The organism is Pseudomonas folii (assembly GCF_014357575.1).
Taxonomy (GTDB): domain Bacteria; phylum Pseudomonadota; class Gammaproteobacteria; order Pseudomonadales; family Pseudomonadaceae; genus Aquipseudomonas; species Aquipseudomonas folii.
The window spans coordinates 1-44,346 of record NZ_JACONW010000033.1; the positions used below are offsets into that span (position 1 = coordinate 1).

Annotated in this window: 35 protein-coding genes, 1 tRNA gene and 3 pseudogenes; 27 read left to right on the forward strand and 12 right to left on the reverse strand. The window is 55.5% G+C overall.

The annotated features are described in order from the left end of the window. Positions 1 to 22 precede the first annotated feature (22 nt). The 4 genes from rfbD to rfbB are packed head-to-tail and all read right to left on the reverse strand — an operon-like array spanning position 23 to position 3,397. On the reverse strand, positions 23 to 901 hold the full coding sequence (rfbD, locus tag H8S59_RS09455) for a dTDP-4-dehydrorhamnose reductase (protein WP_187521245.1): 879 nt from the start codon (positions 899 to 901) through the stop codon (positions 23 to 25). Next, complete coding sequence (gene rfbC / locus H8S59_RS09460) at positions 898 to 1,446, reverse strand: dTDP-4-dehydrorhamnose 3,5-epimerase (protein WP_095092870.1); 549 nt, start codon at positions 1,444 to 1,446, stop codon at positions 898 to 900. Before rfbC ends, rfbD begins: the two co-directional genes overlap by 4 nt. Next, on the reverse strand, positions 1,443 to 2,318 hold the full coding sequence (gene rfbA, locus H8S59_RS09465; protein WP_095092869.1) for a glucose-1-phosphate thymidylyltransferase RfbA: 876 nt from the start codon (positions 2,316 to 2,318) through the stop codon (positions 1,443 to 1,445). Before rfbA ends, rfbC begins: the two co-directional genes overlap by 4 nt. Then, positions 2,315 to 3,397, reverse strand: a complete 1,083-nt coding sequence (gene rfbB / locus H8S59_RS09470; RefSeq protein WP_187521246.1) for a dTDP-glucose 4,6-dehydratase — start codon at positions 3,395 to 3,397, stop codon at positions 2,315 to 2,317. The genes rfbA and rfbB overlap by 4 nt, the downstream gene beginning before the upstream one ends. Positions 3,398 to 3,651: 254 nt before the next feature. Between rfbB and H8S59_RS09475 the strand changes: the two genes are divergently transcribed. The 24 genes and pseudogenes from H8S59_RS09475 (at position 3,652) to H8S59_RS09595 (ending at position 36,314) form a co-directional block, all read left to right on the forward strand. Then, positions 3,652 to 6,564, forward strand: coding sequence for an aminotransferase (locus H8S59_RS09475; RefSeq protein WP_187521247.1), 2,913 nt, complete (start codon positions 3,652 to 3,654; stop codon positions 6,562 to 6,564). A gap of 289 nt (positions 6,565 to 6,853) precedes the next feature. Next, positions 6,854 to 7,960: an agmatine deiminase gene (gene aguA, locus H8S59_RS09480; protein WP_187521248.1), complete on the forward strand. Its 1,107-nt coding sequence runs from the start codon at positions 6,854 to 6,856 to the stop codon at positions 7,958 to 7,960. A gap of 657 nt (positions 7,961 to 8,617) precedes the next feature. Then, on the forward strand, positions 8,618 to 9,904 hold the full coding sequence (locus H8S59_RS09490; RefSeq protein WP_095092864.1) for an OprD family porin: 1,287 nt from the start codon (positions 8,618 to 8,620) through the stop codon (positions 9,902 to 9,904). A 124-nt stretch (positions 9,905 to 10,028) separates the two neighbouring features. Continuing rightward, complete coding sequence (locus H8S59_RS09495) at positions 10,029 to 10,805, forward strand: AraC family transcriptional regulator (RefSeq protein WP_095092863.1); 777 nt, start codon at positions 10,029 to 10,031, stop codon at positions 10,803 to 10,805. Positions 10,806 to 11,052: 247 nt separating this feature from the next. Beyond that, a complete protein-coding gene (locus tag H8S59_RS09500; RefSeq protein ID WP_187521249.1) occupies positions 11,053 to 11,226 on the forward strand; it encodes a DUF1427 family protein in 174 nt (57 codons plus the stop codon). Between the two features lie 30 nt (positions 11,227 to 11,256). Beyond that, positions 11,257 to 12,216 (forward strand): quinone oxidoreductase family protein, encoded by a 960-nt coding sequence (locus tag H8S59_RS09505; protein ID WP_095092861.1) that lies wholly within the window; start codon positions 11,257 to 11,259, stop codon positions 12,214 to 12,216. Positions 12,217 to 12,750: 534 nt separating this feature from the next. Beyond that, positions 12,751 to 14,472, forward strand: a complete 1,722-nt coding sequence (locus H8S59_RS09510) for a ShlB/FhaC/HecB family hemolysin secretion/activation protein (RefSeq protein WP_187521250.1) — start codon at positions 12,751 to 12,753, stop codon at positions 14,470 to 14,472. Between the two features lie 32 nt (positions 14,473 to 14,504). After that, entirely contained in the window at positions 14,505 to 22,898 is an 8,394-nt protein-coding gene (locus tag H8S59_RS09515; RefSeq protein ID WP_246475158.1) for a hemagglutinin repeat-containing protein, read from the forward strand. Positions 22,899 to 22,918: 20 nt separating this feature from the next. Continuing rightward, positions 22,919 to 23,479 (forward strand): hypothetical protein, encoded by a 561-nt coding sequence (locus H8S59_RS09520; protein WP_187521251.1) that lies wholly within the window; start codon positions 22,919 to 22,921, stop codon positions 23,477 to 23,479. Between the two features lie 16 nt (positions 23,480 to 23,495). After that, positions 23,496 to 23,816 (forward strand): hypothetical protein, encoded by a 321-nt coding sequence (locus H8S59_RS09525; RefSeq protein ID WP_187521252.1) that lies wholly within the window; start codon positions 23,496 to 23,498, stop codon positions 23,814 to 23,816. A 271-nt stretch (positions 23,817 to 24,087) separates the two neighbouring features. Beyond that, positions 24,088 to 24,675, forward strand: coding sequence for a hypothetical protein (locus tag H8S59_RS09530; RefSeq protein WP_187521253.1), 588 nt, complete (start codon positions 24,088 to 24,090; stop codon positions 24,673 to 24,675). A gap of 251 nt (positions 24,676 to 24,926) precedes the next feature. Beyond that, positions 24,927 to 27,347: pseudogene (locus H8S59_RS09535) on the forward strand (hemagglutinin repeat-containing protein); the annotation flags it as partial. An 11-nt stretch (positions 27,348 to 27,358) separates the two neighbouring features. Beyond that, entirely contained in the window at positions 27,359 to 27,763 is a 405-nt protein-coding gene (locus H8S59_RS09540; RefSeq protein ID WP_187521254.1) for a hypothetical protein, read from the forward strand. 66 nt (positions 27,764 to 27,829) lie between these two features. Continuing rightward, the gene (locus tag H8S59_RS09545) at positions 27,830 to 28,171 is read left to right on the forward strand and encodes a PDDEXK family nuclease (protein WP_187521255.1); all 342 of its coding nucleotides are present in this window, start codon (positions 27,830 to 27,832) and stop codon (positions 28,169 to 28,171) included. After that, on the forward strand, positions 28,171 to 28,722 hold the full coding sequence (locus H8S59_RS09550; RefSeq protein WP_187521256.1) for a DUF6990 domain-containing protein: 552 nt from the start codon (positions 28,171 to 28,173) through the stop codon (positions 28,720 to 28,722). The genes H8S59_RS09545 and H8S59_RS09550 overlap by 1 nt, the downstream gene beginning before the upstream one ends. A gap of 543 nt (positions 28,723 to 29,265) precedes the next feature. Continuing rightward, positions 29,266 to 29,562, forward strand: a complete 297-nt coding sequence (locus H8S59_RS09555) for a hypothetical protein (protein WP_187521257.1) — start codon at positions 29,266 to 29,268, stop codon at positions 29,560 to 29,562. 95 nt (positions 29,563 to 29,657) lie between these two features. Continuing rightward, positions 29,658 to 30,239 (forward strand): annotated as a pseudogene (locus tag H8S59_RS09560) (hypothetical protein). 260 nt (positions 30,240 to 30,499) lie between these two features. Beyond that, positions 30,500 to 30,949 carry an SMI1/KNR4 family protein gene (locus H8S59_RS09565; RefSeq protein ID WP_187521258.1) on the forward strand — a complete coding sequence of 150 codons (450 nt, stop codon included), beginning with the start codon at positions 30,500 to 30,502 and terminating at the stop codon, positions 30,947 to 30,949. Between the two features lie 145 nt (positions 30,950 to 31,094). Continuing rightward, positions 31,095 to 31,364 carry a hypothetical protein gene (locus H8S59_RS09570; protein ID WP_187521259.1) on the forward strand — a complete coding sequence of 90 codons (270 nt, stop codon included), beginning with the start codon at positions 31,095 to 31,097 and terminating at the stop codon, positions 31,362 to 31,364. A 269-nt stretch (positions 31,365 to 31,633) separates the two neighbouring features. Next, the gene (locus tag H8S59_RS09575; protein WP_187521260.1) at positions 31,634 to 31,909 is read left to right on the forward strand and encodes a hypothetical protein; all 276 of its coding nucleotides are present in this window, start codon (positions 31,634 to 31,636) and stop codon (positions 31,907 to 31,909) included. A gap of 4 nt (positions 31,910 to 31,913) precedes the next feature. Then, positions 31,914 to 32,756 (forward strand): RDD family protein, encoded by an 843-nt coding sequence (locus H8S59_RS09580; protein WP_246475159.1) that lies wholly within the window; start codon positions 31,914 to 31,916, stop codon positions 32,754 to 32,756. Positions 32,757 to 32,844: 88 nt separating this feature from the next. Next, positions 32,845 to 33,696: a CAP domain-containing protein gene (locus tag H8S59_RS09585; protein ID WP_187521261.1), complete on the forward strand. Its 852-nt coding sequence runs from the start codon at positions 32,845 to 32,847 to the stop codon at positions 33,694 to 33,696. Between the two features lie 384 nt (positions 33,697 to 34,080). Beyond that, the gene (locus tag H8S59_RS09590; RefSeq protein ID WP_187521262.1) at positions 34,081 to 35,580 is read left to right on the forward strand and encodes a purine-cytosine permease family protein; all 1,500 of its coding nucleotides are present in this window, start codon (positions 34,081 to 34,083) and stop codon (positions 35,578 to 35,580) included. Beyond that, positions 35,577 to 36,314 carry an MBL fold metallo-hydrolase gene (locus H8S59_RS09595; protein WP_187521263.1) on the forward strand — a complete coding sequence of 246 codons (738 nt, stop codon included), beginning with the start codon at positions 35,577 to 35,579 and terminating at the stop codon, positions 36,312 to 36,314. The genes H8S59_RS09590 and H8S59_RS09595 overlap by 4 nt, the downstream gene beginning before the upstream one ends. A 151-nt stretch (positions 36,315 to 36,465) precedes the next feature. On the opposite strand, the gene H8S59_RS09600 is transcribed toward H8S59_RS09595, so the two are convergent. Beyond that, entirely contained in the window at positions 36,466 to 36,762 is a 297-nt protein-coding gene (locus H8S59_RS09600; protein ID WP_187521264.1) for a DUF6124 family protein, read from the reverse strand. 425 nt (positions 36,763 to 37,187) lie between these two features. On the opposite strand from H8S59_RS09600, the pseudogene H8S59_RS09605 reads away from it, so the two are divergent. Next, positions 37,188 to 37,427 (forward strand): annotated as a pseudogene (locus tag H8S59_RS09605) (type II toxin-antitoxin system RelB/DinJ family antitoxin). A 72-nt stretch (positions 37,428 to 37,499) separates the two neighbouring features. Here H8S59_RS09605 and H8S59_RS09610 read toward each other — a convergent pair. The 4 genes from H8S59_RS09610 to H8S59_RS09625 all read right to left on the reverse strand — a co-directional run bounded on the left by H8S59_RS09610 (position 37,500) and on the right by H8S59_RS09625 (position 39,631). Further along, entirely contained in the window at positions 37,500 to 37,787 is a 288-nt protein-coding gene (locus H8S59_RS09610) for a YceK/YidQ family lipoprotein (RefSeq protein WP_027901789.1), read from the reverse strand. A 154-nt stretch (positions 37,788 to 37,941) separates the two neighbouring features. Next, positions 37,942 to 38,364: a DUF1493 family protein gene (locus H8S59_RS09615; RefSeq protein WP_027901790.1), complete on the reverse strand. Its 423-nt coding sequence runs from the start codon at positions 38,362 to 38,364 to the stop codon at positions 37,942 to 37,944. Positions 38,365 to 38,544: 180 nt separating this feature from the next. After that, positions 38,545 to 38,976: a DUF2628 domain-containing protein gene (locus H8S59_RS09620; protein ID WP_187521265.1), complete on the reverse strand. Its 432-nt coding sequence runs from the start codon at positions 38,974 to 38,976 to the stop codon at positions 38,545 to 38,547. A 579-nt stretch (positions 38,977 to 39,555) separates the two neighbouring features. Further along, positions 39,556 to 39,631 (reverse strand) — tRNA-Thr (locus tag H8S59_RS09625). A gap of 279 nt (positions 39,632 to 39,910) precedes the next feature. On the opposite strand from H8S59_RS09625, the gene H8S59_RS09630 reads away from it, so the two are divergent. Beyond that, on the forward strand, positions 39,911 to 40,915 hold the full coding sequence (locus tag H8S59_RS09630; protein ID WP_187521266.1) for a J domain-containing protein: 1,005 nt from the start codon (positions 39,911 to 39,913) through the stop codon (positions 40,913 to 40,915). 141 nt (positions 40,916 to 41,056) lie between these two features. On the opposite strand, the gene H8S59_RS09635 is transcribed toward H8S59_RS09630, so the two are convergent. From H8S59_RS09635 to H8S59_RS09645, 3 genes are read right to left on the reverse strand one after another with little or no spacing between them, the layout of a single operon-like run. After that, complete coding sequence (locus tag H8S59_RS09635; protein ID WP_095092818.1) at positions 41,057 to 41,647, reverse strand: YggT family protein; 591 nt, start codon at positions 41,645 to 41,647, stop codon at positions 41,057 to 41,059. Between the two features lie 28 nt (positions 41,648 to 41,675). Then, entirely contained in the window at positions 41,676 to 42,494 is an 819-nt protein-coding gene (proC, locus tag H8S59_RS09640; RefSeq protein WP_187521267.1) for a pyrroline-5-carboxylate reductase, read from the reverse strand. Positions 42,495 to 42,516: 22 nt separating this feature from the next. Then, positions 42,517 to 43,203 carry a YggS family pyridoxal phosphate-dependent enzyme gene (locus tag H8S59_RS09645; RefSeq protein ID WP_095092816.1) on the reverse strand — a complete coding sequence of 229 codons (687 nt, stop codon included), beginning with the start codon at positions 43,201 to 43,203 and terminating at the stop codon, positions 42,517 to 42,519. A 55-nt stretch (positions 43,204 to 43,258) separates the two neighbouring features. On the opposite strand from H8S59_RS09645, the gene H8S59_RS09650 reads away from it, so the two are divergent. Then, positions 43,259 to 44,293, forward strand: coding sequence for a type IV pilus twitching motility protein PilT (locus tag H8S59_RS09650; RefSeq protein WP_095092815.1), 1,035 nt, complete (start codon positions 43,259 to 43,261; stop codon positions 44,291 to 44,293). Positions 44,294 to 44,346 lie beyond the last annotated feature (53 nt).

Consider the following 44,346-nt stretch of genomic DNA (forward strand, 5'->3'; position numbering starts at 1 on the left):
TAAGGTCCCGAATAATGCAGAACTACTGCTCAGCCAGGCACTCCAGTAACGCGCTGTGCCAGTCCGGCTGTTGCACGCCCCATTCGCGTTGGAGGAGGCTGCAGTCGAGTCGCGAGTTGAGCGGGCGAGCGGCGGGTGTCGGGTAGGCACTGGACGGAATCGCTTCCAGTGCTGCACACTTTTTACCTTGCACGCTTAGCTGCTCGGCAATGGCCTGAGTGAAACCAAACCATGAAGTTTCGCCGCTGGCGGTCAGGTGATACGTGCCCCAGGCGCCTGGTTTCCCGTCACGCCAGTGTTCGATCAACTGGCGCGTACTTTGCGCAATGGTCCCGGCCCACGTGGGCGCACCCACCTGATCGGACACGACGTTCAGCGAATCACGCTCTTGCAGCAGCCGCTGCATGGTCAGCAGAAAGTTACGTCCCGTGTTGGAGTAAACCCAACTGGTGCGCAAGATCAAATACTGCCCGCCGACGTACTCGATAGCCTGTTCCCCGGCCCACTTGCTGGCGCCATAAACACCTAAAGGTGCGGGCTTGTCCTGTTCGGTCCAGGGTGTGGCTTTGCTGCCGTCGAACACGTAGTCCGTTGAGTAATGAATCAGCGGGATGCCCAGCTCTTTCGCCTGATCGGCAAGCATTCCGACGGCGATTGCGTTAACGGCAAGCGCTGTTTTCTGGTCAGTCTCGGCTTGATCCACTGCGGTATAGGCCGCAGCGTTGATGATCAGGTCTGGCTTTAGATCCTGTATCTGATCGAAATCGGCCATCTGGTCGCTGAGGTCAAGTTTGTCGCGGCCAAGGACAACCAGCTCGCCCAGCCCCGCCAGGGTCTTCTGCAGCGCTTGGGACACCTGGCCGTTCTGGCCGATGATGACGATTCTCAGTGGCTTGCTCATGGAAACAGGTCAGCCTCTTTTAATGCTCTGCCGTTTTGATCTTTGGCCGACAGTTGCGGCGTGCCGTCCAATTGCCAGTCGATAGCCAGATCCGGGTCATCCCAGCGGATGCAGCGTTCTGCGGCTGGCGTGTAGTAGTCCGTCGTTTTGTAGAGAAATTCGGCGTAATCGCTGAGCACTACAAACCCATGGGCGAAGCCCGCCGGGATCCATAGTTGCCGGGCGTTTTCCGCAGATAGCCTGACGCTGACCCAGCGGCCGAACGTAGGCGAGCTTTTGCGAATGTCCACTGCAATGTCCAGAACCTCTCCAGCCGTTACGCGTACCAGTTTGCCCTGGGCATTTTCGATCTGGTAATGCAGGCCGCGCAGTACGCCTTTGGCCGAACGGGAGTGATTATCCTGCACGAAGCTCAAGTCACGCAGCCCGGTAGCATCAGCAAAGGCCTTGGCATTGAAGCTTTCGTAGAAAAATCCTCGTTCGTCACCAAATACGCGTGGCTCAAGAATGAGTACTTCGGGGATCTCACTGGCAATTACATTCAACGGTTTTCCCCCGCAAGTTTGAACAGATACTGGCCGTAGCCGGTTTTGCCAAAATACTGAGCGCGTTCCAGCAGGTGTTCACGATCGATCCATTCGTTCTGATAGGCGATCTCTTCAAGACAGGCGACTTTCAGGCCCTGGCGGTGCTCGATGGTCTGCACGTATTGCGAGGCTTCCAGCAGGCTGTCATGCGTACCGGTATCCAGCCAGGCGAAACCGCGACCGAAACGTTCAACGTGCAGGTCGCCGCGCTGCAAGTAGGCGTTGTTGATGTCAGTGATTTCCAGCTCTCCACGGGGCGAAGGCTTCACGTCCTTGGCAATGCGGATGACTTCGTTGTCGTAAAAATACAACCCTGTCACTGCATAGCTGGACTTGGGTGCCTTGGGCTTCTCTTCGATGGACAGCGCCTTGCCGTTCTCATCGAAATCAATGACCCCGAAACGCTCTGGATCCTTGACCCAGTACCCGAAGACGGTGGCACCGTTCTTCTGATCCCTGGCAGTTTTGAGCTGTTCGCCGAAGTGCTGCCCGTGGAAGATGTTATCGCCCAGGATCAGGCATACCGAATCATCGCCAATGAACTCCTCGCCAATCAGGAACGCCTGCGCAAGGCCATCCGGGCTGGGTTGTTCGGCGTACTGGATGCGCACGCCAAACTGGCTGCCGTCACCGAGCAGACTGCGGTACTGAGGCAAATCCAGAGGTGTCGAGATGATCAGGATGTCCTGAATGCCAGCCAGCATCAGCACCGAGATCGGGTAGTAGATCATCGGTTTGTCGTAAATGGGCAGCAGTTGCTTGGAAACCCCGAGTGTAATCGGGTGCAAGCGCGTGCCTGAGCCTCCTGCCAGGACGATACCTTTGGTCATGCGATCAGATCCTTTGAATCGGTAAAGCCCAGTCGTTGGCCTTGATAGCTGCCGTCCTGTACACGGCGGCACCATTCCAGATTGTTCAGGTACCACTGCACGGTTTTGCGCAAACCGGATTCAAAGGTTTCCTCAGGGGTCCAGCCCAGCTCGCGTTCGATCTTGCTGGCATCAATGGCGTAGCGCTGGTCGTGACCCGGACGATCCGCCACGTAGGTGATCAGGTCCGCGTAATGGGCGATGCCCTCAGGGCGCGAAGGCGCCAGCTCTTCCAGCAGCGCACAGATGCCTTTGACTACATCGATATTCGTCTGCTCGTTATGGCCGCCGATGTTGTACGTTTCGCCAACAACGCCTTCAGTGACCACTTTGTACAAAGCGCGGGCATGGTCTTCGACAAACAGCCAGTCACGCACTTGAAGGCCGTTGCCATACACCGGCAATGGCTTGCCCGCCAGGGCGTTGAGAATAACCAGCGGGATCAGTTTCTCCGGGAAGTGAAACGGTCCGTAGTTGTTGGAGCAATTGGTCACGACTACCGGCAGTCCGTAAGTCCGCTGCCAGGCCCGAACCAGGTGATCGGATGCAGCCTTGCTGGCTGAATACGGCGAGCTTGGCGCATACGGCGTGGTTTCAGTGAACAAATCATCGACGCCATGCAGGTCGCCATACACTTCATCAGTAGAAATGTGGTGAAAGCGGAACGCCTCGCGCTCGGCTTCCGGCAGCTTCAGCCAGTAACCGCGCACGGCTTCCAGCAGGCTGTAAGTGCCGACGATGTTGGTCTGGATAAACTCGGACGGACCGTCGATGGAGCGGTCAACGTGGGACTCGGCCGCCAGGTGCATGATGGCGTGCGGCTTGAAACGGGCCAGCACTTCGCTGACTTTGGCCTGATCGCAGATGTCAGCCTGTACAAACTCATAGCGGGTATCAGTCGCGATGCCAGCCAGCGACTCGAGATTGCCCGCGTAGGTCAGTTTGTCAAAATTGAGTACTTCGTGATCGGTATTCTTTATCAGATGACGGACCAGCGCCGAGCCAATGAAGCCCGCGCCGCCAGTAACAAGTATTCGCATGAGTTTGCCTTGTGCCTTTCAGGTCTTTAACACGTATGGAGCATAGCTTGTGGGTGCGAAGCGATGCGTGCAAGCACCATCAATCAATAATCGCTCACGAGTTAATGAAAAGAACTGATCATGTGTGCATGGAACGTCATTAAACCGCCGCTTGGCCTGCCTGTCTTTCATGATTTTGTAGTCGGACTCCGGCACACCTATAGTTGCAGTGTTGTAAATTCATTCGCTTTGTATAACAAGACCGGGGTCACTGAATGCCGCTCGCTACGTTGATTCGTCGTTCCAGTCTGCCTTGTCCTGAAGTCAGCGCCGGGCAGGCCATGCAGTTGCTGGAACAGCACTACGGACTGAGAGGCACGCTGAAAGAACTGGGCAGCCAGCAGGATCGTAACTTTCTACTCGATACCGGTGAGCGTCGTTTTGTACTGAAGATCTGCCATGGGGATTACTCTGCGCTGGAGCTGCACGCACAACATGCAGCGTTGGGGCACCTGGCGGATAACGCCCAGGTCAGAGTTCCTGGAGTAAGACTGACTGATTCGGGCGAGCAACTGCTGTCGCTGGAGGTTGGCGGCCATGCGGTGCATGCCCGGTTGCTGGAGTTCATCGACGGCCAGGCTTTAAGTCATCTGAAGCATCTCCCGCTCGATGTTGTAACAGGGCTTGGCGAGCTTTGCGCACACGTTGATCGCTCCCTTGCCAGCCTTGAACATCCGGGGCTGGAGCGAGTACTGCAGTGGGATCCGCGTCACTCCCAGGCCGTGATCAAGCATCTGTTACCCGTCATTGATAACGAAGACGAACGCGCGTGCCTTGCACAAGCTGCTGAACAGGCGCAGCGACGTTTGATCCCGTTGATCCCCAAGTTGCCTGTGCAGCCCGTGCACCTGGATATCACCGAGTACAACGTGGTCTGGACGCGAGATGCTCACGTGCATTGGCAATTGCAGGGTTTGATCGACTTCGGTGATCTGGTCAGTACCTGGCGGGTGGCAGATTTATCGGTGACGTGTGCTGCGTTGCTGCACCACTCCGACGGCGATCCGTTGTACATCTTGCCGGCCATTCGCGCTTATCACGCGATCAATCCACTGCAACATGAAGAGCTTCAGGCGTTATGGCCGTTGATCGTCGCCCGCTCCGCAGTATTGGTGCTCAGTAGTGCGCAGCAGGCCGAAGTCGAGCCGGATAATGCCTACATCCAGGCAAATATCGACAGCGAATGGGCCATTTTTGATGTAGCGACGTCAGTGCCGCTGGCCTTGATGGAGGCGGCGATTCTTGCGGCCGTCAATGTCCGTGTTCAGATCACTCCTGCCGTGGGTTATCAGCCACTGCTGCCCAGCCTGAGCGGACGAGAGTTTCGGTTGGTGGATCTGGGTGTGCTCAGCGAACACTTTATTGCAGGTAACTGGACGCAGAACGGCATCGACGAACTGTTACTCAAACAAGCCGCGCAGGTCACAGGGCAGTCGGCAAGCCGGTTTGGGGAATATCGGTTGTCTCGCACGGTGATCGATAGCGCCAAGGCGCCCGAGACCTTCGCGTTGCATGTTGAATTGCACCTGACGACAGCCGCCGCGCTGCATGCGCCGTTCAGCGGTACGCTCAGGCTGACCGCCGATACAGCGTTGTTATTGGTGGGCGATCAAATGAGCCTGAAAATCTGGGGCGCAGCGCTGGAGTTGACGCCGGGGGCCAGTGTTGTCGCCGGTGAGGTGATCGGCCACGGTAACGGCTCACTGCTGCTGCAGCTGTGTTCCGCTCCGGACCTCAGCCCGCCACTGTTCACGACCCCTTCCTGGGCAGATGCATGGCTGGCACTGTGTCCTTCACCCGCTGCACTGTTGGGGTTTGATTGCGACGCACCTTCACTGCCGGATTCAGCTGAACTGCTGGCGCGTCGCGACGCCAGTTTTGCGCGCTCGCAAAAACATTATTATCAGGCACCGCCGCAGATCGAACGGGGTTGGCGCAATCACCTGATCGACATGCAGGGCCGCTCGTATCTGGACATGCTCAACAACGTTGCCGTGCTGGGGCACGGTCATCCGCGCATGGCCACTGAGGCGGGGCGGCAATGGTCGCTGCTCAATACCAACTCGCGGTTTCATTACGCGGCAGTTGCCGAGTTTTCGGAACGTTTGCTCAAGTTGGCACCGGAAGGCATGGATCGCGTGTTTCTGGTCAACAGCGGCACCGAGGCCAACGATCTTGCGATTCGCCTTGCCTGGGCTTACAGCGGCGGGCGCGACATGCTCAGCGTGCTGGAGGCTTACCACGGCTGGTCGGTGGCGACCGATGCAATTTCTACGTCGATTGCCGACAACCCTCAGGCGCTGAGTACCCGTCCGGACTGGGTGCATCCAGTGACGGCGCCAAACACCTATCGCGGCGAGTTTCGGGGTACGAACAGCGCGCCGCAGTATGTACGAAGCGTCGAGCATGTCCTGCAGCAACTGGCGGCACAACAGCGCCAGGTGGCGGGGTTTATCTGTGAGCCGGTGTACGGCAATGCCGGAGGGATTTCTCTACCGCCGGGTTACTTGCAACAGGTTTATCAGAAGGTCAGGGAGCAGGGCGGTGTATGCATCGCCGACGAAGTGCAGGTTGGGTACGGCCGCCTGGGTCAATATTTCTGGGGCTTCGAAGAGCAAGGCGTCGCGCCGGACATCATTACAATGGCCAAGGGCATGGGTAATGGTCATCCATTGGGTGCCGTGATTACCCGCCGCGAAATTGCCGAGGCGCTGGAGGCCGAGGGGTATTTCTTCTCATCCGCGGGCGGCAGTCCGGTCAGTTGCCGGATCGGCATGGCGGTGCTGGATGTCATGGAGGAAGAAAAGCTCTGGGAGAATGCTGAAACAGTGGGCGGGCATTTCAAGGCCCGGCTGCAAGCGTTGATCGACATTCATCCACTGGTCGGTGCCGTTCACGGCATGGGTTTTTATCTGGGCGTTGAATTGGTGCGTGATCGCCAGAGCCTGGAGCCTGCGACCGAAGAGACGACTTATCTGTGCGACCGGCTGCGGGATCTGGGCATCTTCATGCAGCCAACCGGCGACTATTTGAACATTCTGAAAATCAAACCACCGATGTGCACGACCCGCCAGAGCGTGGACTTTTTTGTGGATAGCGTGTCGAAGGTGTTGGCTGAGCTGGAGTGACTGCTGACGCCCTCGCGGCTAAAGCTCTCTTATATGCAACATGCAAACTACTGGATTGAAATGCATTTTCTGTAGGAGCTGCCGAAGGCTGCGAAGCATTTTTCATGAGACAACGCGATCGCAGCCTTCGGCAGCTCCTACAGATATACATTGCAGATTTGTATCGATCTTTAAGGCTGAAATATATTTCTATTTCCTGTTTTTAGCTTTTAAACCCGATTTTTATCGTCTATAAAGTCGCCAACTATCGATTGTTCGATTCGACGCCTTACCGGAGTCCTGATTACCCATGACCACTCTCAACAGCACGCCACGCGCCGACGGTTTCCATATGCCCGCTGAATGGGCTCCTCAGACCCAGACGTGGATGGTCTGGCCTGAGCGTCCGGATAACTGGCGTCTGGGTGGCAAGCCGGTCCAGACTGCCCACGTTGCGGTTGCCAAGGCCATCGCGCGCTTCGAGCCTGTGACGGTTGCGGTTTCGGCTGCCCAATATGACAACGCGCGAGCCCGCCTGGACGTGCCTAACATCCGTGTCGTGGAAATCAGTAACGACGACGCCTGGGTGCGTGATACCGGGCCAACCTTCGTGATCAACAATCAGGGCGAAGTGCGCGGCGTGGACTGGGACTTCAATGCCTGGGGCGGTTTTGATGGTGGCCTGTACGCCCCGTGGAATCTGGACTCGCAGCTGGCAAGCAAGGTGCTGGAAATCGAAAGATGCCCACGCTATGTGACCCCTGGCTTCGTTCTGGAGGGCGGCTCGATCCATGTCGATGGCGAAGGCACGCTGATCACTACTGAAGAATGTCTGCTCAACCGCAATCGTAACCCGCACCTCCCCCGCGAAGAGATCGAGGCGATCCTCAGCGCCAATCTGGCTGTGGATAAAGTGATCTGGCTTCCTGACGGGCTGTTCAACGACGAAACCGACGGGCATGTCGACAACTTCTGCTGCTACGTGCGGCCGGGCGAAGTATTGCTGGCCTGGACCGATGATCCCAAAGACCCCAACTACTCACGTTGTCACGCGGCGTTGGGTATTTTGGAAAACACCCGGGATGCCAAGGGCAGGGCATTCGTTGTTCACAAGATGCCAATCCCGGGTCCTTTGTTCGCCACCGAAGAAGAATGCGCGGGTGTCGATCAAGTGCACGGCAGCCAGGAACGCAACCCATCAGTGCGTCTGGCGGGTTCTTATGTGAACTTTCTGATCGTGAATGGCGGGATCATCGCCCCCAGCTTTGACGACCCGATGGACGGAAAAGCCCTGGAAATACTGCAGCAGCTGTTTCCGGAGCACGAAGTGGTCATGGTTCCGGGCCGCGAATTACTGTTGGGTGGCGGCAATATTCACTGCCTGACCCAGCAACAGCCAGCGCCTCATCGGGCCTGAATTGTGAGGCGCGGTTACATTCGCGTTACATAGTTGGCTCCGTTCTTGCTGTGATCAAGCCCATCCCGGTGATGGGCTTTTTTGTGGGTTACGCTTCCGGCGTCTGCCTTTCTGGATGGAGCGACGGCCAATGTCGAAACGTTTTCCACTTAGCCTTTCTGTCACAAAGGGTCAGTAGATTGAGCCCCTCACGACTTAAGAGGTTGTCCTATGAACGCAGGTCTAGAGCATCGCGCTCGTCATTTGTCTGCTAGTAGCGAAGCGCGCCAGATGATGGCTGACTGGTTAAGGACGACCAGTATGCGCACACCTCAACGCCCGGATGTCAGGCAGATGCTTCTGCAGCGTTACCCTGCCGGGCTCTTCAACGAGGCCGAGCTTGAAGCGCTCCTGAGCGTACTCAAGGATTAAGGCCTCGCCAAACGTGGTCCTGCGAGACAGTTATAAGCATAGAAAGTTTCGCAAATTGACAGTTTTATGACCGGCGACTAGGATTCGCGTCCTCCGCCTGTGGCCTTAGCGCCATGTACGTGCATCAGTAGTCCACTGCGATGATTTCGTGCGGGCTTCGCGAATATGACATTCGGGAGCCGCAGACACCCTATGGGATGTCGCCACAGCGCGTGATCAAATCCGCAGAAAAAAGGACAACTAGAAATGCTTAACAAACGCATCAGTTTGCTTGCACTGGGTCTGATCAGTGCAAGCCAGGTCATGGCTGACAGTCAGGCAGATTCCAAGGGCTTTGTTGAAGACAGCCACCTGAATCTTGCACTGCGCAACGCTTATATCAATCGCGATTACAAAAAGCGCGAGCCGAACTCGGATCGTGCGGAGTGGGGCCAGGCGTTCACGGGCGCATTCACTTCCGGTTTCACCCAAGGCACTGTTGGCGTGGGCGTTGATGCATTCGCGCTCTACGGCATTCGTCTGGACGGCGGCAAAGGCCGCAGTGGCGCGCCGGGCATCGACTTCTTCAAGCAAGGCGACAGCGGTGAAGCTGCTCATGACCTCGCTCGTGCGGGTGCCGCAGTCAAGGCGCGTATCTCCAACACTGTCATCAAGTACGGCGATCAAATGCCAGCGCTGCCAGTGCTGAGCTACGACAACGGCCGTCTGTTGCCAGAAAGCTTCACGGGTACATTGATCACTTCCAAAGAGATCGAGGGTCTGGAAGTCAACGTCGGTCGCTTCACTCAGGAAGCCCGCAAGTCAGCCGAAGGGCGTGACAGCGGTGGCCTGAAAAGCATCAACGTTTACGGTGCCAGCTACAAGTTCACCGACGAGTTCACTGCCGCCCTCTACGCCTCTGACAACGAGGACGTATTCAAGAAGCAGTACGTGAACCTGAACTATGTGTTTGCCTTGGCACCTGACCAGTCGTTGACGTTCGACTTCAACGGCTACAAGACCAAGATGGACAAGAACTTCTCGGCGTCCACTCAGGCGGGCGACCGTGACAACAAGATCTGGAGCCTCGCGGCGACCTGGGCGGTGGGAATTCACTCCTTCACCCTGGCTCACCAACGCAGCACTGGCGAAACCGGCTACAACTACAGCGGTTATCAAAACGACGGCGGCTACGGTGATGGCGGTAACACCATCTACCTGGCCAACTCCTACTGGTCTGACTTCAACGGCAAGGACGAACGCTCGTGGCAAGCCGCCTACGGCATTGACCTGTCCGGTCTGGTTGCCCCGGGTCTAAGCTACAAAGCGGCCTATGTGCGCGGTAGCAATATCGATGACGGCACTGACCGTGGCAATGGCACAGAGCGCGAAATCTTCAGCCAACTGACTTACGTGGTACAGAGCGGCCCGGCCAAGGACTTGTCCCTGCGTCTGCGCAACTCGTTCCTGCGTGTGTCTGATAACGCTAGCGAATACAACGTTAACGGCAACGAAACCCGCATCTTCGTTGACTATCCGATCAACGTTTTCTGATGATCGTGTGAAGGGCGCGCACTGCGTTCCCTGTGGGACCGGCTAAAGCCGGTCCCACCACAATCACTCCCGCGTCCTGACCGGCTACTATGTGCCCCATCCTGATCTGATCCGGTCACCCCTCATGGCCCTCGCTGCACCTCCCGACCTGTCTGATACCGCCGTGCCCGTGCAACCGCTGGCGCGCACCTATCCGCGTGGGCTTTTTATCGAGCCTCATGAGCATGTGTGGGGGCAGGTGCTGTATGCCACCTCCGGGGTGATGTGGGTGGAAACGCCACTGGAAGCGTTGGTCGTGCCGCCACAACGTGCGGTGTGGCTGCCGCCTGGCGTGATACATGGCATTCGCGTAGTCACCGATCTGGAGATGCGCAACATCTACCTGCGTCCGGCCATCGCCGACACGCTGGAAAAAACCGTACAGGTCTTTGAAGTTGGCCGCCTGTTACGCGAACTGATCCTGGGGCTGGTCGATCAGGCCAAGGATCAAGAATCAGACTATTACGACGCGCTGGTCAGTCTGGCGCTTCTGGAGCTGCAACGCGCGAAGCGTTCGGTCCTGAAAATCCCCATGCCTGACAACTCGGACCGACGTCTGCTGAGCCTTTGTCAGGCAGTCATGAGCGAACCGTCGCTGGATATACCGTTCGAGCAACATGCCGAAAATGCTGGAGCCAGCGTACGCACCCTGGCGCGCCTGTTTCAGGGCGCATTAGGAATGGGCTTCGCCGAATGGCGTCGACAGGTGCAACTGGCAACCGCGGTAGCTGAAATCATTCAGGGCGTACCGGTCAGCACCATCGCGCGATCCCTGGGCTATTCGCCCAGCAGCTTCAGCGACATGTTCAAACGCGAGTTGGGTGTGGCGCCTTCGCAGTACGCACATACATCATTGAATTGAAATGCATTCCTGTAGGAGTGAGCTTGCTCGCGATAGCGTCAGTTCAGGCGGTCTTTTCATCGGCCAGGAAAACGAATCGCGAGCAAGCTCACTCCTACAGGTGCCCTGCTTGATGCGCGACAGCGCGGTGTCAGGGAAAAAATAGTTTGTGCACTCACCCTGACCGATATTCAGAAGTCCTTGGCCGATAGCTTTTCCGGTCCGCCCCTAAACTGCGTGCATGAGCAATTTATGCACGGGGTTCACCATGAGTTACCTCATTTCCATCGTCATTGGCATCGGCGTCGGCCTGCTCTATGGCGCGCTTGATTTTCGCTCCCCCGCACCGCCCGCTGTCGCACTCGTTGGCCTGACCGGCATGTTGCTGGGCGAAAAGCTGTGGCCGATGGGCAGTCAGCTGATTGCCACCTGGATGTCCTGATCATTTATTTCGTACCCAATGGAGGCTTCGATGAAAGCCCTGCAATTCTCCAGAACCGGCGACCTCGCTGCTCTGCAATACGTCGACCTGCCCACGCCTGTGCCCGCTCAGAATGAAGTGCTGATCGAGGTCAAAGCTGCAGGCCTGAACCCCAGTGACGTGAAAAACGTCCTCGGGCGTTTTCCCTACACCACCTTGCCGCGGGTACCAGGCCGGGATTTTTCGGGCGTGGTCATTGAAGGCCCCCAGGAACTGTTGGGTCGGGAAGTGTGGGGCACCGGTAAAGAACCCGGTTTCTTCCGCGACGGTTCTCACGCGCAGTTTTTGACCTTGCCCGCCAAGGGGGTGGCGCTCAAACCCAAGGCGCTGAACTTCAGTCAGGCCGCCAGCCTGGGCGTGCCTTACACCACAGCGTGGGATGCCTTGCAACGCAGTCTGGTCAACGCCGATACGCGCTTGCTGGTCATTGGGGCCAATGGTGCTGTGGGCAGTGCGGCCTTGGCATTGGGCAGGATTCTCGGCGCGCGCGTACTTGGCGCGGTACGCCGCCCGGAACACATCGCCACGCTGCAAGAGCAAGGCTTCGACGGCATTGTGCTGGGCAAGCCAGAAGAGCTGGCGGAGCAGGTCAACGGTGTTTTCCAGAGCGGCGCCGATGTGATTTTCGACACCACCGGCTTCTGGCTTCCAGCTGCGGTGCCTGCACTGGCAACCTTCGGTCGTATCGCAATCATCGCGGCACCCGTGGACGGCCATGTGCAACTGCCCTCGCTGGCGTTGTACCGCAAAGGGGGTTCGGTAGTCGGGATCAACTCGCTGCTTTACGACTGCCAGGCCTGCGCGAAGATGCTCGACCAGTTCGGTCGATTCTTCGACGAAGGCAGCTTGCCGCTGCCGACAGGTCTGGTCGAGTCGCCGTTGAGCGAAGGCCTGGCGCGGTACGAAGAGGTGAATCAAGGCGCCGGGGAGAAAGTGATTTTGCTGCCCTGAGGCGATTTTGATCTGACTTGTAGGAGATCGCTCTATCCCTGTAGGAGCGCACGAGCACCGCGAGGCCGCGATAGCGGTGTATCAGGCAGTACGCCATCGCTGCCTCGCAGTGCTCGTAAGCTCCTACAGAAAAGTATTTCAAATCAGGTGATTGGTGGACTCCTACCGCGAGCCCGCAAGCTAATGACGTGGCATCGGCTTCAGCCACGAAGAGGTCGTTACATCCACTGAATGTGTCAAACCTGATAAGCCGCCTTCCCGGATAGAGCCGACCCCACTTAATGAATTGCGATTTGCGCGAGATTTCGCCCCTTTTTAGTGATACCCATCACAAAATTTTCCCCTTGTAGGAACTTTCTTCGAATGAGGGGTCTGTTTCAGCATTGATACACCTTGTTAAATTTGCCAACGATTGCTGGCACTTTGCTGCTATCAGCTGGCATCTAGCCGGTATCTAAGCTTCCACTTCGCGGTTGCTGTTTCTTCTTCCTGCTCGGGCACTTCCCATGCCTGAGACATATCGATGGAATGTTTATGTTTGCCTCCCCACGGACGTGGCTGCATTCGTGCGCCTTATTGTTTGCTATCGGCTCGCCTGTTTTTGGCGCGACTGTGCCGACCCCGGGCGATCAGGACCTGATTCGTGATCGACAGAACCGGCTGATTGAAGAACAGCAACGCCGACTCAAGGAACTCAAGGAACTGCCAGGTTCCAACGCCGAGCCCGCTAAACCTGCGTCGCCTGACGATGCGCGCTGCTTCCCGATCAAAACCATTGAGCTTCAGGGGGCCGAGCGCCTGAGTGGTGTTGATCGTGATCGGCTGCTCAAGCCTTACATGGACCGCTGCCTGGCCGTGGCCGATTTGAATGAGCTTCTTAAAGCCATTACCAATTACTACCTCGATCAAGGGCTGGTCACCAGTCGTGCGTATCTGCCACAACAGGACCTGTCCAAAGGGCACCTGACTGTATTGGTGGTGGAAGGCAAGCTTGAAAGCCTGAAAGGCGCGCCAGGCAGCACGGTATCCGAGCGCGAACTGGCGATGGCGTTTCCGGGGGCCACAGGTGAGGTCCTGAACTTGCGCGAAATCGAGCAACTGGTGGACCAGCTCAATCGGTTGCCCTCCAGACAGGCCCAGATGGAGCTGGCGCCAGGCAACGAGGTCGGTGGCAGTGACGTGCTGGTGCGCAACGAGCCACAAAAGCCTTGGCGCGCAAGCTTGTCACGCAACAACGACGGGCAGAAAAGTACCGGCGAACAGCAGGTCAATGCCGGGCTTGAGTGGGACAGCCCGCTGGGTATTGCCGACCAGTTGATCGTGCGTGGTGGGCATGATGTGGTCAGTGATCACAGGTCCACCTCCAAAAACGCCATGCTCTATTACAACGTTCCGTATGGCTGGTGGAACTTCAGTTACACCTACAGCCAGAGCGACTATCGCTCACAGGCGCAAGGTGATGGTTTCAGCTTCAAACAGAACGGTGACAGCCAGAACCACCAATTTCTCGCCGAGCGTCTGATCCACCGCGATGCCGTCAGCAAAACCTCAGTCAGTGCCGGGCTGGCTCATTTGCGTACCAACAACTACATCGACGACGCCCGACTTGAGGGCAGTAGCAACCGGATTACCGAAGCGCAATTCGGTATCAACCACGGTCGGCGGATCGGCAACTCCTTCGTCAACCTGGACCTGGGCATGCAGCAGGGCATCGGCGCACTGGATGCGCAACAGGATGCTCAGCAACGAGACGAATTGGGCAACCTCACTGCCACTCCGCGCTATCGCAAATACACCGCTACCGCGAGTTATCTGCTGCCGTTCAATTGGTTGGGCGAGTCCTTCAGTTTCAGCAGCCTCGCCACGGGGCAGCGTAGCGAAGACGTGCTGTTCAGCTCGCAGCGCATCAGCGTAGGCGGCAGCTCTTCCGTGCGCGGCTACAAGGATCAATTCCTGTCCGGCTCCAGTGGCGGCTACTGGCGTAACGAGCTGCGCTGGACGCGGCCGGTGACGCTGGACTGGCTGCGCCCCGCTTTTAGTCAGTACGGCACCAGCGTCGGTTACGACCAGGGTGTGGTCAGTAACGATCGGTACAGCGGCGGTTTCAACGGCCGCGTATCGAGTAACTCCCTGCAGCTGTTCGCCAGAGGCGAGCAAGTCAGCGCCAGCGTGACATTCGCCCATTCGCTGGAGCGCCCAAGCGTGCTCACTGAGCGCGAAGCGCCGATCTACTTCCAGGTCGACCTGTTTCTCTAATTAATCAAATTTGTTGCCGCGAGACTTCGAAAATGGACGTTCATCAATTTGCACTTCTGGCCCGCCAACCTTCTGCTGAGTTGAAGCCACGCAAGCGCTTTTTAGGCGTGTCCAAGCGTGCGTTGGCGTTGCTGATGGTCAACGTCATGTTCTGGCAGCCGATCTGGGCGCAGGCGGGCGGAGTTGCAGTCAGCGGCGGCACCAACACCAGCGTGGGCCAGGCCGCCAATGGCGTCCCGGTGATCAATATTGCGGCGCCCAATGCGGCGGGGCTGTCTCATAACCAGTTCAAGGATTACAACGTCGGCAAGGAAGGTGTGATCCTCAACAACACCACCGGTGCTGTGCAGAACACTCAGTTGGCGGGCTATATCAACGGCAACAGCCAGTTGGGCGGCAAAGCAGCAGGCGTCATCCTTAACGAAGTCAACGGCGGCAGCGCCAGCCAGCTCAATGGCTACACCGAGGTGGCAGGCAAGTCGGCGCGGGTCATTATTGCCAACCCTTACGGCGTGACCTGTAACGGTTGCGGATTCATCAACACGCCTCGTGTGACCCTCAGCACCGGTAAGCCAGTGCTGGACGGCAACGGCAAGCTTGATCGTTTCGAAGTTGATGGCGGCAGTGTCAACATCGAAGGCGACGGCCTCAACGCCGACAATGTCGATCAGTTCGACATCATCACCCGTTCGGCAAAAATCAACGCCAACATTTACGCGAAACAGCTGAACGTCGTCGCGGGCGCCAACGACGTTAACGCTGACACGCTGGCCACCACTGCACGCGCGGGCAACGACGCTGAAAAACCGGCGTTGGCGATTGACTCGTCGGCACTGGGCGGCATGTACGCCAACACCATCAAACTGGTCGGCACCGAGAAAGGTGTCGGGGTAAAACTGGCTGGCGATATGGCTGCCAGCGGCGGCGACATGCAAATCGACGCCAACGGCCATTTGACCATGGCCAAGGCGGCCGCCAGCGGCGCAGTCAACGTCAATGCTGCCAGCCTTGATGCGCAGGACTCGATCTACGCCGGTACTTCGGCAAACGTGCAAACCCGTGGGAGCCTCAAGAACCAGAAGGTCCTGGCCGCCCGTGACCGCATTACACTGAGCAGTGGCGGTCAGTTGACCAACAGCGGCACTGTCCAGGCGGGCATCAACCCTGACAACACCCGCAATGCAACCGGTGACGTCAGCCTGAATGGCAAAACGATCAACAACACCGGCAACGTTGTCGCCACCCGCAACCTCAGCGCCACCGCGGAACAATCGCTGACTAACAGTGGCGCGATCCAGGCCACCACCTCTGCCAACAGCGCCGCCGATTCGGGCAATGTCAGCCTCGCCGGTGCATCCATCACCAATACGGGCAATGTGGTTGCCAGCCGCAACCTCACGGCCACGGCCTCGCAGGTCGTGGACAACAGCGGCACCTTACAGACGGGCGTTAACGCGGATAACTCCCGCAATGCCAACGGCGACATCAGCCTCAATGGCCAAACCGTCACCAACACCGGCAACGTGATCGCCAGCCGCAACCTGTCGGCAACGGCCGGTCAATCGCTGGTCAACAACGGCGGCATCTTCGCTGCCGGTCAAACGTTGATCGCCACCACCTCGATACTGGATAACCAGAACCAAGGCCAACTGCTCAGCGATGGCGACATGACGCTGACGGCCGATAATCTGCTCAACGGTTCAGACAGTTACATCAGCAGCGGCGGCGGGATGACCGTTCGTGCAGGTGCAATCAACAACCGCGCAGGCCTCATCGAAAGTGGCTCAACCCTGGATCTCGGCGCGTCCAGCCTGGACAACACCAACGGGCAGATTCGTTCCCTGGGGCTTACAGGTAACAGCCGCTTCGCCATTGCTGGCTTGCTGGATAACACCGGTGGCGCACTTGAGTCGGCCAACACTGACCTGAGCCTGGCCGCGGGCAGTTTCCAGAACCTAAACGGCAGCGTTCTGCACGTCGGCACCGGCGCACTGGACGTCTCCGGACTGGCCCTCGACAACGCGGGTGGCAGCCTGGTCACGCGGGGTGGTTTGGCGTTCAACAAAGCCGCCTGGACCAACAGCAGCGTGATTCAGGCTGCCAACCTGACGCTTGATGTCGGCAACTTCCAACAGACCGCAACGGGTCAACTTCTGGGGACCAACAGTTTCGTCGGCAGAGGCGCTAACTGGTCAACCAATGGCGTCATTGCCAGCGATGGCCGCGTGGATCTGACCCTCACCGATCAGTTGACCAACAGCGGTCGCATCACCTCCGCGACAGCCCTTGGTGTCAACGCCCCACGGGTCAGCAACCTCGGCACCCTGGCAGCAGGCCAAGTGCTGACGGTCAGCACGGGCAGCCTGCTCAACGACCACGCGCTGATTTTCAGCGGCGGCAATATCAGCCTGCAGGTTGATGAACTGAATAACGTTGCATCCGACATCTACGCGATGGGCAACTTGCTTGTCGATCGCGACGGTCTGGGCGGGTTGGCCACCAGCATCACCAATAGCTCCTCGAACATGCAGGCCGACGGCACTCTGAGCCTGGCGGCGAGCACCATCAAGAACATCCGGACCATTCTGACGGTCGAGTCGGGAATCTACAGCGCCTCGATTACACCCACTGCGTGTATCCAGGGGCAAACGGCTGGCGACTGTGAGGGGCCCAAGCAGCACAGGCCTTTCCTGATCAGCCAGCGTGATCATGTGGCCGTTACTGAAGCCAGCGCCGCGTCAAGCATCACCTCCGGCGGCAGCATGCTGCTCACTGGCGGGAGTCTGCTCAACAGCAGCAGTAGCATCGCTGCGGGAGGCAACCTCACCGCCATCTTTGATGATCTCACCAACACCGCGATTGAAACCCACGACACCCAGACCGACCGTGTTTTTGTAGAAGAGCGAACCCGTAGCCCTGGTTTCATGCGCCGACTGGCCAGTGCGTTTACTCAGAAATACTCAATCGACAGCCCCGGTTACAACAAAAATGATTTGGGTGGTCTTGAAGCCGCGATGGCCACCTTCATCGGTCGTACTGAAGGCGAAAAGCCCGACTTCGCGAAAACTACCCAACTGGCAGCACCTGACCAAAGCTACTCGGCCATCATTCAGGCGGGCGGCGCAGTCAACGTTCAGGCCAAAAACGGCATCGACAACTCCGTCGTGCGCGGTGGCTACACCTACGTGGGCAGCGGCGCAAAAACCGACACCAGCGAGCCGGGTTACTCCACCGTCGTCGCGCTTAATCCTCAGCTGGCACCGGACCTGGGTCAGCAAGCGGTCAACCCGATAAACCTGCCCGGCTTCCAGCTGCCCACCAGCCAGTTCGCCTCCAACCCGCAAAAATACCTGATCGAAAGCGATCCGGCGTTCACCAATCTGGGCCGCTTCCTGAGCTCGGATTACATGCTCGACAAGCTGGGCTACAACCCGGACGAAGCCCAGAAACGTCTGGGTGATGGTTACTACGAGCAGAAGCTGATCCAGCAAGCAGTCATCGCCCGCACCGGCCAGCGTTTCATCGACGGCCAGACCAGCGATGCAGGCCTGTTCAAATACCTGATGGACAACGCCATCGCCAGCAAGGACGCCCTCAATCTGTCGGTGGGCGTAAGCCTGACGGGCGAGCAAGTCGCAGCGCTGACCCACGACATCGTGTGGATGGAGCAGCACGAAGTCTCGGGTCAAAAAGTACTCGTGCCTGTCCTTTACATGGCCCAGGCCAATAACCGTCTTGCCCCTAACGGTGCATTGATCACCGGCAACGACGTTTCCCTGATCAGCGGCCAGAACCTCAACAACAGCGGCACCCTGCGCGCCACCAACAACCTTGGCGTCAGCGCTGGCGGTAACCTGACCAACTCAGGTCTGGTCGAGGCGGGCAACCTGCTGCAAATGCGCGCCAACAACAACCTGACCAACACCGCAGGCGGCGTGATCGCCGGACGCAACGTCGAACTCGTCGCCGTCAATGGCGACCTGCTCAACGAGCGCAGCGTCACGACGCACCAAAGCGACAGCGGTTACCGCTCCGAGCGCACCCAGTTCGTCAACAGCGCAGCACGCATCGAAGCCGCCGACACCCTGACGATGCAAGCCAAACGCGACGTCAACAACGTCGGCAGCGTGATCAAGAGTGGCGGCGACACCACAATCCAGGCCGGACGTGACGTCAACATCGTATCCGCCCAACAAGAAAACAGCGGCGCCGTCGGCACGCGCTCCACCCGCCAGAACATCACCCAATACGGCTCTGTTGTAGAAGCCGGTCGCGACTTCCAGGTCGTCGCCGCCCGCAACATCAGCGCCGTCGCCAGCCAGATCAGCGCCAAGCGCAACCTGACCCTGGACGCCGGAGAAAACCTCAACATCGCCTCCGCGGCGGATGAGCAGCATTCGTACAGCAAGAGCAAAAAGGTTAAGGCTCAGGAAGATCATGTGAGCCAGGTGTCGAGTGTGCTTAAGGCGGGTGGCGATGCGACGCTCCGCGCCGGGCAGGACATGGCGCTGACTGCTAGCCAGGTCAATGCGGGGAATGAAGCCTATCTGGTCGCCGGTAACAACCTCGCCATGCAGGCAGCTGAAGATCAGGACTACAGCTTCTTCAGCAAAACCAAGAAAAGCTCCTCCGGCAAGAAATTCCGCCTGGATGAAACCAGCAGTATCACCAATGTGGGCAGCCTGGTCAGTGCCAACGGCGACAGCACAGCCATCGCAGGTCAAAATCTGCTTTTGGCAGGCAGTGCCGTTACTTCTGAAAAAGGCGCTACGCAACTGGTTGCCGATCAGGATGTACAGATTCTTGCTGTCACTGATTCCGCTACTGAGCGTCACGAGCGCAAAGAAAGTAAAAGCAGTTGGGGTGGCCTGAAGTCCAGCAAAGTCCAGACCAAGGTTGACGAGACGACTACCACCGCAGCAGGCAGCACGGTTTCGGGTGAAACTGTCGGCGTGTCCGCTGGACGCGATGCGACGATTACGGGCTCCTCACTGGTCAGCACCGACGACCTGTTGGTTGAAGCCGCACGCGATCTGAAGGTTGATGCTGCGCAAAACACCTTCTCGCGCACTGACATGCATAAGGAAAAGAACCGCGACCTGACCGGGATCGTCACGGGCAACAAGCTCGGTATCGATGACATTACTGGCAATCAGCACCTGTCTATCAGCAGCCAGAAACACAATGGCAAGGCAGCAGAAACTACCCTCAGCGGCAGTACGATTGGCTCCAGCAACGGCAACGTGGCTTTAAATGCAGGACGCGACCTGAGCGTCACCGCCAGTGATTTGGTCAGCACCAAAGACATGACGCTCAGTGGTTCGGACGTGACCATTACGTCAGGAGCGCAAACGGCTAGCCAGAGCACCGAGGATAAATCTCGCAGCTTGGCGGTGGGTCGAGTCATTGGTGGCATGGCTGTCGATGCCGTTAGAACCATGCGCGATTCGGTAAAGGCTGCCAAGGAAAGCGATGACCCCCGTCTTAAGGCGGTCAAGGTTGCCCAAGGGATGTTGGCGGCCTACCAGTTGGGCAGTACGGCATCCGATCTCATGTCGGATTCGCAGGAAGTAAGGGACGATGCCCTGAGTAACGGTTCGGTCATCAAGATTGGCACCGAGCTAGCCAACACACGTAGTAAAAGTACCAGTGAATACAGCAGCGAGACTGCCAAGCAGAGCACCGTCAATGTTGGTGGGAATCTGGCAGTCGCGGCGAATGGTGGTGCTGCTGGCACCGAAGGAAACATCAAGGTTGTCGGCAGCACCATCAAGGCAGCCAACATCGATCTCAGGGCCAAGGGCAACATTTTGTTGCTCAGTGCACAGAACCGGGCCGATTGGGCGAACGACAGTAGCAACAACAAAACCAGCATTGGCGCGAGCTTTAACATTGGCGCGCAAAACGGCTTCACCCTCGACCTTGGTGCTCAGAACGCCAAAGGTAAGGGTACTGGTGGCTCTGTAACGCAGGTCAATAGCACTATCGACACGGGTTCACTGGTGCTTGAAAGCGGCAATGACACGCGTCTCATCGGTGCCCAGGTCCGTGCTGACAGGATCAAGGCCAACATTGGCGGTGATCTGGTAATTACCTCGCTGCAAGACTCCGAGACGCAACGCAATAAACAAAGTAGCGGTGGAGTCGGCGCAAGTATTTGCGTACCGCCATTCTGCTTAGGCACCCCGGTCACGGCGTCCGCCAACATCGCAATGAGCGGGCTCAATAGTGATTACCGTGCCGTTACTGACCAGTCTGGTTTTTATGCAGGCCAGGGCGGTTATGACATTCAGGTGGGCAAGAACACCGTGCTTCAAGGTGCTGTCATCGCCAGCGACGCAGCGGCGAGCAAAAACCGCCTCAGCACCGATCGCCTCATCACCAGTGACATTAAAAACATCAGCGAAATCGAAAGCCATGCAGTCAGCGCGAGCGTGTCGACCTCAGGGAATTCACTTACTCCGGGCATGGTGTTTGGGCTGAAGCTTGACGACGCCGATAAAAGCGTCACCCGCAGTGCTGTCAGTGAGGGCGCGATCGAGGTTCGAAGCGCCCAGGGTGGCGGCGATCTGATTGGTCTGAATCGTGATACCGCACATGCCAACGGTGCGCTCGACAGGCCGGATCGCGAGGCAATTGAAGAGCGCATGGAGCTGGTGCGCAGTTCCGTGGCGCTTGTTAAGGACCTTTCAAACACTATCGCGGAAGCGCGAAACAAGGCTGCTAAAGACCCCAACAGTGAAGAAGCGAAACAGGCGCGCCAGCAGCTCGCTGATGCGGGAAACACCGACCCTTCTTCTGATGAGGTTCGCGATCAGGTCCAACGCAACTATGGAACGGGCAGTAGCTTCCAGCGCGCTGCCCAGGCTGCGAGTGGTGTCGTTCAAGGTGTATTGAGTGGCAACTTTGCTGGCGCACTGGCTGGCGGTGCGGCGCCCTATCTCGCTCACAGCATCAAGGAAATGACGGCTGGTGATGACAACGCCAACCTGTTCGCGCATGTGGTCTTGGGGGCCGTGGTTGCACAGGCTCAGGGTAATTCGGCGCTTGCCGGTGGCACAGGCGCAGGCCTGGGTGAGTTGGTTGCTCGCCAACTGTACCCGGACAAGAGTAGCGATCAACTGACCGAAACCGAGCGTCAGACGGTTTCAGCGCTGTCGACATTGGCAGGTGGTTTGGCGGGCGCACTGACATCCGATAGCGATGTCAGCGTAATTGCCGGGGCATTGGCTGCTAAGAATTCTGTGGAGAACAATCACCTCAGCGATATTGAGAAGGTGACGCTCCGGGATTTGAGAAAAGAGTACGCAGAGGAGTGCGTGGGCGGCGCTGCAAGCGACGCCTGTGAGCGCAAGAACAAGAAAATCCTCGCGCTTGAGGAGAAAGCAAAAAGCGTCCTCAAGAAAGACACCATTTATGTCGCGGAGGATATGGGGCGGGACATGCTATTCACCACCGTTCCAGGTGAAATAATACCGTGCGCTATTTCCGGAAATAACATGTGTGTGGTAACGGACAAAGTCGTTACCACAAGCCAAGGCGCAGAGTGGGAGCTCATACCTGCAACGGCGGCCCAGGCTGTTATTGGTCGGGCGCAGCAAGCGGCCACCGTTGAAGCTACCGAGGCCGACTTGGCGAAAAAAGCCGCTGACCTCTTCGACAGTGGTTGTGGCGGGATAGGTTTTTCTGCGACGGCATGTCAGGCATATATGGCCATTAGCGGGTTGCACCCGATCACGGGCCAGCCTTTGTCCGCCGCGGAAAGGGTCGCATATGGATTAGGAGCGGCGGCAAGCGTTGCTGGCGCGAGCGTCGCGGGTGTGTCGGCGGTTCGTGGCCAAGGCGTAGCAGTAAGCGAAAAGGCAGCTGCGCAAGCAGCGGCTGATGTCGGGGCAAAAAGTACTGATGCCATTTTAGGTCTGAATATTGGTCGTTCTGATCTTGGCGATTTACTAGGTCGTGGCGGTAATAAGGATGTTTACGCCTATGGAGACAATCAAGCGGTTGGTGTCTTACGTAATGGAACGAATTCGCAGGCAATCTCCGATGAAATTGAGATGCTCGGCAGGCTCAATGATGCCGGACTTCCCACTGTGAATCCTCGAGCCGTGAGCGTCGACGGTTCCCCTGGTATGCTTATGGATCAGTTTGCCCAAGGGTCTAAAGATGTTGTGAAACTTTTGGACGGGAAGGTACGCGTTGTCGGTGATTCGAAACTCCTCAACCAGCAAAGCATTTCAGATTTACAAAATATTCGAGCTACAATGGTAAGCAACAATATTCAAATCAGTGACCTACAGTTCCTGATTAGCAATGAAGGGCGCGTTGTGGTTGCTGACCCGCTTGCTGTTAAGTTTAACGCTGCACCTTCAAAGAATAATCTGCGGATGATCGACTTGTTAATTCAATCAGCACGGAAAAATTAATATTTATAGGTGTTAAATATATGGATTCGATGGTGCCGTCTGAAGCAAATGACTTTCTTCGACGTCTCACTGGTAAACAGGTAATTAAACTGGTTAGGTACAGTTGGTGGCCTGGATGTGAGGTTGCTGCTCAATGTGGCGTTGAGGATCAGATGGCCTTCTCACTGACGGCAGGACCGTTAGCCATCTATTTTGAGGGCGGTGAAATTATCGGCCTTTCGAGTGACCCCTCTCTAAACAGCATTATAATTTGGGATGAGGCTGCAAGAGGCGAGAGTAAAGTTAACAACTTATTGGAGGATGACGACGAACTGTTTCCTATCCCCGAGTCTGGAAAATTTTCTACTGTCTTTTGGGCGCAAATTGTTGGCTGTCGCTTAATTGGCGTGACTATACTTAAGCGCACAGACATGACTGCGAAGGAACAACAACGTCCTAGTGAAGTCGGCTTGCGTTTTAATTTTTCCAGAGGAAAAAGCTTTGTCGTGTCGCATGGGCTTCATGATAATTCTGATGATTTTTCAGTCTTGGAAGAGTCGCAATTAGCTGTAGTTGAATTGGTGGGAACTCCGATAATATAATGGTGGGGTACGAGGAGTGGATGGTTTCAAAGAGGGTAGCGCTCAAGGATTAAGGTGCGCTGATTGTGGTTGGTCTATAGTGACAACGAACCTCTCGGGTATTAAGCTTGATGAGGCAAAGTATGAAGTCAGTTGCAGTGGTAACTATCACGATGAGGCCCATGTAAGGGCTGTAACTGAAGTGACAGGCTATAATTTTCTAATGTCTAGAAAAGCTCTTCAGAAAGGTCGTTTTACAGTATTTAATGGACAGGCGGTGGAGGTTTTGCGCATACGAAACATTCTTATTTCTGCAGGGCTTGAATGTGTCATTGATCCGGATTTCAAATGGAACTGATGGGTCTGGAAAAATGTTGATTTAAAAACCAGAGGTCATGCGAAAACTGATGCAGTTGGGGTCAGCCGACTTATTCAGCTTTTTTATTGAGCGTTGAGTGGTTTTGGCTTTTTATTGACGGAGTATTTGGCTCGAATCTCCGTATGTGCTTAGTCAAGTATCCGACTGCCTGAAATTTTGGGAGAGCTGATCGCACGGTATCTGAACTGCAGATACTAGATAAGCGCCAAGATGCCTTATTTACAGCTTGTGATCTTAGAAGGGAGTAACCATGTTTTTCTGGAAAAAAATCAGTGTGTGGATATTTGGTTTATCGACATTGCTGGCTTTGGTCGGTTGCCAATCCGGTGGCCGAAGCTCTGCATCAAATCTGTTAGAGGACGGTATTCTCCTCAAGCAAAAAAGCGTAGTAGTTGATGCCAATCACGCAAAAATTATCATGAGACCCACTGGGTACAATTATCCCGTGAATTTTTCGGTGCGTCGGGATGGTGACCCTGACCAACGCCCTGAGTTTCTTGGGACGGCTGTCTATACCGGGCGCGGTAAGCTATTCGGCTGGATCGCGAATATGAACGAAGTCGCTAACAGTGCAACTCTGCGACGGTTTCCTCAGTTAGAGCTGCAGGCTGATCCGAATCAGGCTATTGAAATAAGCGGCGAATACTCTGTTGTGGAGTACAACATTTTGAGAATGTGTGGCCCTCGCAAGTCGGTCTTTACACCAGAAAAACAGAAGGTTTATCTGGTTGAGTTCGTGGTGAGTGTTGATGGTTGTGAGCAACATGTATATGACATTACTCAACCCGAGCAACGATTGCCCGTCGTGACGAACCAACAAAAGATTGGTTCAGATTGAAGATGGACTGTTGTTATACCGACTTTGTTTAAAATGTGCTCCGATAGAATTTTTTTAGGCTTGTTGTTCTAGGTAGCGCTCACCAGCGCTAGATTGATGAGCAAGATGCATTAGTCTGCTCTTTAACAGTAAGGTTTTTTATCTTGTCCTGGATAGTGTCAATCAACTCACTCTATCCATTTTTTTAAATCAGCAGCCTGGCTGCGCTCATCAACTGGCGGACTGAAACTTCCAACACGGTCGGTGGTGTGATTGCGGGGCGTTACGTCACCTTCGACGTCGCCAAAGGCAGCCAGGACAGCGAGGGCGAACAGACCCAAAGCAAAGGTGGGCTCAAAGGCGGCACCACTGGCGGCTTCAAGATTGGCATCGGCGGCAGCACCGGTATTGCGACACAGGAAGGCATGCAGGGCACGTCGCAGGCTTCGCAACTCAACGCTGGCCGTGACATCAATCTTGAGGCGCGTCGCGACCTCGCACTGATCGGAACTCAGGCCGCAGCAGTCAGAAACTTTTACCTCAAGGCCGCCAACGACCTCACGATCCGTGCCGCCCAGAATGAATCATCCAGCCAGGATGACCGTCACAGCGGCGGCGCTGAGGGTGGCATCGCTGTCGGCCCGAGCGGCATCGGCTTCTATGCCAGCGTAAACATTGGTCGAGGCGAACTGGATCGCGAGGGCAAACAGCAACAGGGTGCCTATCTCCTCGCGGGTAACCAGCTCGGGTTTGAAAGTGGCCGAGATACGACAATCGCTGGCGCTCAGCTAAGCGGAAAAGACGTGACTGGCAACGTGGGTCGCAACCTCAGCGTCTCGTCAGTTCCCGACACCGGGAAGGCCAGCGGCAAGCAGTTTGACGTCAGCGCCACTGTCGTTGTCGGCTACGGCGCGTCTGTCAGCGGCTCTGTCGGCTACGGCAAAACCGACGGCAAAACCAACTGGGTTGGTAATCAAACCTCGATCACTGCGCAAGACAAACTCGACATCAAAACAGGTGAGCATACCCAGCTCGACGGCGCACTGATTTCGTCCAACACCGGCAACCTGAAACTGGACACCGGCACATTGGGCTTCAGTGACATCGCCGGTCAGGACAAAGAGCGTTCCTACTACCTCAATATGGGCGGCAGCTACGGCCTCGAAGGAGGCCAGGCACAGCAAGACTCCAGCCAGGTGAGCAAAGGTAATTCAGGCGCGAATGGCTGGAGCGTAGAAGGCTACAACTACGAAAAAGACCGTCAGCAAATGGTCCGAGGCACGATTGGCGCAGGTGACATCATCGTCCGTCAGGACGCCGTTACTGGCAAAGACTCGACTGCTGGCCTGAATCGGGATGTGAGCAAGGCGTCCGAGATTACGCGGGACGAAGAGCATCGCACTGATTTGTATGTGACCAAGTCTTCTGTAGATGCGGCTAGCCACCCTGTGGATACAGTACAGGAGTGGACGAACCAGCTTCGGAACTATGACGAAACGGCTCAACAGAATTTTAAGGAAGCGGCGCGAGGTCTCACTCGAGTAGTTAATAAGGCTGAAAGCACCTTCGGCAGAAAAATGGACGCCGGTGCTGCCAATCTGATGGGCGAAAAGTTCGCCGAAAACACCATGGACTTGTTGCTTCAGGGTGGAATGAGCCGCAGTCAGGCCATGAAAACTTTGGCTGACCCTGCGTTTCAAAAATCTGTCGTGGCCGAAGTCGCCCGGATGGCCGAGATAGACTTGAAACCAGTCGATGATCTTGATTCCAAACTGCAAGCTATAAACCAGACCACCAACCCAGGCATTGTTGAGCTAGATCGCACGCTTGTAACCGAAAAAGATGAAGAGACACTAAACCTCGCACAGAACACGTTGCGATCGATGTCATCGATAAAGCAGTACATCAAGGATCATCCTGAGCAGGAAGAAGCGGTAAAAGTAATGGTGGCCCTCACGCAAGGCCCCAAAGGCCTGCTGCAACTGGCCATCTCCGAAGCAGTCGGTGCAACCCCGCAGGGCAAAGAGCTCGAAGAAACGATTGCAGCGTATACCGACGCGGTCGGCAAGCGTGTTGCAGACGCCATGGAGGGCAAGGAACTTTCCGATACTGATGACTTTGAACAGTACCTGATTGGGGGCGGTCAGTTCACCGCTTCAATCTTGACAGGAGTGATTCAAAAACGTAAATCTGCAGGTGAGCGTACGGTTGTTTCGGTTGATGCTCCGAAAAAAGGGCCTGAGGTTATCGGGCGTGGGGGTGCAAAAGAGGTAGCAGGTCCAGATGCGACGGGCGGGACGAAAGTTGGTCCAGGGACCGACCTAACCCCCGAAATAAAACAGCATTCAGATGGAAGCTATCGAACCCCTGACGGAAAATTTGCTAGCCCGACTGGTCTAGCTCCTCCGGGAACAGTCAAGGCAGATGAATTTGCTAAACATTTAGAATCAAATGGAATGGAAGTTGTAGGCACTGAGATGGTTGTTAAAGGGCCTCTCGGTGATCGTAGGTATGACATTGTAGTCCGTGACGCAAGCGGTAAGTTGCACGGCCTTGAGGTGAAAAGCGGAACTGCTAATAAGACCAGCTATCAAGAATTCACCGATTATTTTGTTAATGAGTTTGGGGCGCAAGGAAAGGGACGACTAAAAGGCGAAGTCATCGAAAGCGCTACAACAGTTTATGTGCCGTGAGGGTAATGAATATGAAGCTTGAAGCCGAAAATAGTCCCGTAATAATTGGCGTTAATCAGGCGCAGCTTGTAAGAGTGTTAAAAAAATTAAAAAGCTACGGCCCTAGCTCATTCGCATGCATAACTGATGGCGACGGTAATTATGTGCAAGTGGCTGGAGGCAGATTCACTTGCTTTATTGAAAGATATGACGCAAAAAGCAAAGCTCTGTTTAGAGGTTATCATTCAAATTCCAGCACGAACTTCGAAGATGGAAGCTTGCTATCGTTTGGTGCGGGGCGTGTTCAATTAAAGAAAGATGAGTGGTTTAATATTGAAGATGTGATCGAGGTTTTCTCCCGATTTAATCAGAGTCAGGCTTTGCCAGAAAACATTTACTGGCGCGAGATAAAGGTTTTGAATCAGAACGACAGCTAAGAAGCTGGTGCAAAAGGCACTGCAACAGCTCCGAAAGTCACCATAAAAGATCACTATGACCATCACTTGAACATGGTGGAAGACATAAAGGATCAACTTTCTTCTCAAGGGTTCAGAGTCAGCGAAAAGGAAATATCATTCGGCAGCTCCTGCGGAACTGGTCGTTGTAGGCCAGATATCGTGGCCGAAGCACCTGATGGAACCCTGAGAATTATTGAGGTTAAGACAGGGAACGCGGACTTGAGTATTCGTCAGTCAGAAATTTTCCCTCAAATAAAAGATGGGACTTCAATTCCAAGAGGGCAGGTTGCCGAAAGTTTCGGCCTGATACCAGGCGTACCTCTAAAGGACCAAGGTTATCCTAACGGTATCCCTATTGAGATAATGAATTTCCCAGGTGCTAAGTGATGGAAGAAAAAGATGTGGTTTCAACCTTGATGGAGCAGGGTTGGGTTTGCAGCAAGGATGAAGTCGGGGATTATTTTTGCGTGATAGATGTTGATGGGATTAAAGTTCAAATAATCCCATCTGTGAGGAAACGCTCGGACCATTTTCGGGCGTCACTTATGCCATCGGTTTCGACCAGAGAATTCTCGGAGACTGTTGCTTTTGTGCGGGGAGAGGGGAGTGGGTATTCGCCAATAATAGTAAGTAATGAGCCTCCGGAGAAGTTGCCTAAATTTTCCAGTGATGATGTTCTCAGGATGTCTGAGAGCGCCATATCTTGGGCACGCTCTCAAAACATTGAGTCCGGCCTGATGTTCTATAGAAATCTGCCGACTGACAGTAAAGGCGCGATGCCCCTTCGGCACTTGGCTGCATTGGCAATAGCAGGTGACGTTGAACGATTGGACGGTTACAAGAAAAGCTTTGAGGTGGGGGATAGGCTAGGTTTTGTACCTTACATTACTGATGCCATGATTGATCGAGCAGTCTTGAAAGCCAAAATTGCAAAATAGATTTTTCTTGAGCGCTACACACCTTTGACACCGGCCTTGGGCCGGTGTTGTATTCCGCTTTACTTCAAAAAGTCTCATCCTTAGTTCTTGGGGGCGATTTGTTGTTGGATGGTAGTATTGGATTTCTAGCATCGGCTCTTTAATAATTTGGCATTTATTTTTTTCGAAAAATAATACGATTTTTTAAGTTTCCGAAGTCTTGCGTTCTAAATAGAACCCGCACTCGTAATCTGCACCTATTTATGATAAATCAAATGGAGCAACATCTCCCTCATCCATTAGGTTTAAAACAGAATGAGAAATGTAGGTGTTCTTGCCGCGATGACAATCTCTGATAAGCTCTAATCCAAAGGCTGGTGTGCCCAAAGCCTTTGAAGCCGATCCTGGATTGGGGAATTTAGGGCGCGGCTTTGAGGTTTTGACGAGCGGTGGGCCAGTTGTTGAAATTAAAAAATCAATGTCTAAAGTTAATTTGGTTTTAATGCCAGACGGTAAGGGCGGTTACTTGATCCATACCGCGCATCCATTGTAGTGGAGGTGTATGTGAGTGTTTTTAACTGGAAAGAAAATCTCAATGATTTATTTGCGGCGACTGTAAATCAGCAATCTATTGAAGAGGCAGCGGAAATTATGGCTTCTGTTGGTGTAAGTGATGAAGAGTATCATCGAGCGTGCGTTTTTACGCTAGATGAGGCTATGCGAGCGATAAAGGCTGGTGATAATTATGTAATTGATTGCATAAATAAAAGTGGATACCAGGTTAGGGATGTCGGCAGTGCGTTGGTTCTGCTTAGTGATTTTAAGGAAGCGTATTTAAAAGAGTTTTCAAAGGAGGACTAAAATAAAAAACGGGTTCAGACCACGATTTTTTTTGTAATCGCCACACCCTTGGTTCAGTACATTTAAATGTTTTGGTATCTGATGGAGAGGCAGCAGTGAAAAAAGTGACACTCTTAATGTTGGCTGTGGCGTTGGCAGGATGCTAATCCAACGTCAGAAGCTCTGCACCAACGCTGCTCAAAGACGGCGTTCAACTGCAGCAAAGGGATGTGGTCGCGGATGCTGAGCACGCCAAGATCATCATGAGGTCCACCGGCTTCACTTATCCGGTTGTATTCTCGGTGCGCCGTGCAGCTGACCCTGATCAGCGTCCAGAGGTTCTGGGGCATGTGGTCGATTCCGGTCGTGGCAAGGTTTTTGGCTGGATTGCCAAGATGAGCGAGGTAGCAAACAGCGCCGCAGTCAAGCGCTTCCCTCAACTCGAAGTACAGGCAGATCCCGGTCAATCCATAGAAGTGATTGGTGAGTCCAGGGTCATTAAGGACGGCGGGATTTTTCCTGACAGTGTTACGTACGACTGCGGCCCCATGCGCTCGACGTTCAAACCTGAAAAGCAGAAAACCTATCTGGTTGAATTTGTGATCATTGGAAAGGGCTGCGAACAGCATGTTTATGACGTAACTCAGCCCAATACGCGTGTGCCCGTCAGCACTGAGAATGGCGCGGGCCCGGTCTAGCCATCATGAAGTCCCGGCAGTTTAGTCATGGCGTAACAACGTATGTTTTGGCCAACCCGTGGCGGCGCCCAGATCACCGGTCGTGATGTATTTAATGGTGGTCTGACCCCGATTCTCTAGGCTCTCGCTCACTACAAGACGTGTCATCGGAAGTTTTTAATGAGATTTCACTGGCTCTCGCTGAGGTCGGTGGTTCGGTTTTGGATCCATATAGCGGTATGCGTTAAAATCGGGGAGGGGGCAGGGACTTGGGAAGGAATATGAAAAATCTGGAAGAAGTACGACAGCTTATAGAAGAAATAACATCAGCTGAGCTTTTTGAGGGGGATTATGGTGACTGTGTTTCTAATGTTGATGCCCTACTGAGCGGTGTTGAAGAGTCGGATCGAAAAAGTGTGCCTGCTGACTATCTTGAATTTCTTGGGAGTTTCGGATTCGGGGAGCTAGACGCTGCTTTTTATGTCGATGATGGCCCGGAAAAATATTCAACTATATGTGGCAAGGAATATGTGGATTATGAAGGGATTTACGTGATTGGTGGGAATTCGAGCGATTTGCTTTACGCTTTTGACGCGAAGAATGATTGGCAAGTTGTAGAGGTTAGTTCTGAGTCGGATGAGATAGATGTAGTGGCATCAAATTTTTCTGATTTCATCCTGGAACAGCTTAAGTGCATAAAATCTTTGATTGAATGGCGCGCCTCTCACTGAGGAAAGCCCTTCAGACACTGGTCATTTAAGCCGCAGTTTGGCAAAGGCGGGGTCACGCTTGAATATTTCGGAAGGTAAACCAGTGTTCTGAAGGTGAATTTTAGAGAAGGCATCCTATACTGTATTACCCAAATGAGGTTGTGCTATGACTAATGACTTGCTCAATGAGTTTTTAGAGCTGGAGCTCAACGATTCTGTCCGAGAGGTACTTGCGGTCGCTGTGAAAGCATCTACAGAGGCAGGTGTACAGTTTGTTATAAGAGGTTTGGAATTCAACTGTTTCGATGTCGTATTGGACTTCGAGCGCGGAACTGCTACTTTAGGGCACGTCTTATCTTCAGGCGCGGATAGTGAGCAGGAAATGTCACTGCCGTTTTTCTTGGGGGCATGTGGTTTAACTAATGATTCAAAATGAAACAAAGGTGTCAGACCATGTTCTTTTCGAGAAAGCTTTCGAGAATGCTAAAAAATTGAATGACTCACAAGTGATTTTTGAGGTGCGTAATGGCGAATGCTGGGGAAACACTGGAGAGCTTACTGGCACGACGTGTTGCTGGATTTGACTCATTCAAAACGGAACGCATGCCGGTACTTCATGAGTTTTGTAAGAGTCTAGGGTTTGATCAGCCACACGAGGTACTGAATCGGCCTGAGAGGTTTCTATCATTGCTGGACCGTAGCTTTATGAACACTGTTGTCAGTGAAGAGAATAGGATTTGGCTGATCACTCGCATGGGGTACTACATTGGCGAGTACCTAGTGTGCCTCTACGACGGCCTCTGGTTGGTTGATAAAGATCCATCTTCACAATCATTTGCTAAGTATGTAGTCGGAGACTTTTCATTTGAAGGAGTGATTGACCGGGTTGTTGATCCATTCGAAATGGCTCAGTACTATGTGAATACACGTGCTCCGCGCTTCCTAAAGCAAGAGATCGAGAAGAAATTGGTACGGAAATAGAAACATGGGTAAGGCCCTCGTCCCTTGCAGCTATCTTCAATCTTTCGTACGCAACCTGATGAAGCTGCTTTTATTATTCATCGATTGGGTGTTCATATTCTTTGATTCGCAAAAGCGGATCGGCGACATGGCCGCGTCCACCATCGTCGTAAACCAGATACCGGTTGGTAATAACGCGCCATCCAAGGCAACGCCCCCAACCATGCGAATAGACACGAACAGCGAGGTATATCAGACCTTGCATGGTGTGCCACTCAGTGCTGATTACGCCGTGGATGCCACGGATCTTGATGCGGAGGACATCCCGAAAGAACGCATTGAGAAGGTCAACGCGCTATTGAACAGCGCCGATGAGAGTGTCCGTTACGAGGCTGCGAAACTGCTCGTCAATTGGGGTTTTCAACATGCGTTGCCGCATCTCGCGGTTTTTATCGATGAGCTGAAGGGGGGCTTCATTGATCACCAGCTTCATGGTTTTGATAACACTCAAAAACATAACCTCGCCGCGTTAACCCGGTATTGGGCGATTCAGTCTGACGAGGGGAATGGGGAGCAAGCCAGGAAGGATATCTATCCTCTGGTTTCAAAAATCATTGCGCTGTCCAACACTCAGCCTTTTCAAATAGCCGGTATGTTCTGGCTGGTCAAAGAACGTGGAATGACGGAGTACCTGTCTGCGTTGAGAACTCATCTGGTGAGCATCATTGATCATCCCGAGGACTATCACTGGAAGATTCGTGATGTGGTTACGCTTCTGCATGCAGTGGACGCGGAGTTTTTGAATGATTTTTTAAGGCAGAAGAATATTGCTCTTGAGCAGTATCTGATCGAAGAGCCAGATCGGTGAGTACGGCTGAGCACCGCCCCTCACGAACTTGTTCCCAATTCCCCAGTCAGATCAGCGCCCGATTTCGATCATCAGAGCAGCCCGTCCCATGCGCCTGATTTCTCGCTTCACCTCGCTCTGCTTCATCGCCTTGCTCCCACTGCTCGCCAGCCACGCTCATGCAGGCGAGACGCAGCAACTGGTCTCGATTATCAACGACTATCGCGCGCAGCCTTCACGTTGCGAGGGGCGGGCGGTGCGTGGGTTATCGCCGCTGGAGTTGAGGCAGGATCTGGCACTGCCCATTGGTTTTGCGGGCGACATGCGCAATACCTTGAAGGCCTCCGGTTATCGGGCCGTGGCCGTGCGCAGCATTCGGTTGGTCGGCGCTCAGGATGCCAAAGGCGCGTTTGCCATGCTGCAGAGTCGTTACTGTGGCGCTTTGCTGGATAACCAATACGCCGACATCGGCATCACTCAATCAGGTCGGGAGTGGCGACTGGTATTGGCCAAGCCGTTGCTCGACGGTCATCTGGGTGATCAGCAATCGGCGGGCAGAACGCTATTAGCTCAGGTCAACGCAGCACGGGCCAAGCCGCGGATGTGTGGCAGCCAACCCTACGCCGCTGCGCGGCCTCTTACATGGAATGCCACGTTGGAAAACGCCGCGCTAAGGCACAGCCAGTCTATGGCCAGCGGCGGTTACTTCTCCCATCAAGACCCCAATGGCGATGTTGCCAAAGACCGCGCCCGAGCAGCAGGCTACGACGGGCGTCAGGTGGGTGAAAACATCGCCAGCGGTCAAGGGGCGGCCGAAAAGGCCATGCAAGGCTGGCTCGCCAGCCCCGGCCACTGCGCCAACCTGATGAACCCGATGTTCACCGAGGTCGGCGCGGCGTATGCCACAAACCCGAACAGCCAGGCCGGGGTGTATTGGACCATGATGTTTGGGGCGCCTTAACGCTTCAAGCCCGTAGGACCGGCTTTAGCCTGGAAGAGGCCGTAGCATGCGCTGAAGATCAATCGCCAGGAATGCCGCTTTCTCGACCAACCCCAGCCTTGGAAAGACAAATGACAGACTCCCTCCATTACTTCAGCAAATCCTGAACTAAATATTTGCACCCACCGATTTAACTCCGCCTCGCCTTTGAACACTCTCTACTCGTCCTGCCCCTGGTTCGTCCGGGCAGAGCGCGGCCACGCCTGTATCCCAATAAGAAGGCTGGCAATGTTCCAGTAGATTTTGCACTGCCCACACACCCTGCGATCCCGGCAGGAAAAACAAATGAAGCGGCCCGAGCAGGCGTTTCGATAAAAACCGTGACAGGCATTGAGAGGCGGCAACATGAGCGAATCCCACCCAACCCGGATCGAGAGTTTCGGCGTCGAACAGATTCCTGACAGCGAACGCACGGCGACGCCTTTTGACCTGTTCCGCATGATCTTCGGCGGCAGCAATACGTTCTCTACGGCGGTACTGGGCAGCTTTCCCGTGCTGTTTGGTTTGTCCTTTGAAGCCAGCGTCTACGCCATCGTGCTCGGCGTATTGCTGGGTGCGATGATCCTTGCGCCCATGGGCCTGTTCGGGCCACTCAATGGCACCAACAACGCTGTGTCGTCCGGCGCGCATTTTGGCGTACACGGGCGCATCGTCGGCTCATTCCTTTCCTTGCTGACCGCCATCGCTTTCTTCTCGCTGTCAGTGTGGAGCTCAGGCGACGCACTGATCGGCGGCGCCAAGCGCCTGTTCGATTTGCCCGAAAACAACCTCAGCCTGGGCATCGCTTATGGTCTGTTCGCACTGCTTGTACTTGTCGTCTGCATCTATGGCATTCGCCAACTGTTAGCGGTGAACAAAGTCGCGGTAACCGCTTCCAGCCTGTTGTTCCTGCTGGGCATCTTCGCTTTCGCTGGGCCATTCGATAGCAGTTACGCGGGCAGCGTCAGCCATGGGCAACCGGGCTTCTGGGCCGCGTTTATCGGCGCGGCGCTGGTGGCGATGAGCAACCCGGTGTCGTTCGGTGCCTTCCTCGGTGACTGGGCGCGCTACATCCCCCGTGAAACACCCAAACTGCGCATCATGGCCGCCGTGATGTTCGCGCAGATCGCGACCTTCATTCCGTTCTTCTTTGGCCTCGTCACCGCCACCATCGTCGCTGTGCAAGCGCCGGACTACATCGCCCAGAACAACTATGTCGGCGGCCTGCTGGCGATTTCGCCGGGCTGGTTCTTCCTGCCGGTTTGCCTGATCGCCATCATCGGTGGGCTGTCCACCGGTGGTACTTCGCTGTATGGCACCGGCCTCGACATGTCGAGCCTCGCACCACGCCTGCTCAGCCGCGCACAAGCCACCGTGCTGATTGGCGTGCTGTCGATCATCTTTATTTTTGTCGGACGCTTTAGCTTCAACCTGGTGCAGAGCATGTCCACCTTCGCGGTGTTGATCATCACGTGTACCAGTCCGTGGATCATCATCATGATCATCGGTCTGATAAAACGCCGTGGCTGGTACGACCCTGCGGACCTGCAAGTCTTCACCCGTGGGGAGCGCGGTGGCCGCTACTGGTTTCATCACGGCTGGAACTGGCGCGGCCTCGGCGCCTGGATCCCCAGCGCACTCATCGGCCTCGCCTTCGTTAATCTGCCGGGGCAGTTCGTTGGCACTTTTGGTGAGCTGGCGGGCGGCATCGACATCAGCCTGCCGATCACCCTCGGCCTCGCCGCCGTGCTCTACCTCGGCCTGCTACAGTTGTTCCCCGAGCCGGCGGCCGTTTACGGGCCGCACCGCACCACTTCGCCAAGCGCCGAGCGCGCAATACCGGGCAACCTGAGCGTAGAACCGTGAAAATCGTCACCCGCGACCAGTGGTTTGAAGTACAGAAGCGCGCCGATGGCATCAGCCTGATCCACGAGCCGTGGGTGCGCCCGTATTACCGCTGCAACCTTTGGCACATACAGGGCCGTGACCGTGATGTGCTGGTCGACACCGGCTCTGGCGTGGTCAGCCTGCGCGAGCAACTGCCCTGGCTCACCGACCGGCCGCTGCTCGCCGTCGCCAGCCACACCCACTTCGACCACATCGCCGGGCACCACGAGTTCGCCGAGCGCCTGGTACACCCAGCCGAAGCCGACATCCTCGCCGATCCCACGCGAGCGTCGACCCTGGCCGATGCCTATGTGGGCGACGACATGTTCGAAGCCCACCCCGACTGCCCGCTGTGCTACGCCGAATACCAGGTCAAAGCCGCACCCGCCACACGCCTCATCGACGAAGGCGACGTGCTCGACCTGGGCGACCGCGTACTCGAAGTCCTCCACACCCCCGGCCACTCGCCCGGCGGCATCAGCCTGTGGGAAGCCAAAACCCAAACCCTGTTCAGCGGCGACATCATCTACGACGGCCCCCTGATCGAAGACGCCTACCACTCGGACCTGAATGACTACGCCGCCAGCCTGGAGCGGTTGCGCAAACTGCCCGTGCGGACGGTTCACGGTGGGCACTTTGCGAGTTTTTCGGGGGAGGTGTTGCGGGGGATGATTGATGGGTGGTTTTTGGGGCATGGGTTAAGCAAACGCTGAAATCCAACGGCGAACACCCTCCCGGTAGGAGCGAACTTGTTCGCGAAGCGATGGATCTGACACGCTGTGTTGACGCTGAAAAACGCTCAAGCCTCGCCCCTGTTGGAGCGAGGCTTGCCCGCGAAGTGACTAACTGCACAGATCATTTGTGTTACTTCGTTCGGTGCTTCTCCTCCAACCCCGCCACCGAAGCCTCAACCAACGCTCTGGCCGCCTCGATCTGATGCACGACCGATCTCGCCAGCGGACGAAACTCCAGCGTGCTGTTATCTGCCGTTTCATAAGCCGTAGCGGCGGCGCAGCTTAGGTATTCCGATGCTAGAACCAGCGCGTCTTCGATCTTGATGTCTGGCTTTACAGTGAACAGGCTGAGGTTGCCCAGGTTGCTGTTACTGACGAGATTTTGCTTGATGGGCGTAGCAGGGGGATGTGGCGTGGATCTGATCATGGTGACTCCTTGACGTAGGTTGACCACCACCATCCGCGACTAAACGAAGGGTGGTAGCTGTGCAGCGGGTTAGTCGACCGGGACGTCAAGCAACCGGCGCACCCGAAGGCGCCCCGTGCACAGCCACCATAAAACACCAAGCCGTCGTCCAGGACTTCGGCAATGGTTATGACAGATGCTTCGCTTGTTCATCGGGCGACTAAACCCAATCGTTGAAATCAACGACAGGCAGGAAGGTAGTCGCCACGTCAGGCATCCACAAGCGGATGCAGAGCATATCCTGAATTTTCAGAAGGGTCCTACAGAGCGCGGGTTTTGGGGCTGAAGGTTGTTTCTGATTGTTGAGGGTGAATCATTTCCAGGCTTGCTCAAATAAGGTTTTGCTTCAATGTAATGGTCAGGTAATTACAGGGAGAGGCATATCCATGGGTTTCATCAATTTCCCTATCAACGACGACCTGAAAGCGCGTGCTAATCGCGAGCTTGAAAAACTCGGCGTCACTCCATCCGAGCTGGAGCGCCAAGCTCTGTAGCGCGTGACTGAGCGAGGTCAACTTCCCTTCAAACCCGTGCTGATGACTGAGGGCGATGAAGCCTTGCTCGCAACGGTACGCGAACGGCTTGCCGCTCTACAGCGGGTAAAGGTTTCACTGGATGATCTATAGTCTGAGAAAAATGGGGTCAGACCACGATTTTCGGTACTTAATTGAAAATGTGGTCTGACCCCTATTCCTCGTTCAGCCCAAAACGTTGAGCCCCTCGCTAATCGGGCATTCGCTGTCATCCCCGCCCAGGTTTTCGGGCAGGAATGAGGTGAGGTCATAAGGCAGCAGTACCGTGTCGAGCACTAGTGAGAACGGCACGTCTACTAGTAGCGGCCAAGTCGACGGGCCGGAGTGCGTGCCCCAAGCCCACCCTTGTCGCGTTCCCCCATAAACGCAACGTTCACCGTCGATGTGGTACATCAGGCTCCAGCAACCAGATAGCGATACGGTCGCTACCAACAGCAGAAATCGTTTGATCATGCAGTCCTTGCCATCACGTATGGTTTGCGATGCTGACATCCTACCCGCTGGGGCGAACGTTCAACCAGCTTCCGAGCCAGCCCCGCAGGGCATTACGAAAAATGGGTCTGACCCCTATTCCTCCGCTATTCCTCCGTGGATCGTATAGGTAGGATCAACGGCTTTTTATCTTGTAGCCATCAATCGGAATATCTTCTGTACGCTCATATAGTGGAACATCGCTGAATTTGGCTTGTTCAAATGCTTGTGCATCCCAGCGTCCCGCTTTTAAAGCTAAATACAACATTCCCACTCTTAGCGGTATGTTTCCGCGTCTGTCTTTGGCGCGCCGGAAGGAAAAAAAGTTGCAACCTTCTTCCAAAAAGTACCGATAAGGATCGTAATTGTTAAGGTCGATAGAGAACCTTTCGAAGAACTCGACCATCAGATCACTTGCATCGTCGCCATCTACGCCCAGATCCCTCGCGACATCGGTCGCCAAGCTGAAGCTTTCAAATGCCTTTCTTCCAAAGCCTGCGGTATCGTGGATGCAGACGACAATGCTATCCATTATTTTGTAATCAAGGGATTCGTTCATGGCTAGGAAACCTGATCTCCGATGCTCATAATGGAGTTATAAGTTACAACTGTCTTGCGGAAAAATGGGGTCAGACCACGGTTTTCGGTACTTAATTGAAAATGTGCTCTGATCCCTATTCCTTTTGATCGAGGAGCGGCGAGCCTACACGCTCGCCAGAGGCACTGGCACCCCTGAACGTTAGAGGAGACGTATGCCTTTGAACGGGTTCCAGCCTTGCTCGCCTTTCACTTCTTTGAGGTAGTACGCGTAGTTTACGGTCAGGCCATACATCAGGGCGTAGGGCGCAGCCAGCCCTCCGCCGAGCGCATAAGGCACATCGGTTTCCAAAAGAGTACATACCAGAAGAATCAACGCGTTGGTCGCGAGCATGATTCCAATCAGTGCAAGGCCCTTTTTCCACAGTCCCAGCACGAAGAAATAAATCGGACCAAAGAAACACGCAATTATATTGATGTTGATCCGCATTTTCTTTCTAACGCCAGGAAGTGATTTGAGAGCAGCATTGAACCGTGGATCTTTCGGCGCACCGTATGTCTCAAAGAAATTGAAGCGTTCCTGCCACTTGGCGCTGTACTTGGAGGTGCTTTGGGGGTGATCTGCTGTGCTCACGGTGCTACTCCTTATGTTCCGTGGAATGACTTATTCCTTCCGGAAAGTCCTGGGCTTCTGGCGCTTTGAAGAGATGACGGGGGATTGTATGGAGTTTCCAGGTGGCGTAGTACCACTCAACCGCATCGGTGTGCCAATCGTTGCAATTCCTGGCATGAATTGGCGCTCCTGTTCCTGCACTGACTGTTGTTGGCCGGTTCGTCCTTCGGGTTCAAGTGATTGGGCGGGGTACTTGGGTTGGCTATCGCGAGCAAGCTCGGCTCCTACAAGAGAGAGTTATCGCTGGCGCTTGTCGTTGTATTGGATGACGCCTTCGCAGCCTTCGGCAGCTTTAATCAAGCAAGATATAAATCACTGAATAGATGCGGTTTTTTGTGTTAGTGGTGCTTGGTCTGGACGGCATTCCGACGATAAGAACACCGCAATTCCCTTTAAACCGCGTGGCTCTTATCGCGGGCAAGCACCGCTCCCACATTGATATCTGTTTGCTGCGCGACAGCACGGTGTCAGTGACACCGAAAAAAACACACGCGCACAAAAAAGGCCCACCTTTCGGTGAGCCTCTTTCGATGTAGCGTATGGTGCCGGCACCAGGAGTCGAACCCGGGACCTACTGATTACAAGTCAGTTGCTCTACCAACTGAGCTATACCGGCGTGATGGGCGCTGAGTATATAGAGTTTTTTTTGGCTGTAAACCTTAGCTCACTGATTTCGTTTAAAAATTTCTTGAGCGGTTGGCTCCGCGCTGTGATGGCGCGTCAGCGTTGAGGGAGTCAGCCGTTATCGGCGTTCTGGCGTGAAGCTGGAGGGCGGTTCGTCAGGTGGGGCGGGGTTTTGTTTTGGTTTGTGCGCTGGGCTTCAGCTTGGGCCGTGAGGCGGTTGCAGCGATGTAAAGATTGCTAATATGTCGCGTCGCAATGGATAGCAAGCTCAATGCCGAAAACACGCACGTATTACGACGACCTCAATGTCGCTCGGGATGCCTCGCCAGAGGATATCAAGCACGCCTTCCGCAAGCTGGCGCAGCAGCTGCATCCTGATCGTAATCATGCAGCCAACGCGTCTGGTTTGATGGCGGTGGTCAACGCTGCTCATGATGTGTTGGCCGATCCCGAGAAGCGTGCTGCGTATGACGCCAGTCTGGTTCGGGATGCGCAGGTGGCTCGTCAGGCGGCTACTCAGCGTCGTCAGGCCGGGCCGCACGCTGCGCCGCAAAACGCTGCAAGAGCTCAGGCTCGCCCTTCTGTAAAACCTCAAGGCAAGTCAGCTAAACCAGCAAAGCCTGCGCGGCGTGGCAGTCGTTTGCGTTGGGTGGCGGTGTTTGTGGTGGCTTGTGGTGCGGGTGCCTGGATGGGGTATGACCGGGACGCGGGCAAGGCGTTTATCCCGCCGTCACCGCCGGTGGTGGACGATATGGCGATCCTGGCTGAAGCGCAGGCCAAGGCGGAGGCTGTTGCTGAAGCGGCCAGGGTTGCTGCAGCGGTGCCTGTTAACGCTCCCGTAAAGATCGTCGAGCCTGGGCAGCCGGACTGTGTGCCGCCGCTGGTTGATCCTATGGGTGCGCCTTGGCCGTCTGCGGCAGGCTACATCGCGGGTATGCCGATGACGCGCGACGGTGGCTGGTCTGAGATCACGGTGGATAACACCGCGGGCGAGCAGGCGGTGTACGCGAAGATTACCGATGCGACGGGCAAGCGGGATTTTCGGCACGCGTATATTCCGGCGCGCAGTCGCTTTACGTTTGGGCGTATGGACGTGGGGTATTACCAGCTCAAGTACAAGATGCTCGATACCGGGTGTGCTTATGCGTCGAGCCGGATTCGGCTGGAGGAGACGCTGGTGGGGGATCGGATCAAGTCGAGTGTTTACAAGCTGACGCTGCGCAAGCTGCAGAATCGGAATTCGCAGTTTTCGAATGTCAGGAGTGAGGAGTTTTAAGAGGAAGGGGGCGAATGCCGCGATGGTTCCGGAATCTGCTAATTGCCTGAGACCTTGTTGACCCTATCGCGGGCAAGCCTCGCTCCCACAGAGTAAATGCGATCTCTGTTGGAGCGAGGGGTGGCCCCACCCTCAGGCTGATTACATCAGCAAACGCAGTACGCTCGGCATTTGGGTCATGGTGGCCAGGTTGTTGATGACCAGCATGTCCAGCAGCTTGAGGATCATGAACGCCAGGATCGGCGAGATATCCAGGCCGCCGAGGTTTGGCAGGATCCTACGCAGCGGGGCCAGCAGCGGTTCGGTAATCTGGTTGACCAGCTGTGCGCCAGGGTTGTGGCTGGCAGGGGCCACCCACGACAGGATCACGCTGATGATCAGGGCATAGAAGAAGATATTCAGGAACAGACCGGTCACGCCGATGATTGCCCAGAGCAGCAGGTGCAGCGGATCGCCCGTCGTGCCGTAGGCCAGCAGCAGGGTCAGTGCCATCAGGATCATTTGCACAATGATCGCCAGAATCAGCGAAGACATGTCCAGGCCGAACAGGCTCGGAATGATCCGGCGCAGCGGTTTGAGCAGTGGCTGGGTGGCTTTGACCGCGAATTGGCTCAGCGGGTTGTAGAAGTCCGCGCGGACCAGTTGCAGCACGAAGCGCAACAGGATGATCAACAGATACATACTGCCGATGGTTTGCAGCACGTAGATTGCAGCGGTGTTCAGTCCGATCATCGGTCTGCTCCTCAATGGCCTAAAAAGATTACTTGCCCAGCTGTTCGGCCATTTCTGCCGAACGATGTGCGGCGGCAGTCAGCGCGGTGTCTACCAACGCTTCGAAGCCTCCAGCCTGGAATGATTTGATTGCGGCTTCCGTGGTGCCCGATGGCGAGGTCACGCGGCGGCGCAGCTCGGCAGCATCCACATCGCTGCCGGTGGCCATCAGCGCAGCGCCCAGCGCGGTTTGCATGGTCAGTTGCGCAGCGACGTCCTGTGGCAGGCCTAGCTTCACCCCTGCTGCGGTCATGGCTTCGATCAACAGAAAGAAATACGCCGGACCGCTGCCGGACACGGCGGTCACGGCGTCCAGTTGCTGCTCTTCTTCCAGCCACAGCGCGATACCGACAGCCGACAGCAATTGCTCGGCCTGGGCGCGTTGGGCGTCGTTGACTTGCTCGGTGGCGTATAAGCCGCTGACCCCCTGACGCAACAGCGCCGGGGTGTTGGGCATGCAGCGCACGATGGGTTGCTCGCCCAGCCAGTTTTGCATGCTGGCGCAGGTGATACCGGCGGCGATGGACACCACCAGTTGATTTGGCTTGAGGCTCGGACGCAATGCTTCGCAAACGGCTTTCATGGCTTGCGGTTTGACGGCGATCAGCACCACGTCTGCGCCATCTGCGGCTTCGGCATTGTCAGCGAATACCGTGATGCCGTGCTCGGCGGCGATCTTGCCCCGTGTTTCAGCACCGGGATCGCTGGCGCGGATCGAGTCGGCTTCCACGCCTTGGGCGCGCAGCCCGCCGATCAGGCTGGCGGCCATGTTGCCAGCGCCGATAAAGGCGATGCGTGTCTTGCTCATGTCGGATTCCTTGGGTCAGAGGTCATGGCTGGCCGTAGTCTCGGGCGCCAAAAAGGGCTGTGCCAATCCGCACCCAGGTGGCGCCTTGTGCGATGGCGGCCTCCAGGTCGTGGCTCATGCCCATGGAAAGGGTGTCCAGCGGCAGGTTCAGTTGCGCTTGCAGCGTACTGACAGCGGCAAATGCAGCGTTTTGCTCGGCGCTGTCGTCAGTGGGTTCCGGAATCGCCATCAAGCCACGCAGTTTCAAGCGAGGCAAGGCGCTGATCGCTTCAGCCAGTGCGGGCAGGTCGGCGGGTGTACAGCCGGACTTGCTGGCTTCGCCACTGACATTGACCTGAATGCAGATGTTCAGCGGTGGCAGGTCTTCAGGACGTTGCTCGGACAGGCGTTGCGCGATTTTCAGGCGATCCACTGAATGTACCCAGGCGAAGTTCTCGGCGATTGCGCGAGTCTTGTTCGACTGAATGGGGCCAATGAAGTGCCAGCACAAGGGCAGGTCGGCCAATTCGAGCTGTTTGCCCAGCGCTTCCTGCAAATAGTTTTCGCCAAAGTCCCGCAAACCTGCCGCATACGCTTCGCGCAGGGCCTCGGCCGGTTTGGTTTTACTCACTGCGAGCAGGCCGATGGACGCCGGGTCACGCTGCGCGGCTTGAGCGGCGGCGCTAATTCGCTCGCGGAGCGTTGAAATGTTCGCTGCTATCATGGACATTGATTTGCGCCAGCAGGGCTAAAGTCTGCGGCATTCTATGTGATTGAGGAGCTGTATGGATATTACCGAGCTGCTGGCATTCAGCGCCAAGCAAGGCGCATCGGACTTGCACCTCTCGGCTGGCCTGCCGCCGATGATTCGTGTGGACGGTGATGTGCGCCGGATCAACCTGCCAGCACTGGATGCCAGGGACGTGCAGGCGCTGATCTACGACATCATGAACGACAAGCAGCGTCAGGACTTTGAAGAGTATCTGGAGACGGATTTTTCTTTCGAGGTGCCAGGCATAGCGCGCTTCCGGGTCAACGTGTTCAACCAGAACCGTGGCGCGGGTGCTGTATTCCGGACGATTCCAGCGAAAATCCTGACCCTCGAAGAGCTGGGCATGGGAGAAGTGTTTCGCAAAATTACCGACGTGTCTCGCGGGCTGGTGCTGATCACCGGCCCCACCGGTTCGGGCAAGTCCACGACGCTGGCGGCGATGATCGATTACCTGAACGTCAATCGTCATCACCATATCCTGACCATCGAAGACCCCATTGAATTCGTTCACGAGTCCAAGAAGTGCCTGGTCAACCAGCGTGAAGTCCACCGCGACACATTGGGCTTTTCAGAAGCCCTGCGTTCGGCACTGCGGGAAGACCCTGATGTGATTCTGGTCGGGGAAATGCGTGACCTGGAAACCATCCGCCTGGCGCTGACCGCTGCGGAAACCGGTCACCTGGTGTTCGGCACCCTGCACACCACGTCTGCGGCGAAAACCATTGACCGGATCGTTGATGTCTTCCCGGCTCAGGAGAAATCCATGATCCGCTCGATGCTGTCCGAGTCGCTGCACGCGGTGGTGTCTCAGGCGTTGCTGAAGAAGGTCGGCGGCGGTCGAGTGGCTGCTCACGAAATCATGATGGGCACACCTGCGATTCGTAACCTGATCCGGGAAGACAAGGTCGCGCAGATGTATTCAGCGATCCAGACCGGTGGCTCGCTAGGCATGCAGACGCTGGATATGTGCCTCAAAGACCTGGTGGCCAAAGGTCTCATCACCCGCGATGCGGCGAAGGAAAAAGCCAAGGTGCCGGATAATTTCTAAGGCAGAACACAATCCTGGTAGGAGCGAACTTGTTCGCGAGGGGGCCAGAACTT

What these genes read in the sequence shown, in the direction of transcription:
- rfbD (WP_187521245.1), bottom strand. Translation starts at nt 901, where the DNA reads ATGAGCAAGCCACTGAGAATCGTCATCATCGGCCAGAACGGCCAGGTG.
- rfbA (WP_095092869.1), bottom strand. Translation starts at nt 2,318, where the DNA reads ATGACCAAAGGTATCGTCCTGGCAGGAGGCTCAGGCACGCGCTTGCAC.
- rfbB (WP_187521246.1), bottom strand. Translation starts at nt 3,397, where the DNA reads ATGCGAATACTTGTTACTGGCGGCGCGGGCTTCATTGGCTCGGCGCTG.
- H8S59_RS09475 (WP_187521247.1), top strand. Translation starts at nt 3,652, where the DNA reads ATGCCGCTCGCTACGTTGATTCGTCGTTCCAGTCTGCCTTGTCCTGAA.
- aguA (WP_187521248.1), top strand. Translation starts at nt 6,854, where the DNA reads ATGACCACTCTCAACAGCACGCCACGCGCCGACGGTTTCCATATGCCC.
- H8S59_RS09490 (WP_095092864.1), top strand. Translation starts at nt 8,618, where the DNA reads ATGCTTAACAAACGCATCAGTTTGCTTGCACTGGGTCTGATCAGTGCA.
- H8S59_RS09495 (WP_095092863.1), top strand. Translation starts at nt 10,029, where the DNA reads ATGGCCCTCGCTGCACCTCCCGACCTGTCTGATACCGCCGTGCCCGTG.
- H8S59_RS09500 (WP_187521249.1), top strand. Translation starts at nt 11,053, where the DNA reads ATGAGTTACCTCATTTCCATCGTCATTGGCATCGGCGTCGGCCTGCTC.
- H8S59_RS09505 (WP_095092861.1), top strand. Translation starts at nt 11,257, where the DNA reads ATGAAAGCCCTGCAATTCTCCAGAACCGGCGACCTCGCTGCTCTGCAA.
- H8S59_RS09510 (WP_187521250.1), top strand. Translation starts at nt 12,751, where the DNA reads ATGTTTGCCTCCCCACGGACGTGGCTGCATTCGTGCGCCTTATTGTTT.
- H8S59_RS09515 (WP_246475158.1), top strand. Translation starts at nt 14,505, where the DNA reads ATGGACGTTCATCAATTTGCACTTCTGGCCCGCCAACCTTCTGCTGAG.
- H8S59_RS09520 (WP_187521251.1), top strand. Translation starts at nt 22,919, where the DNA reads ATGGATTCGATGGTGCCGTCTGAAGCAAATGACTTTCTTCGACGTCTC.
- H8S59_RS09530 (WP_187521253.1), top strand. Translation starts at nt 24,088, where the DNA reads ATGTTTTTCTGGAAAAAAATCAGTGTGTGGATATTTGGTTTATCGACA.
- H8S59_RS09540 (WP_187521254.1), top strand. Translation starts at nt 27,359, where the DNA reads ATGAAGCTTGAAGCCGAAAATAGTCCCGTAATAATTGGCGTTAATCAG.
- H8S59_RS09550 (WP_187521256.1), top strand. Translation starts at nt 28,171, where the DNA reads ATGGAAGAAAAAGATGTGGTTTCAACCTTGATGGAGCAGGGTTGGGTT.
- H8S59_RS09565 (WP_187521258.1), top strand. Translation starts at nt 30,500, where the DNA reads ATGAAAAATCTGGAAGAAGTACGACAGCTTATAGAAGAAATAACATCA.
- H8S59_RS09570 (WP_187521259.1), top strand. Translation starts at nt 31,095, where the DNA reads ATGACTAATGACTTGCTCAATGAGTTTTTAGAGCTGGAGCTCAACGAT.
- H8S59_RS09575 (WP_187521260.1), top strand. Translation starts at nt 31,634, where the DNA reads ATGAACACTGTTGTCAGTGAAGAGAATAGGATTTGGCTGATCACTCGC.
- H8S59_RS09580 (WP_246475159.1), top strand. Translation starts at nt 31,914, where the DNA reads ATGGGTAAGGCCCTCGTCCCTTGCAGCTATCTTCAATCTTTCGTACGC.
- H8S59_RS09585 (WP_187521261.1), top strand. Translation starts at nt 32,845, where the DNA reads ATGCGCCTGATTTCTCGCTTCACCTCGCTCTGCTTCATCGCCTTGCTC.
- H8S59_RS09590 (WP_187521262.1), top strand. Translation starts at nt 34,081, where the DNA reads ATGAGCGAATCCCACCCAACCCGGATCGAGAGTTTCGGCGTCGAACAG.
- H8S59_RS09600 (WP_187521264.1), bottom strand. Translation starts at nt 36,762, where the DNA reads ATGATCAGATCCACGCCACATCCCCCTGCTACGCCCATCAAGCAAAAT.
- H8S59_RS09610 (WP_027901789.1), bottom strand. Translation starts at nt 37,787, where the DNA reads ATGATCAAACGATTTCTGCTGTTGGTAGCGACCGTATCGCTATCTGGT.
- H8S59_RS09615 (WP_027901790.1), bottom strand. Translation starts at nt 38,364, where the DNA reads ATGAACGAATCCCTTGATTACAAAATAATGGATAGCATTGTCGTCTGC.
- H8S59_RS09630 (WP_187521266.1), top strand. Translation starts at nt 39,911, where the DNA reads ATGCCGAAAACACGCACGTATTACGACGACCTCAATGTCGCTCGGGAT.
- H8S59_RS09635 (WP_095092818.1), bottom strand. Translation starts at nt 41,647, where the DNA reads ATGATCGGACTGAACACCGCTGCAATCTACGTGCTGCAAACCATCGGC.
- proC (WP_187521267.1), bottom strand. Translation starts at nt 42,494, where the DNA reads ATGAGCAAGACACGCATCGCCTTTATCGGCGCTGGCAACATGGCCGCC.
- H8S59_RS09645 (WP_095092816.1), bottom strand. Translation starts at nt 43,203, where the DNA reads ATGTCCATGATAGCAGCGAACATTTCAACGCTCCGCGAGCGAATTAGC.
- H8S59_RS09650 (WP_095092815.1), top strand. Translation starts at nt 43,259, where the DNA reads ATGGATATTACCGAGCTGCTGGCATTCAGCGCCAAGCAAGGCGCATCG.